The organism is Agromyces sp. NPDC057865 (assembly GCF_042796995.1).
In the GTDB taxonomy this organism is placed as follows: Bacteria; Actinomycetota; Actinomycetes; order Actinomycetales; family Microbacteriaceae; genus Agromyces.
Window position 1 is genome coordinate 902,714 of sequence record NZ_JBHVMJ010000003.1, and the last position, 55,098, is coordinate 957,811.

A 55,098-nucleotide genomic window follows, 5' to 3' on the forward strand; every position below is an offset into this window, starting at 1 on the left:
ATCGTGAAGTCCTGCGAGTACACCGCGACCTGCCGGCCGTGGATCGTGCCGGTGCCGGTCACGACCGCGTCGCCGTAGGGGCGCTTGGCGTCCATGCCGAACGCGTGCGTGCGGTGCCGCACGAACTCGTCGAGCTCCACGAACGAGCCGGGGTCGAGCAGCTCGGCGATGCGCTCGCGCGCGGTCATCTTGCCCTTGGCGTGCTGCTTCTCGATGGCCGCCTCGCCCGACGCGGTCACGGCTTCGTGATAGCGCTGCTTGAGGTCGGCGAGCTTGCCGGCGGTCGTGAAGAGGTCGGGGCCGTCAGTCGCTTCGGTCACGCCGTTCACTCTACCGGCGAGCATCCCGGGCACTTCGTTGACGGATTCCTACAAATCCTCCCGCCGACCTCGTGCATTCCCGTGACGTGCCCACCTGCGGGAGGATGTGGGCATGGACCTTCCCCTGAGCCGCGCGGCGGTCCCGCGCCTCGAGTTCCTCGCCACCGCCGGGTCGACGAACGACGAGCTGCGCACGGCCGCGAACGGGGCGGATGCCGCGGCCTGGCCGCATGGCGCCGTCATCGTGACCGACGACCAGACGAGCGGCCGCGGCCGCCTCGGACGCACCTGGTCGGCACCGACGGGCAAGACACTCGCGATCTCGGTGCTCCTGCGCCCGGAGCTGCCGGGCGGCGCGCCGTTCCCGTCCGAGGGCTACGGCTGGATCCCGCTCATCGCGGGGGCCGCGATGACCGAGGCTGTGCGCCGGGCCGTCGAGGGCGCGGCATCCGCTCGAGCCGACGACGCCGAGGAGGACGACGGCACCGGCGGCGTCGAGGTCGAGCTCAAGTGGCCGAACGACGTGCTCGTGTCGGGCTACAAGGTGTGCGGCATCCTCTCGGAGCTGCTGCCCCCTTCGACGGGCTCGGCCTCTTCGACGGGCTCAGGGACCCCAGCCGTCGTCGTGGGCGCCGGCCTCAACCTCACGCTCGACGAGCACGACCTGCCCACGCTGACGTCGACGTCGCTGCTGCTCGTCACGGGCGTGCAGCCCGACGCCGACCGCGTGCTGGCCGACTACCTGGGCACGTTCCTCTCGCTCGTGCGCGCGTTCGCCGAGCACGGCGCGGATGCCGCGGCGAGCGGCATCGCCGACCGGGTCAGCTCGCTCTGCGGCACGCTCGGCGCCGAGGTGCGCGTCGAACTGCCGGGCGGACACGAGCTGCTCGGCGTGGCCGAGCGGCTCGACGCCGACGGCCGACTGCTGGTCCGCGACCGGAATGGGGAGGCGCAGGCTGTCGCCGCCGGGGACGTCACGCACCTGAGGTATTAATGGGCGTATGAGCTCAGCCGCGAGCCAGGCTGCCGCCCAGCCTGCAGCATCCGTCGAGCGCGTGGTCGCACGCGTCCGCCGGCACGCGCGGATCCTCATCCTGCCGGTGCTCCTGCTCGTGGCGACCGCCGGCGCGGCGACGTACCTGCTCCTCACCCTTCCCGAGGTGTGGCAACTCATCGCCGTCGGGGTGGTCGCGCTCCTCATCGTGGTCCTGGGCTGCCTGCTCCCGTTCGTCTCGTGGCTCGCACGCCGCACGACCATCACGACGCGGCGCATCATCCTGCGCAGCGGGGTCTTCGCGCGCGTGCGGCAGGAGCTGCTGCACAGCCGTGGGTACGACGTGACCGTGCGGCGCACGTGGCTGCAGAGCGCGTTCGGCTCGGGCGACGTGCGCGTGAACACCGGCCACGAGCGGCCGTTCGTCATCCGCGACGTGCCGAAGCCGTTCCAGCTGCAGGCGGCCCTCGACGAGCTCATGGAGGCCGCGCACAGCCTCGTCGCGGACCGGCGGCGTGCCGAGCAGTCCACGCTGTTCGACGGCGACACGATCGCCTGGGGCGGCCGCTGAGGCGTCGCCGCGTCGGTGCGGGCATCGCTCGGGTCGAGCGCGGTCGTGCGTCCTGCGCGGTGCCGCGGCATCCGCTGGGGGGCGTAACGTAGACGGGTGGTTCCGCGCGCCCCCGAGCGCGGGACGCGCGATGAAGGGTTCCACGTGGCCGACGAATGCATCCACGGTTTCGACGACGGCCTCTGCGCCATCTGCTTCCCGCCGAAGGAGCCCGAGCCGAAACCGGCCGCCAAGGCCGCGCCTCGGGCGCGGGCGGGCACGACGCGTGCGGCGCGACCGGCCGCCCGGGTCGCCGGCGCCTCGCGGGCGGCGACCTCGCTCGTCGACGCGCCAGTCGACCCCAAGTCGGTGCGCATCTACCACGTGACCCACGTGGAGAACCTCGCCCCGATCCTCGGCTCGGGCGCGGTGCTGGCGGATGACGCCGGCGCGACCCCCGTCGTCGACCTCGCGGCACCCGATGCGCGGGAGTTCCGCCGTTCGGCCGCCGTCGAGGGCGTCGACGCCGTCGTCGCCGACTACGTCCCGTTCCTGCTCTCCACCGACGCGCACGTCTGGAACGCCATCCGCACCGGCACGCCAGACCCGCGGCTGTCGGTCGAGGCGGTGCAACGGCCCCCGGCCGACCACGTGATCCTCGTGAGCTCGGTCGCCTCCGCCGTCGGCGCGCGCACCGAGACCGCGGGCACCGTGGTCGTCACCGACGCGGATGCCGCGACGGGCGGCGTCGGCTCGGCGTCGGCCTGGCCCGACGTGCTCCGGATGCTGCAGCGGCTCCATCGCGAGGACGACGGGGCCCGCCTGCGCTCGGCGGAGTTCCTCGTGCGCGAGCTGCTCCCGCTCGAGCGCGTGCTGCTCATCGCCGTTGGCAACGACCGCGTCCGCGACCGCGTCCGTTCGGCGCTCGACGCGGTGGGCGTCAGGACCCGGGTGGCGGTGTACCCGCCGTGGTTCCAGCCGACGGTCGAGGAGCCGGAGGCGTAGCCGCGGCATCCGTCGACCGCTCGTCGTCGGCGGGCACGATCGCCGCGCGCTCCTCGGGCGGCGTCGGCTCCTCGAAGAGGGTGCGCTGCGCCTCCTCGACGCGCTCGAGGTTCGAGAGCCCGTCGGCGCGGTGGTGGCCGAAGACCCAGTAGCGGTAGAGCAGGAAGCGGAACGCCGTGCCGAGCGCGAGCCCGATCACGTTGGACGAGACGTTGTCGGCGAAGAGGCTCGTGTAGCCGAGCACGTGGTGGCTGATCCAGAGGCAGCCGAGCGCGATGAGCATGCCGCCGACGGAGACGATCGCGTACTCCACGAACTCGCGCACGTAGTTGCGGCGGCGATGGTGGCGGAAGGTCCAGTACCGGTTGCCGAGCCAGTTGAAGATGATCGCGACGCTCGTCGAGATGGTCTTCGCGCCGATCGCCGACTGCGCCCAGTGGTCGTCGCCGAACACGCCGAGGCGCAGGAGGTTGAACAGCACCACGTCGATGACCAGGCCGATGAGCCCCACCACGCCGAACTTCACGAGATACGCCAGCAGGCCGTGCCACAGGCGGGCGAACGCACTGCCGACGGTGGTGGTCACCGGCACATCCTATGCCGTCGGGGTCGGCCTAGACTGAACGGGGCGTCCCATCGGGGCGTCGTCTCGGCCGACGGCGAATGGAGTGTGCACGAGTGCGGGTCGGAGTGATCGGCGGCGGGCAGCTCGCCCGGATGATGATTCCCGCGGCGATCGAACTCGGCGTCGAGTTGCGCGTGCTGGCCGAGGCCGAGGGCATGTCCGCGGCGCTCGCGGCCGACCGCGTGGGCGACTACACCGACGCCGAGACCGTGCTCGCGTTCGCGCGCGACGTCGACGTCGTGACGTTCGACCACGAGCACGTGCCGCAGGACGTGCTTCGCCTGCTCGTCGACGAGGGCATCCCCGTGCACCCCGGCCCCGACGCGCTCCGCTTCGCGCAGGACAAGCTCCTCATGCGCGAGCGGCTCTCCGAGCTCGGCCTCCCCGTGCCCGACTGGGCCCGCGTCACGACGACAGGGGAGCTCGACGACTTCATCGCCGACCATGGTGGCTCCGCGGTCGTGAAGACGCCGCGTGGCGGCTACGACGGCAAGGGCGTGCGCGTGGTGCGCTCGGCGGCCGAGGTCGCCGAGTGGTTCGCCACCGTCGCCGAGGACGGCCGTGGCGGCGCCCTGCTCGCCGAGGAGCTCGTCGACTTCCGCCGCGAGCTCGCGCAGCTCGTGGCCCGCCGCCCGTCGGGCGAGGTCGCGGCCTGGCCGCTCGTCGAGACCGTGCAGGTCGGCGGGGTCTGCAGCGAGGTCATCGCGCCCGCGCCGCGCTCGGCCGGGCGTCTCGCCGACGTCGCCGCCGACGTGGCCATCACCATCGCCGAGGGCGTCGGCGTCACGGGCGTGCTCGCCGTGGAGCTCTTCGAGACGACCGACGACCGCGTGCTCGTGAACGAGCTCGCCATGCGCCCGCACAACAGCGGGCACTGGTCGATGGACGGCTCGACGACCGGCCAGTTCGAGCAGCACCTCCGCGCCGTCCTCGACCTGCCGCTCGGCGGCACGGGCAGCCACGAGGCGTGGAGCGTCATGGTGAACGTGCTCGGCGGCCCCGCCGAGGGCTCGCTCGCCGACCGCTACGCGGAGGCGCTGGCGGGGCATCCGACCGTGAAGCTGCACAACTACGGCAAGGCGCCCCGGCCCGGCCGCAAGGTCGGCCACGTCACGGCGATCGGGGCCGACCTCGACGACGTCGTGTACGAGGCGCGCGCGGCGGCCGCCGTCTTCCAGGACTGAGGGTTTCGGGGGACGCCGTCGCGGCACTGCGCGCCCTCCGGGCATCTCACAGCACCTCGCCTTAGGATTCTCGGGTGACTGCAGCAACCACCCCGCTCGTGGGCGTCGTGATGGGCTCCGACTCCGACTGGAACGTGATGCGCGAGGCATCCGAACTGCTCGACGAGTTCGGCGTCGCGCACGAGGTGGAGGTCGTCTCCGCGCACCGCACGCCCGAGAAGATGATCGCGTACGGCAAGGAGGCCGCCGGCCGCGGCCTCAAGGTGATCATCGCGGGCGCCGGGGGAGCTGCGCACCTGCCGGGCATGCTCGCCTCGGTCACCACCCTCCCGGTCGTCGGCGTGCCCGTGCCGCTGTCGCGCCTCGACGGGCTCGACTCGCTGCTCTCGATCGTGCAGATGCCCGCCGGCGTGCCCGTCGCGACCGTGTCCATCGGCGGCGCCCGCAACGCCGGGCTGGTCGCCGTCAAGATCCTCGCGACGTCGGATGCCGCGCTCACCACGGCGCTCGCCGACTACGCGACCGCCCTCGCCGCCCTGGTCGAGGAGAAGAACGAACGGCTGAAGTCCACCCGATGAGCCTCGCCGCCAGCCCGATCCGCTACCCCGACCTGGGGTCCCGCACGGTCATGACTCGCCGCGCGTGGTGGCTGGTCGTGCTCAACGTGCTGATCCCGGGCTCCGCGCAGGTGCTCGCGGGCGACCGCAAGCTCGGCCGGTTCGGGCTGGGAGCGACGCTCACGCTGTGGTTCCTCGCGCTCGTCGCGCTCGTGGTGTGGATCTTCTGGCCCGCCGTGCTCTACACGGTGTTCTCGACGACCATCACGCTCTGGGTGGTCGCGGGCGTGCTCGCGTTCTACGCCGTGCTCTGGGCCATCCTCACCCTCGACACGCTCCGGCTCGTGAAGCTCGTGAAGACCGCGCCGTCGGCTCGCGCCGCGGTCGCGGCGCTCTCGGTCGTGCTCATGGTGCTCGTCTCGGGCACGGCCGCCTACGGCGCGTACCTCGCGACGACCGCGAGCGGCTTCCTCTCGTCGGTGTTCGTCGCGGGGCCCAGCGAGCCGCCCATCGACGGGCGGTACAACGTGCTGCTGCTCGGCGGCGACGCCGGGCCCGACCGCGACGGACTGCGCCCCGACAGCATCCGGGTCGTCAGCATCGACGCCGAGACCGGCCAGGCCGTGACCATCGGCCTGCCGCGCAACATGGTCGACGTGCCGTTCGACGACGACTCACCGCTGAAGGCGGTCTATCCCGAGGGCTACGGCGCGATCGACGGCTGCGAGGTCGACGTCTGCATGCTCAACTCGATCTACACCGAGGTCGAGCTGAAGAGCCCCGACATGTACCCGAACGCGGTCGCCGAGGGCTCCGAGCCCGGCATCGAGGCGATGCGGGATGCCGCGGAGGGCATCACCGGGCTGCCGATCCAGTACTACGTGCTCATCGACATGGCCGGCTTCCAGCAGCTCATCGACGCGCTCGGCGGCGTGACGATCAACGTGCCCGAGGACGTGCCGATCCACGCCGACGAGACCTTCACCACGGTCGCCGAGTGGATCCCCGCGGGCGAGCAGCACCTCGACGGCTACCACGCGCTCTGGTACGCCCGATCGCGCCACGGCACGAGCGACTACGACCGCATGGCGCGCCAGCTCCAGCTCCAGGAGGCGGTGCTCGCCCAGTTCAACGCGGCGAACGTCCTCTCGAAGTTCCAGGAGATCGCCGCGGCCGGCTCGCAGGTCGTGAAGACCGACGTGCCGCAGGGCATGCTCGGGTACTTCGTCGACCTCGCGTCGAAGACCAAGGAGCTGCCGATCATCGACGTCCCGCTGGTGCCCGACAACGGCGTGGACCCCGAGGATCCCGACTACGACTACATCCGGCAGCTCGTGCAGCAGGCCGTGTTCCCGCCCGAGACCGAGGAGCCCGCGGGCTAGGTCGGCGGGTCGGGCTGCGCCGGCGACGGATGTCGCGCCGGGAGGTGTGCGCTCCGCCGTGGGGTCTCGCTGCGGGCCCGGCCGTCAGAGGTCGGCGTGCAGCTGCCAGACCCGCTCGCCGGCGTCGCGCCAGCTGAACGCCCGACTGCGGTCGTGGCCGGTGATCGCGAGGCGCTCGGCGAGGGCGCGGTCGGACACGACGGAGGTGATGGCCGCGGCGAGCCGGTCGGCGTAGCCGTGGTCGGCCATGCCGACGGGAACGCCGAGCCCTGCGCCGGCCGAGACCTCGAGGTACGCGGGGGTGTCGGAGTGGATCACGGGCACGCCGAGGCTGAACGCCTCGATGAGCCCGGTGCCCGAGCCCTCGTCGTGGCTCGGCGCGACGTAGGCCATGGAGCCGCGCAGCACGACGGCGAGGTCGGCCGCGTCGAGGTCGTCGAGGTGCCGGATGCGCGAGGCCGCGACGCCGAGCTCCTCGGCGACCTCGGCCACGTGCTGGTCGCCCCACGACTCGGGGCCGAGCACCACGACCGGGACGTCGGGCACGCCGCGGCGTCCGAGTGCCGTGAACACGTCGACGAGGCCCTTGCGCGGCTCGAGCGTGCCGGGAACCACGATGTACTCGCGCGGGAGCGCGAGTCGCACGGCGCGCTCCTCGGCGTCGGGCCCGATCTCGAGGCCGGATCGCGGGGCCGTGCCGATGACGCGCACCCGGTCGCCGAGGTCGGCGACCTGTTGGAGCCGCTTGGCCAGCGCGTGGGTGGGCACGACGACCGCGTCGGCGTGCTTGCGCGCGCGCTTCATCATGCCCTTCTGCCAGGTGACGGATGCCGCGCTGATCGCCTCGGGGTGGGTCCACGCGAGCACGTCGTGCACGGTCACCACGACCTGGTTGCCGCCGGCGCTGCGATCGTGCTTGCGCAGCGGCGCGAACAGGCTCGTGGCGTGGATCATGCCGCTGCCCGGCGAGGTGGTGATGCCGAGCTGCCAGGCGGCGGCGAGCTCGCGGCGCGCGAGCGACGTCTTGTAGAGGCCGGCGAGTCCGGGAACCTCGGCCTGCACCCGGTCGTAGTCCTCGGGGAGCGACGACGACACGATCGCCTCGACCTCGCAGCCGCGCGGGGAGGTCGCCACGATCGCACGGCCCAGGTCGCGGGTGTAGCGGCCGATCGGACCGGGGACTGGGGCCACGATCTGGTCGAGGATGACGCGCAGGGTGGTCGTCACGCTGCTCCTTCCGCACCGACGCCGGTCGGTGACCTGCCCACCCTAGTCCGTCGCGAACGGGCAGCGTCCGCCGTCGTCCACACGTCCGGAGAGGGCGTCAGGTGATGAGCGCCTTCAGCCAGCCGGGGATCATCCCGCGGCGCCGGACGAGGCCGTGGACGGTGCCGGTGGTGATCGCGAGGACCTGCGCGATGCGCTGCGGTCCGCTCACCATCGACACGATCATGCCGCCCATCTCGCGTCGCAGCACCGCGCCCACCCATCGCGGGCGGCGCAGCACGTTGCGGAGGATGAGGTCGATGTTGTTGCGCGCGATGTAGTACCGCCGGAACGGCGAGTGGTACTGGTAGGTCGCGATCCGGCCGCTCTCGCGGTGGCGCAGCGGGATGCCGAACGGGCGGAGCTCCGCGCGGCGCCCGATGGAGTGGCGGATGTCGGTGCCCTTCGCCACGGCGATGCGGAAGCCCCGGTCGCGCACGCGCAGGCAGTACTCGGTGTCGACGCAGTCGATCACGAGCCGCTCGTCGAACAGGCCGCCGTGCTCGAGGCACTCGCGGCTGATCACGAAGCCGGTCTGGATGGCCTCGGGCACGAGCCCGAAGCCCTCGGGCGACACCCAGGTCGGCAGGGCCGGGGCGCCGTTCACCGCGTCGACGGCGACGATGCCGAGGCGCGTGACCGCGTTGGCCCGCGCGAAGATGCCGAGCGCGATGCCGACGTAGTCCTCGGGCAGGTCGGTGTCCTGGTCGACGTTCACGACGTAGTCGGCTCCGTCGTCGAGCGCGACGCGCACGCCCGTGTTGAGCGCCGCGGCGATGCCCGAGTTGCGCTCGAGCCGGTGCACCTCGATGCCGGATGCCGCGGCATCCTCGAGCGCCGCGTCGGCCGACGGGCCGGAGCCGTCGTCGACGACGATGACCCGGTCGACCTGGCGGGCCAGGTCGCGAAGCCGGCCCACGACCCCGTCGTCGGGGTGGAACGTGGGCACCACCGCGATGACGCGGGGGGCGGATGCTGCGACGGGCGAGCTCTCACGGGGCGGTCTCGTCGAGGGCATTAGGCTAGTTTACGACCGCCGACGAGAGGATCAGATCCATCGTGACCAACGCCACGAGCACTCGGTGGCCGGAAACCCGGCCCGAGGCCCGCGTGAGCTCCGAGACGGAGCTCGCCGAGGAGCGCCTGGCCTTCGCCGACCGCATCATCGGCCTCGAGGAGCAGGTCAGGGAACTGCAGGCCGCGAGCCGGCTGACCCCGACCGAGACCGTCGCCGTCGAGGCGAACCTCGCCGGGATCAAGTCGTCGCTCACCTGGCGCGCCGGTCGCGTGGTCACCCTCCCGATCCGCGTGCTCCGGGTCGTCAAGCGCCGAGTGCTGGGATGAGCGCGGCCGATCCCGCACTCGCGGCGCGCGTCGAGGCCTGGATCGACTCGGCCGGCCACACCGCCGACGAGGTCGTGCGCACGGCTCGCGCGGTACTCGACGCCGGCTTCGACCCATCGGGCGTCAGGGTGGTGGTCGACGAGGTCGCCCACGAGGACACGTCGGAGATGATCCGCGGCGCCGAATCGGTCGGCGTGTCCATCCTGCCCGCGGACGCCGCCGAACTGAACGAGCGGTTGGCCGCCACCCGCGCGGAGTTCCTGTTCATCGTCCGCTGGGGCACGGTCGTCGGCGACGTCCTGCCGAAGGTGGTCGGCTACCTCGACCGGTTCCCCTCGATCGACCTCACCTACGGCGATTCGAGCACGGACCTGGGCATCCCGCTGCTTCGCCCGCTCTTCTCGCCGATCCGGCTGCGCAGCAACGACTACCTCGGTCCGGTGGTCGCCGCGCGGGTCGCAGCGCTCCTCGGCCTCGGCGGCTTCCGGCCCGAAGCACGTCGAGCCCAGGTCCTCGACGTCGTGCTCCGCGCCGACGCGGCCGGCCTTGTCGTGAGCCTCGACCCGCAGGTGCTGGCGACCGAGGACCTCGCCCGCGACGAGTTCGCGGGCACGTCGGCGGCACAGGCGGCCGTCGTCGCGGCGCACCTGGAGCGCATCGGCGTCGGCGCGGTCGTCGAGGAGGTCGAGCCCTTCGTGCGCCGGGTGCGCTACGACATCGTCGACGAGCCGCTCGTGTCGATCGTCATCCCGACTCGTGGGGGCAGTGCGCAGATCGCCGGCACGGATCGAGTGCTCGTCGTGGAGGCGATCCGCGGCATCGTCGAGCGCACGACCTACGCGAACCTCGAGTTCGTGGTCGTCGCGGACGCCGAGACACCCGATGCGGTCGTCGCGGAGCTCGAGGAGCTGTGCGGCGAACGCCTGCGCCTCGTGCTGTGGGACGCGCCGTTCAACTTCAGCGCGAAGATGAACCGCGGTGCCGTCGCTGCGCGCGGCGACTACCTGCTGCTGCTCAACGACGACGTCGAGGTCGTGAGCGACGACTGGATCGAGACGCTCCTCGGGCTCGCGCAGCAGGACGGCGTCGGCATCGTCGGCGCACAGCTCTACTTCGAGGACAGCACCGTCCAGCACGCCGGCCAGATCTACACGGGCGGCGTCGCCGGCCACGCCGCGTTCGGCTGGGCCGGGGGCCGGGACGACTCGATCAAGTCGATGATGACCGACCACGAGGTCTCCGGCGTCACGGCCGCCTGCGCCCTGATCGCCCGTGACCTCTACTTCGAGCTCGGCGGCTTCACGCTCGCCCTCCCCGGGAACTACAACGACGTCGACCTCAACATGAAGGTGCGCGCGACCGGGCGCTCGGCCGTGTTCAGCCCGTGGGCGCGCCTCTACCACTTCGAGTCGAAGACCCGCGACCCGCGGATCCTCGAGAGCGACCTCACGACGCTGCAGGGGCGGTGGTCCCGCCGCATGCAGGTGGAGCTGTACTCGCGCATGATGTGACGGGTCGGGCGGTCCCGCGGGAGCCGCCCGACGGCGTGCACCGATCGCGCCCGGGTCGGCGAGCGGTCGCCCGTCAGGACGTGCTGACGGCGTCCGTCGCGATCGCGTCGGCGAGCGCCTCGCGCCAGGGTCGCATCGGGGCGAGCCCTGCGGCGGCCCACGCGTCGTGGCCGAGCACCGAGTAGGAGGGTCGCGGCGCAGGACGCACGAAGGCGCTGCTGTCGGTCGGCGTGATGCGCTCAGGGTCGAGCCCCGAGTCCTCGAGCACCGCCCGCGCGAACTCGAACCAGGTCGCCTGACCCGAGTTCGTGCCGTGGTAGATGCCGGCCGGAGCGTCGGCGTCGAGCATCGCCACGAGCTGGGCGGCGAGGTCCGCGGTCCAGGTCGGCTGGCCGAGCTGGTCGTCCACGACCGACCACGTCTCGCGCGACGCCGCGAGCTGCAGCATCGTGCGCGCGAAGTTCGGGCCGTGCTCGCCGTAGAGCCAGGCGGTGCGCACCACGTACGTGCCCGCGGGATGCACCTCGAGGGCGAGCTCCTCGCCGGCGGCCTTGGTGCGGCCGTACGCGTTGATCGGGTCGCGGGGGAGGTCCTCTGCGTACGGCGTCGTGGCCCGGCCGTCGAAGACGTAGTCGGTCGAGATCGTCACGAGGCGCGCGCCGAGGCCGGCGCACGCCGCGGCGAGGTTCGCCGGTCCGGTGGCGTTGGCGGCGTACGCCTCCGCCTCATGGGTCTCCGCGTCGTCGACCTTCGTGTAGGCGGCGCAGTTCAGCACGACGTCGTGACCGCGCACCGCGGCCGCGACCGCCGCGGCATCCGTCACGTCGAGGTCGGCGCGACCGAGGGCGGTCACCTCCCGGCCGGCCAGCGCGGCCTGCAGGTCGCGCCCGAGCATGCCGGATGCCCCGGTGATCAGGTAGCGCATCGGGTCACTGCCCCTGGGCCTTGTAGCGGGCCTCGGTCGCGTCCTTCTGTGGCGCCCACCACGCCTCGTTGTCGCGGTACCACGCGATCGTGTCGGCAAGACCGGACTCGAAGTCGGAGAACTTCGGCTCCCAGCCGAGCTCGGTGCGCAGACGCGTCGAGTCGATGGCGTAGCGCAGGTCGTGGCCCGGGCGGTCGATGACGTGGTCGTAGGCGTCGGCCGGCTGGCCGAGCTGCGTGAGGATGAGCTCGACGACGTCCTTGTTGTTGCGCTCGCCGTTCGCGCCGATGAGGTAGGTCTCGCCGATCTCGCCCCGGTCGAGGATCGTGAGCACGGCGGAGGAGTGGTCGTTCGCGTGGATCCAGTCGCGGACGTTCTCGCCCTTCCCATAGAGCTTCGGCCGCTCGCCCCGGAGCACGTTGGTGATCTGGCGGGGGATGAACTTCTCGACGTGCTGGTACGGCCCGTAGTTGTTCGAGCAGTTCGAGATCGTGGCCCGCACGCCGAAGGAACGGACCCACGCGCGCACGAGGAGGTCGCTGCCGGCCTTCGTCGACGAGTACGGGCTCGACGGGTTGTAGGGCGTCGTCTCGGTGAACTTCGCCGGGTCGTCGAGCTCGAGGTCGCCGTACACCTCGTCGGTCGAGATGTGGTGGAACCGCCGATCGTGCCGGCGCGCGGCCTCGAGCAGCGTGTAGGTGCCGATGATGTTGGTGTCGAGGAACGGGCGCGGGTCCTCGAGCGAGTTGTCGTTGTGGCTCTCGGCCGCGTAGTGCACCACCGCGTCGGCCTCGGCGAAGAGCCCGTCGACGAGCTCCGCGTCCTGGATGTCGCCCTTGACGAACCGGAAGCGGTCGGCGGGCAGGCCATCGAGCGAGGCGAGGTTGCCGGCGTACGTGAGCTTGTCGAGCACCGTGACCGAGTGGTCGGTGTTCGCGAGCAGGTAGTGGACGAAGTTCGAGCCGATGAAGCCGGCGCCGCCGGTCACGAGGATTCTCATGGGTTTCGGATGTCTCCTGACGGTGATTGGGGCCGGTCGAGTCTACCGGTTCATACCTGAGGGCCATCGGCGAACGACTCGTCGGGCCGCTAGGCTGGCGGGATACCCGATCGATGGAGTCCGTGCGTATGACGATGATCGACGGCACCCATGGCGTGCCGGCCCGCGCCGACGTTCACTCGTCGTGGCTCGGTCCCGCGTCGTACTGGCAGCCTGCGCATATCGTGACGTCGGCCTGGCTCGAGCACGCCCCGTTCGGATTCTGGCTGTTCGACGAGCTGCGGCCGCGGTCGGTCGTCGAGCTCGGCACGCACTTCGGCTTCTCCTTCTTCGTGTTCGCAGAGGCGGCGCGTCGCCTCGGCCTCGCGAGCGAGCTCTTCGCACTCGACTCCTGGGAAGGCGACGACCAGGCCGGGTTCTACGAGGAGGACGTGTACGAGGCGGTCCGCACGATCGCCGAGCGGGACTACCCCGAGTCCACCCACCTGCTGAGGGGCTACTTCTCCGAGTCGCGTCACGCGATCGCCGACGACAGCGTCGACGTGCTGCACATCGACGGGCGGCACGGCTACGAAGACGCCCGCGAGGACTACCAGGAGTGGCGCAGCACGGTGCGCGACGGCGGGGTGATCCTCTTCCACGACATCGCCGAGCACGGTGAGGGATTCGGCGTGTGGCGACTCTGGGACGAACTCGCGCCGCGGCATCCGTCGTTCGCGTTCGCGCACGGGCACGGACTCGGCGTGCTCGGCGTCGGCGAGACCCGGAGTCGAGGACTCGCCGCCCTGTTCGACGCGAACGAGGCGACGGCGCGGGAGATCCGCTCCACCTACTCGAGGCTGGGCGCCGTCGTCACGCGGCAGGCGCAGCTCGAGGCGATGCCCGCGGAGGTGGACTCGCTGCACGCGCTCGTGGACTCCCTCAGGCACGAGGTCGAGCGCACGCGCGACATCGTCTCCCAGCGCGAGGCCGTCATCGACGACTTCCGCACGAGCACGAGTTGGAAGGTGACCCGTCCACTGCGTGCCGTGAGCTCGCTCCTCGGGCGCGGCCGGCGAGAGGCAGCGCGCCCAGGCGACCCACGGTAGGCTTGCATCCCGTGCAGATCCGCGAACTGAAGATCCCCGACAGCTACGAGATCACGCCTCGGCAGTTCCCCGACGAGCGCGGGGTCTTCCTCGAGTGGTACCGCTTCGATCGGCTCGAGGAGGCCGTCGGCCACCGTCTCGACCTGGCGCAGGGCAACACCTCGGTGTCGAAGCGCGGCGTCGTCCGCGGCATCCACTTCGCCGACGTCCCGCCGAGCCAGGCCAAGTACGTGACCGCCACGCATGGCTCCGTGCTCGACTTCGTCATCGACATCCGCGTGGGATCGCCGACATTCGGCCAGTGGGACTCCGTGCTGCTCGACGATGTCAATCGATGTGCCATCTACATCGCCGAGGGCCTGGGCCACTGCTTCGTGGCGCTCACCGACGACGCCACGGTCAGCTACCTCGTGACGTCGACCTTCAACGCGGAGCGCGAGCACGGCATCGACCCGACCGACCCCGAGATCGGCCTGGCGTTCCCCATCGAGGCGGACGAGCTGCTCCTCTCCCCGAAGGACACGGCGGCGCCGAGCCTCGAGGAGGCGGCCGCGTCGGGACTCCTCCCGACCTGGGCGGCCGCGCGGGCCTACTACGACGAACTCAACGGGAAGGGCTGACATGCGCGGCATCATCCTCGCCGGCGGTTCCGGCACGCGGCTGTGGCCGATCACCAAGGGCATCTCCAAGCAGCTGATGCCGATCTACGACAAGCCGATGGTCTACTACCCCCTGTCCACGCTCATGATGGCGGGCATCAACGAGGTCCTCATCATCACGACCCCCGAGTACAACGATCAGTTCCGGGCGCTCCTCGGCGACGGGTCCGCGCTCGGCATCCGGATCGAGTACGCGGTGCAGCCGAGCCCCGACGGTCTGGCGCAGGCCTTCATCATCGGCGAGGAATTCATCGGCGACGAGTCCGTCGCCCTCGTGCTGGGCGACAACATCTTCCACGGCACCGGCCTCGGGTCCGCGCTGCGCAAGCACAACGACATCGACGGCGCGCTCATCTTCGCCTACCAGGTGAGCGACCCGACCGCGTACGGCGTCGTCGAGTTCGACGAGGAGTTCACGGCGCTCTCGATCGAGGAGAAGCCAGCCGAGCCCAAGAGCAACTTCGCCGTGCCGGGACTCTACTTCTACGACAACGACGTCGTGGGCATCGCGAAGACGATCGAGCCGAGCGCACGCGGCGAGCTCGAGATCTCGACGGTGAACGAGCGCTACCTCCAGGCGGGCAAGCTGAGCGTGCAGGTGCTCGACCGTGGCACCGCGTGGCTCGACACCGGCACGTTCGAGTCGATGATGCAGGCCTCCGAGTACGTACGGGTGATCGAGGACCGCCAGGGCTTCAAGATCGGATGCATCGAGGAGATCGCCTGGCGCGCCGGATGGATCGACGACAGCCAGCTCGCGGGCCTGGCGGCGCCGCTCGTGAAGAGCGGCTACGGCGCGTACCTGCGCACGCTGCTCGCGCAGGGCACGGCCTGACGAGCCGATCGCCTGCGGCGGCGCGTGGCGTCAGCGCGTCGCGCGGCGCTCGGCGAGGGTCGAGCGCAGCCGCAGGCCGGTGAGCAGCACGACCCTGACCGGCCAGAAGAGCGGTCGCGAGTACTTCTTCCTGATGAACCGCTCGGCACTGCGGTGGTGCGCGCGGATCATGGCCGCCGACTCGCCGGCCGTGGAGTGGCCGCCCGTGTGGGTGACCTCCGCCGTCGGCGTGAAGCGATTGCGCCAACCCGCGCGCGAGAGCCGGTAGCCGAGGTCGACGTCCTCGAAGTACATGAAGAAGCCCTCGTCGAAGCCGCCGATCTCGTCGAAGGCCCGACGGCGCACGAGCACGCACGAGCCGGAGAGCCAGCCGGCGTCGCGCGCTGCGTCGGACGCGGTGGCGGCGTGGTAGCGCCGGGTCCACGGGTTCGTCGACCAGATGTTCGAGAACAGCGCATGGCCGGATCCGACGCGGATGCCTGGCACTTCGCGAGCCGAGGGGTAGACGCTGCCGTCGTCGTTGCGCACGACCGGCCCGACCGCGCCGATGTCGGCCGATCCGACTCCCGTCTGCAGTAGGCGGTCGATGGAGCCCGGGTGGAACACGACGTCGGGGTTCGTGATCATCACCCAGTCGACGTCTGCGGGCAGACCGCGGACGACCTCGTTGATCGCTCCGCCGTAGCCGAGGTTCGCGCGCATGGGGACGTAGGTCCCGCCCACCGCCGTGACGACCTCCCTGGTCGTCCCGGTGGACGGGAGGTTGTCGGCGACGAAGACCCGCGGCGGTTCGGACGCCGCGGCGGGGAGGCTGCCGAGCATGGCCCGGAGCTCGTCCTCGGAGCCGTAGCTCACCGAGACGAGGGCGACGACGGGTCGAACCGCCCCGTCGCTCATGCGACGGTCGGCGTCACGGTGCCGGTGGCCGCGAACTGCACGACGCCCGCACCGAACGGATCGTCGGCGTAGTCGAGCGTCCCGGCGGGGTCGAGCAACGTGATCGGCTCACCCGCACCGTCGGTCGCGCCCGCACTGATGACGAGGCGGTTGATGCCGAAGTTGGTCGACGGGATGGCGAACCGCACGTCGTAGTCGCCCGGGGCGGTCGGCAGGTCGATGCCGAGTCCCTCGGTGTTGAGTCGGTAGACGGCGTGCCCGAGTGTGGACTGCAGCGTGAACCCCGTGATCCACTCGGTCTCGCGCACCACTCGGGCATGGATGGTCACGGCGAGGTCGGTACCGCGCTCGATGGGCTGTCCACCGACCGGCCGGCCCGCGGCATCCGTCACGGAGACCGACGCGATCTCAACCGCTGGCCGGCGCTGCTCGCCCGTCTCCGACCCTTCGTTCGCGAGCCGATCGCGCTCGTACCCGTCGCGCAGCACGCGAATGCCCTCGCCCACACCGCCGTCGTGGACGATGCGGCCGCCGTCGAGGACGACGGCCCTCGTGCAGACGTCGGCCACCTGCTCGGCGGAGTGGCTCACGAGCACGATCGTGCGGCCCTCCCTCTGGAACTGCCGGATCTTGTTCATGCACTTCAGCTGGAACGGTTCGTCGCCGACCGCCAGGACCTCGTCGACGAGCAGGAGGTCGGGATCGGAATGCACTGCGACCGCGAAGGCGAGGCGCACGTACATGCCCGACGAGTAGAACTTGACCTGGGAGTCGATGAACTCGCCGATGCCCGAGAACTCGACGATGTCGTCGAACACGGCGTCGGTGTCGGCGGTCGACATGCCGAGGAGGGCGGCGTTGAGGTACACGTTCTCCCGCCCGGAGAGGTCGGGGTGGAATCCGGCTCCGAGCTCGAGCAGTGCGGCCACACGGCCTCGTCGGTAGACGTCGCCGCCGCTCGCCTCGATGATGCCGCCGATGACCTTGAGCAGGGTGCTCTTGCCTGAGCCGTTGTGGCCGATCAGGCCGACCGTCTCGCCGAGACCGATGTCGAGCGAGACGTCGTCGAGCGCCTTGAAGTCGGAGCGCGACTTCTCGCGGTTGCGCCAGTAGAGGACACGGTCCTTGAGCGACTTGTCCTTGTGGAGGACGAATCGCTTCGACACGCGCGCGATCCGGACGAGTGGTTCAGCCATGGGGGTCGTACTCACAGTTCCTGTGCGAAGTTGCTCTGGAGGCGGGAGAAGATCCGCTGTGCGATGACCAGCAGCACTCCGCACACGACGATCGCGATGAGCATGCGGAGCCAGAGCAGGTCGGGCCAGTACTGGGTCGGATCCTCCGTGCCCGCGACCCACATCGCCTTCTGCATGCCGAGCACTCCCAGCGTGACCGGGTTGGCGAGGTAGAGCTCCTCCAGCCAGGTGCCGCCGATCGCGTCGTGGACGAAGCCGACCGAGTACACGATCGGGGAGGCCCAGAACAGGACGAGCAGCAGGATCTCGACGAGGTGCTGGACGTCGCGGAGGTAGACGTTCAGCGCAGAGAGCACGAGTGCGAGCGCCGTCGCGAAGGTCAGGATGAGCACGATGCTCAGCGGCAGGTAGAAGACGTCCGCGTGCAGCGGCGGTTGGCCGAGCACGATCGTGGCCAGGAGCAGGATCGCGAACTGCACGACGAAGTTGAACGAGGACGCGCCGACGGTCGCCAGCGGGAAGATCTCCCGTGGCACGTAGACCTTCTTGACGAGCCCCGAGTTCGAGACGATCGAGTTCGTTCCGGCCGTGACGATCTCGCTGTACAGCGACCATGCCGTGAGGCCGGCGAACACGAAGATCGCGAAGTCGGGGATGGATCGGGCGGCTCCCAGGAACTGTCCGATCGCCACGTAGTAGATGATGAGCTGCGCGAGGGGTCGCATGAGCGACCAGACCACGCCGAGGCTGCTGTTCTTGTACTTCGCGCGCACCTCGCGGCTGACGAGCCTGCCCAGGAGCTCACGATGGTCGAACACCTCGGCGAACGACGTCCACGTCCCTCGACCGAGCGAGTTGTCGCGCCCGATGCGCCGCAAGGGCTCGTTGACGACGCGCGCGCCCTCGGCGCCGCTGCGTTCCGACATGTTCCTCGTACTTTCGGTCTCGGATGATCCGTACGATCCTACCGACTCGCCGACTGGGCTTCGGCCGTGAGGCCGTGTCGCTGGCGGGGTGCGCCCTTCGCGTGCCCTACCCTGAGCGGGTCGGCCGCGGCCGGCATCAGTCGAACGACCCGGGGGGAGCTTCGATGACGAGCGCACCGGCCGCCATGGCGCGTGTCCTCCTGCTCGTGGCCGTGCTGGTCGCGGGCGTGCTCGTGCCGTGGGCCTCGACCGAGCAGCGGGCCGAGGCGCTGAGCGCAGCCGACTGGGATGCCGGGAACATCATCAGCGACGCGGCGTTCTACGACGGCGCGGCGATGACGGAGGCCGAGATCCAGCGCTTCCTCGAGTCGATGGTCGGCACGTGCCAGAACTCCAATTGCCTGGCCGTGTACCGCGAGAACACTCCCACGCGCACGTGGTCGTTCGGCACCTGCTCCACCTATCCCGGCGGAACCGCGGAATCCGCCGCCCGGATCATCTTCAAGGTGCAGCAGGCGTGCACGCTGAGCGCGAGGGTGATCCTCGTGACGCTCCAGAAGGAGCAGAGCCTACTGACGAGTCGCGCGCCGTCCGACGGCGTCATGCGAAAGGCGATGGGGTACGGATGCCCCGACACGGCCGCGTGCGATTCGACGTACTACGGCTTCTTCAACCAGATCTTCGCCGCGGGACGCCAGCTGACCTGGTACGGCAACCCCGCCGGATCCTTCACCTCGATCCGCGTCGGACAGGTCAACAGGATCCAGTACCACCCCGATGCGAGCTGCGGCACGAAGGACGTGCTCGTCAGGAATCGAGCGACGGCGGCGCTGTACTACTACACGCCGTACACGCCCAATGCGGCCGCGCTGGCCAACCTCACCAGTACCGGTGACGAGTGCAGCGCATACGGGAACCGGAACTTCTGGGTGTACTACAACTCCTGGTTCGGGTCGAGCACGGCCGGGGCCAACCCGATCGGCAACCTCGAGCTCGTCTCGGCGCAGCCGGGCACGTTCCGGGTGGTCGGCTGGACGCTCGACCCCGACACCAGCGCCTCGATCGACGTGCACGTCTACGTCGGAGCCACCGGCGCCGCCTACACCGCCAACCGCAACCGACCCGACGTCGGCGCGGCGTATCCGGCCGCCGGGTCCGCGCACGGCTTCGACATCGCGGTGCCGGTCACCGGGCCGGGCAGCGCCTCGGTGTGCGTCTACGCCATGAACTACGGCGCCGGCGCCAACGTGCTCCTCGGGTGCTCGACCGTCGCCGCGCTCACGGGGTCGCCGGTCGGCGCGCTCACGTCGGTGACGACCGGGCCGGGGACCGTCGCGGCATCCGGCTGGGCGATCGACCCCGACACGGCGTCGCCCATCGCGGTGCACGTCTACGTCGACGGGACGGGCGTCGCGACCACCGCGTCCAACGCCGTCGACGGCATCGACCCCGCGTACGCGGCGTACGGGCGCGAGCACGGGTTCGCCGTGTCCGTCGCTGCGGCGCCGGGCAGCCATCAGGTCTGCGCCTACGGGATCAACACGGGACCGGGCGCGAACGTGCAGCTCGGATGCCAGACGGTGACGGTGCCCGCGAACGTCATCTCGGAGCAGGGCAGGGCGCCGGTCGGCGCGCTCGAGAGCGTCGTGGCCGGTTCGACCGGCATCACGGCGAAGGGCTGGGCGATCGATCCCGACACGGCGGCTCCGATCCCCGTGCACGTCTACGTCGACGCGACGGGAGCGGCGTTCACGGCCGGCGTCCCGCGCAGCGACCTGCCGGCCGCATGGGCCGCGTACGGCACCGGCCACGGCTTCGAGGCCACCATGGCGGCGGAGCCGGGGACCCGGAACGTCTGCGCCTACGCGATCAACACCTCGGGCGCGCCGACGCTGCTCGCGTGCAAGCAGGTGGAGCTGACGGGCGGGATCGCCGACCAGGGCCGGGTCCCGATCGGGAACCTCGAGGCGGTGCGCTCGGCGGCGCCGCGTCAGGTGTCGGTGTCGGGGTGGGCCATCGACCCCGACACCGTCGCGCCCATCTCGGTGCACGTCTACGTCGGCTCGACCGGAACCGCGACCACGGCGAACGGCGACCGGCCGGACGTCGCGGCCGTCTACCCGGCATACGGGTCGAAGCACGGCTTCTCGTGGACCGGCACGGTGGCGCCGGGTTCCTACAACGTGTGCGCCTACGGGATCAACAACGGGTCCGGCGGCAACGTCCTGCTCGGCTGCCGGACGGTGACCGTCGCGCCCGAGCCGGCACCGCCCCCGCCGACGGACTCGCAGTTCGCTCCCACCGGCAACCTCGAGGCGGCGGCGCGGGCCGACGGCGGCGTCGCGGTGTCGGGCTGGGCGCTCGATCCCGACACCTCGGCCTCCATCGACGTGCACGTCTACGTCGACTCGACGGGTACCGCGCTGCGCGCGACGGCATCGCGGCCCGACGTGGCCGCCGCGTTCGGGCTCGGGCCCGATCATGGATTCTCGGCGGTGCTCCCGATGGGTGCCGGGCCGCACCGGGTGTGCGCGTACGCGATCGACGCCACGAACGCGCCGCCCGCCGCCATCGGGTGCATCGACGTCCCGTAGAGCGACGGTAGGATCGTCAACGCCCTGTGTCGACGGCGCCGCATCGCGCCCATGAGAATCGAGCTTCGCCCTGCACACCCTCACTCGCGCCCTCCGACGACCGCTGCCGCTGTTCTTCAGCGTGTGGGCCGGCCTCATGATCGCCGCGATCGCATGGGCCGTCTCGACGCCACTCGGCGGCAGCCCCGACGAGCCCGCCCACATCATCAAGGCGGCCTCGGTCGCGCGCGGCCAGTTCGTCGGCGACCCGACCGACCAGCCGGCGGTGCGCTCCGTGCAGGTGCCGGAGGGGATCGCCACCGCGGCGCAGTGGCCGTGCTACGCGTTCGCACCCGCGACACCGGCGAGCTGCCTCCTCGACGTCGTCGACGGTGCGGACCTCGAGCGCGCGGACACCTCGGCCGGACTCTACAACCCGACGTACTACCTGCTCGTGGGCTGGCCGAGCCTGCTCACCGACAACACCTCCGCGGCGGTGATCGGCATGCGCGTGGTCGGCGGGATCCTCGTCTCCTTCTTCCTCGCCGCAGGCTTCTCGGCGCTGCGACAGCTCAACCCCAACCGGGTGACGGCGTTCGGGCTCGCCGCGGCGGTCACGCCGATGGTCCTGTTCCTCGCCTCCGCCGTGAATCCCAACGGACTCGAGATCGCCACGGGCTTCGCGCTCCTCTCGTCGCTGCTGCTCGTGCTCGGGCGCGTCCCGCTCGAGCGTCGATGGCCGTGGCTGCTCGTGATCGGCGCGTCGGGTGTGCTGCTCGCGCAGACGAGAGGACTCTCGCCGCTCTGGATGGCCGTCATCGCCGCCGTCGCCATCATCGTGACGCCCTGGCCGCAGGTGCTCAGGGAGCTGCGTCGATGGCCGGTGATCGTGACCATCGCGGTGCTCGGCCTCGGCGTGCTCGCCGCGGTCGGCTGGACGTTCGCGACCGGGAGCCTCGGCAGCATGGGGAACTTCCCGGGTGCGACGGACTCGCCGAGGCGGGCCTTCATCATCATGCTGTTCCGGACGTTCGACCCCGGGCTCTTCGGCTTCTTCGGCTGGCTGGACACGCCCGCTCCAGCGTTCGTGCTCGCGTTCTGGTCGTTCCTGGCATTCGCCATCGCGGTCGCGGCCGTCGTGGTGGCCCGGGGCCGTCGCACGTGGGGCCTCGCCCTCGCGGTCGTCGCCCTGCTCGTCGTCCCCGCGGTCGTCCAGGCAGCATCGGTGCAGTCCAGCGGCTACATCTGGCAGGGACGGTACGCCCTTGTCGCCTACGTGACGCTGGTCGCGCTCGCGACGACCGTCGCGGCATCCGCGCTGCCGGCGTCGACGCCGGTCCCCGATCGCTGGCGCCGTCGGCTGATCGCCTGGATCGCCGGCCTCGTGGTCCTCGGGCAGACGTGGGCGCTGTTCGCGACGTTCCAGCGATACCAGGGCGGCATCGCCGTCGACCAGGTCATCCTGCACCCCGTGTGGACGCCGCCCGGCGGGCTGTTCCTGTGGCTCGCCGTCATCGCGATCGCGACGGGCTTCACGGCGTGGGCCGCCGTCGCCGGAACCGCGCCGGCCGACCGTGCACCCGGCGACGAGGCTGACGCCGAGCCCGAGGTCGCGATCCCCGCGAGCTAGCGGACCGCGACCTCGGCGAGGCGCCGATCGGACGCGGACTAACCGCGCGCCACCGGTTCGGGGAACGGCTTGAAGGTCGGCGTCGAAGGGCTCGCCTGGATGTCGAGTTGAAGTGAGCTGATCAGCATCTGCGTCCCGATCATGAGCGGCAGTGCCGCGAGCATCACGGTCCCCGCAGTCGCGATGACCGAGCCGACGATCACGAACGCGATCCAGATCGCGACGCCGAGCCCGAACACGAACGACGCGAGGCCGAGGAACAGGAGGAGCGCGATCGGCGAGAACGACCAGAGCACGTAGCGGTACCAGATGCGCCGCCAGAAGCCGCGGAACAGTAGGTCCATCAGCTCGGGAACCACCTTGCTCAGCCGGATGCTCGACACCTCGTCGCCGTAGACCGCCGGAACGGCGACATCGACCGCCGAGACCTGCTGGATGTTGAGGTGGATCAGCAGATCGTTCTCGAACGAGTAGCGCTTCGCCACGTGGTCGAGCGGGATGTTGCGCAGGACCTCGGTGCGCACGGCCGTGTAGCCGTTCTGCGGGTCGAACAGGTGCCAGTACCCCGACGCGAGCTTCGTCATGAACGAGAGCACGACGTTGCCGAAGACGCGGTACTTGGGCATCCCGTGGAACGACTCGGGCGCGTAGAAGCGATTCGCCTTCGAGAAGCCGTAGCCGTCGTCGGTGACGCGGTCGAGCAGCGCGGGCAGGTGCTGGGGGTCCATCTGGGCGTCGCCCGCCATGACGACGTCGATGTCGGCGCCGAGCTCCATCGCGGCCCGGTGCCCGGTGATGATCGCACCGCCGACGCCCTGGTTCACCTCGTGACGGATCAGGGTCACGCGGGGGTCGTCGAGGGACTCGACGACCTCGCTCGTGCGGTCGGGGCTGCAGTCGTCGACGATGACGATGTGGTCGACGAAGTCGGGCATCGTCTCGACGACCGTCGCGATCAGGGCTTCTTCCTTGTACGCGGGCACCACGGCCGCGATCGTCGCATTCTTGTAGACCACGTCAGGCGTCCTCCGCGCTTTCGTTGCTCGTCTCGTCGCGGCGCTTGGGCGCGAAGACCCAGAAGCGGTAGACGAAGTAGTTCCAGATCGTCGTCATGACCGTGGCCACGACCTTGCCGACCGCCCACCCGGCAGGGGTGAGGTCGATGAGGCCGACGATGGCGGCCGTCGCGAGGGTGTTGAAGACCACGAGCACGGTGTAGCGGAACAGCGCCCGGCCGTGCGGGGCATCCGACCCGAAGGAGAACACCCGCTGGATCGTGTACGTGAACGCGAAGCTGAGCACGAACGCGACGCCGGCGGCGAGCCAGGTCGGGAGGCCGAACACCTCGCGGAACAGCCACAGCAGGCCGAAGTCGAAGAGGAACGCGACGACGCCGGCGATGAGGTAGCGCAGCGCGCTCCAGTCGATGAGCGCAGGACGGTCGGGTCCCTCGGTCTCCGTCATCGTCGCTTCCCGGGTCACGCCGTGACTCGCTGCGAGATCACGTGGTCGACGACCTCGTGCGAGGGCAGGATGGTCGCCCGCTCGGCGGCCGCGCTGGCGCGTCCGTCGATGACGTCGTTGAACCGGGCGAACTGCGCGGTCAGCGGTTCGACCGAGGTGACGACCTCGGGGATCTCGATGATCGTCTGCTGGCGGTAGGAGGGGCCGTCGCCGATGGAGTCCTCGGAGACGTGACGGTAGATCGTCACGTCCCGGCGGAGCAGGTCCACCTCGATGAGGCGGTCGAGCTCGTAGATCGACAGGCTCCGGATCTTGTGCTGGCCCACCCGGCTCGCCGAGATGCGCGCGACGGCCCCGTCCTCGAAGCCGAGGAGCGTCTCGGCGACGTCCTCGGCGCCCGGCACGGAGTTCGGGTGGAAGAAGCCGAGACGGCTGTCGACGCTCGCCGGCGCCGAGCCGATGAGGTTGATCGCGAGGTCCACGTCGTGCACCAGGAGGTCCCAGGCCACGCCGGTGCGGATGCGCGGCGCGTAGGGGGAGTGGCGCGTGGCGGTGACGTGGAGGGGGTCGCCGAGTGCCGCGCGGGCCGTGAGCACCGCGGGGTTGTAGCGCTCGAGGAGGCCGCACATGATCGGCACGTCGCGGGTGTCCGCGAGCTCGAGGATCTCGCGCGTGTGCAGCAGGTCGTCGGCCACGGGCTTCTCGATGAGGAGCGGCTTGTCCTGGTTCAGCACCTCGAGGGCGAGGCCGTAGTGCGCCTCGGTCGCGGCGGCGACGACGACCGCGTCGATGTCGTGCAGGTCGGGGAGCTCGGGCGCCCAGGCGGCGCCGAGTCGCTCGGCCATGTCGCGGCCCACGCTCTCGCGCGGGTCGACGAGCACTGCGAGGGTCGCCTGGTCGGACTGGGAGATGACGCGGGCGTGGTTCGCGCCCATGTTGCCGGCGCCGACGAGGGCGATGCGCTTCACTGCGGCCATGTCACGCTCCCGCCACGGCGCGCACGGACGCGATGATGTGGTCGAGGTCGGCGTCCTCGAGGGCCGGGTGCACCGGCAGCGAGACGACTTCGCGGACGATGCGGTCCGCGACGGGCACGTCGCTCGTGCGGACGAGCGGGTGGTTCCGGTACGCGTCGTAGTCGAAGACCAGCTTCGGGTAGTAGACGCCGCTGCCGACCCCGCGGTCGAGGAGCTGCTGCACGAACTCGTCGCGGGAGACACGGGCCTCGGGCGTGACGCGGATCGTGAACTGGTGCCAGACGTGCTCGCGGCCGTCGAGCTGGCGGGGGACGACGACGCCGGGCACGCCGTCGAGACCCTCGATGAGTCGCGCGGCATTGCGGCGACGGCGCTCGACGGTCGCGTCGTAGCGCGCGAGCTGGGGGATGCCGATCGCGGCCTGCAGGTCGGTCATCCGGTAGTTGTTGCCGGCCATCTCGTAGACGTAGCGCGCGCGCATGCCCTGGTTGCGGAGCAGGCGCAGGCGGTCGGCCAGCTCGTCGTCGTCGGTCGTGATCACGCCGCCCTCGCCCGTCGTGAGGTTCTTCGTCGCGTAGAGCGAGAACGTGCCGAGCCCGTAGCCGCCGGCCGAGCGGCCGTGGTAGCGGGCGCCCTGCGACTGCGCGGAGTCCTCCAGGATCCGGAGGTCGTGCTCCTCGGCGATGCGCACGATGGGGTCCATGTCGGCCATCTGGCCGTAGAGGTGCACCGGGAGCAGCACCTTCGAGCGCGAGGTGAGCTGCGCGGCGACCGCGTCGGGGTCGATGTTGAAGTCGTCCTCGCGGATGTCGGCGAACACGGCGGTCGCGCCGGCCTCGAGGATCGCGTTCAGGGTGGCGACGAACGTGAACGGCGTGGTGACGACCTCGTCACCCGGCTCGAGCTCGAGGACCTGGAGCGCGGCGATGAGCGCGGTGGTCCCGTTGTTGACGGCGATGGCGTGCTTCGTGCCGGCCTGCTCGGCGAATGAGGTCTCGAACTGGGCGACCTTCGGTCCCTGGGCGATCGCGCCGGATCGCAGGACCTCGAGCACCAGTGCCTCTTCGTCCGGTCCGAACTGCACGGTGGTGATGGGGATCATGTGGCCTCGTGGGGTGGATTGGGTGGTGCCGACGACCGGCACGACCCACCAATGTACCCGGTGGTCCTGCGCCGGCTCCGCGCGGATCGCGTTCCGCGGCTACGACACTCGTAGGATTGGACGAGTGCGCCCCGCGGTCGTGGCACACCAAGACAATCTACCGTGTCGTCAGCGGCTGAACTCACGAGCCGCCTGTGAGGCAATGTGAACAGCATCCATCCCACCGCCGTGGTCGACGGCGACGTCGTGCTCGGCACCGGCAACACGATCGGTCCGTTCGCGGTCATCACGGGTCCGGTCGTGCTCGGCGACGACAACTGGATCGGCGCCGGCGTCGTGATCGGCGCGCCCCCCGAGGTGCGCAGCTGGCCCCACCCGGTGGATGCCGCGGATCGGTCGTCGGGCAACGGCATCACCATCGGCGACGGCAACGTACTGCGCGAGTACGTCCAGGTGCACCAGGGCTGGAAGGACCGGACGCGGATCGGCGACGGCGCGTTCATCATGAACCAGTGCTACCTCGCGCACGACTCCGTGGTCGACGACGGCGCCACGCTCGCCTCGAGTGTCCTGCTCGCCGGTCACGTGCACGTCGGCGCGGGCGCCAACCTCGGCCTCGGCACGGCGGTGCACCAGTTCCGCACCGTCGGACGCGGCGCCATGATCGGCATGTCGTCCGCGGTCACGAGGGATGTCCCGCCGTTCGCGAAGGCGTTCGGCAATCCCGCGGCGGTCCGGGGCGCGAACGTCATCGGCATGGAGCGCTCCGGCATCGACGGCGCGATCATCGCGGCGCTCGCCGCGGTCTACGCGGGCGAGTCGGACGACGTCGCGGCCATCGCCGACGACGACATGCGCGCGGCGGTCGGGGCGTGGATCTCGGCGCGCGCGGCCCGCGGAGCCGCGGAGTGAGGGCGCCGGCGCCGGCGCCCGCGCCCCCGCGCCGGGCGCGCGTCCTCCTGTTCGTCCTGCCGTTCTCCGTCTTCGCCCTGCTCGGCATCCTCTGGTCGCTGGCCTCGCCGGTGTTCAGCGTCCCCGACGAGAACGCGCACGCCACCAAGGCCATCGCGCAGGTCCGCGGGCAGATCATCGGGTACACGCTGCCCGACGTCCGGCACATCGTGGTCGACCTGCCCGAGGGCTACCACTACACCCAGGACACGCTCTGCTACGCCAAGCACCCCGACGTCTCGGCCGGATGCGCCGTCGACTTCGGCGACGGGAACGGCCAGGCCTGGTTCAACACCTGGGTCGGCGCGTACAACCCCGTCTACTACTACCTCGTCGGCTGGCCGAGCCTGCTGTTCGACGGCAACGCCAGCATCATCGCCATGCGCATCGCCAGCTCGCTGGTCGGCGCCGCGCTCCTCGCCTGGGCCTTCCTCGCCGCGTCGTCGGGCGCGCGATCGCGATGGATGCCGCTCGGTGTCGCGTTCGCGGCCGCGCCGATGAGCGTGTACCTCATCGGCGCCGTCAATCCGAACGGCGTCGAGTTCGCCGCCGCGGTCGCCCTGTGGGCGGGCACGCTGCGGCTGCTCGAGACGTTCCGCGACGGCGGCGGCCGCCCGTGGCTGTCCCGCAACGCGCTGTGGGCCGGCGTGGCGGTCGCATCCATCCTGCTGGTGAACGCCCGCGCGCTCGGTCCGCTCTGGCTCCTGATCGTGGTCGGGCTCTGCTGCTTCGCAGTGGGCTGGAAGGCGGTCCGGCGGCTGTTCACGACCGGCGCCAGCTACTGGTGGCTCGGCGCCATCGCCGTCGGCGGCCTGTTCTCGCTGGGCTGGACGCTCTCCGGCGGCAGCCTCTCGAACCAGGCCGAGGCGTCGGACGCACCCTTCGTCAACGGCACGTTCCTGCAGGGCTTCGCGTACGTGCTGCGCACGACCCCGTGGTACCTCCAGCAGGCGGTCGGCTTCTTCGGGTGGTTCGACACCCCGCTGCCGGTCTGGGCGTACTGGCCGTTCGTCGCGGCGTTCGCCGTGGTCGTGGTGCTCGCGTTCATCGCGACGCGCCGCCGGAGCGTCCTCGTGCTGTCGGCGGTCGTCCTCTCCGCGATCCTCGTCCCGGCGCTCGTGCAGGGCTACAGCGTGCACCAGACGGGCATCATCTGGCAGGGCCGTTACGGCCTGTTCCTCTACCTCGGCATCACCGTCGTCGCCGCGTGGCTCCTGAGCCGCGACGCGGGCGCGCTCGACCAGGTGGCCACGCGGGCGGCGTGGGTGGTCGGCGCCCTCCTCGCCGGGTACGGCGTCATCGCCTTCTTCCTCGTCCTCGTGCGGTACGTCGTCGCCGACGACCCCGTCGCGGAGATGCTGACGGCCCCGCAGTGGCAGCCCCCGTTCGGCTGGCTCGCCCTCACCGCCGGCTACGCCGTCGTGTCGCTCGGGCTCGTCGCGCTGGCGGGCCTCGCCACCCGGTGGATCGTCCGACGCGAGGCGGTCGTTCCCGAGGTCGACGAGCCCTCCCCGCTCGCGGAGGCGCCGCTCCGTGGCTGAGCCGCGGGTCGCGATCGCGTACGACTGCCTGTTCCCTTTCGACGCGGGCGGGGGCGAGCGCGTGTACCGCCGCATGGCCGAGCTGCTCGGCGAACGCGGCAGCACGGTCGACTACGTGACCCGGCGCGGTCGCGACGTCGGGTCCGACGCGGGCTTCGCGGTCGTGGGCGTGTGGACCGGAGACATCGCCGACGTCGCGGGGACCCGCAAGATGTCGAGCGCGGTCGCCTTCGCCGTCGCCCTGTTCCGGTACTTCGTGCGCCACCGCCGCGACCACGACCTCGTGGTCGTCGCGGCGCTGCCCGTACTCAACGTGTTCGCGGTGCGGTTGGCGCTCCTCGGCACGCGCACCGTCGTGGCGACCGACTGGCTCGAGATCTGGACCTGGCGCAAGTGGCGCGCGTACTCGGGCGCGCTCGTCGGCACCGTGGCGTCCGTGCTCCAGTCGCTCGGCGTGCACGTCGGCCGCATCCAGACCGTGAACAGCGGTTTCACCCGCGACCGGCTGCGGCGCTACCGGCGCCGGGCCGATCCGATCGTGCTCGGGCTGGTCGACCTCGTCGGCGAGGGCACGGATGCCTCAGGCCCGACGGCGACGCCGCCGTTCGCGCTCTTCGTGGGCCGGCACATCCCCGACAAGCGGCTCGAAGCGCTGCCGCCCGCGCTCGCGGCGGCGCGATTGGACGTGCCCGGTCTCGAGGCGGTCGTCGCGGGCTCGGGCTCCGAGACCGATGCGGCCCGACGTGCTGCAGAGGCTGCGGGCGTCGCCGACGCCGTGCGCTTCGCGGGCCGGGTGCCCGACGCGGAGCTCGAGCGGCTGATGGGCGATGCGGCGGTGCTCGTGAACCCGTCCGCGCGCGAGGGCTTCGGCCTGGTGGTCGCCGAGGCGGCGTCGCACGGCACGCCGTCGGTGGTCGTCGCCGGGGAGGACAACGCGGCGGCGGAGCTCGTGGTCGACGGCGAGAACGGGTTCGTCGCGGCATCCGCCGCACCCGACGTGCTCGGCGCCGCGATCGTGCGCGCCGTCGAGGGCGGCGAGCCGCTGCGGCGCTCGACCGCGGCCTGGTTCGCGCGCGAGCGGCGCGCGCGGTCGCTCGCGGGCTCGGTCGAGCAGCTCGTGGAGCGGTGGCGGGCGGTCAGCGCGCGCTGAGCGCGTCGAGCAGCGCCGTCCGCGTGGCGGCCGCGGTGGCCTCCCAGGAGAACTCCGCAGCGCGGGCGAGGCCGGCGCGCGACATCCGCGCGCGCTCGTCGGGGGAGTCGAGCAGCGACCGGATCGCCGCGGCGATCGCCCCGGGATCGGTCGGGTCGACGTAGACGGCGGCGTCGCCCGCGACTTCGTGCATGACGGGCAGGTCGGACACGATGACGGGGCATCCGCGCGCCATCGCCTCGAGCGGCGGGAGGCCGAACCCCTCGAACCGGGTGGGGAACACGAGCGCCGTCGACTCGGCGTAGAGGGTGTCGAGCTCGTCGCGCGAGAGCCAGCCGCGCAGGGTCACCGAGTCGCCGAGGCCGAGCCGGTCGACGACGGGCGCGAGCGGGTCGTCGCCATGGCTGCCCGTGATGACGAGGTGCGGCCGTGCGTCGGCGTCGAGGCGGGCGAGCGCCTCGAGGAGGGTCTCGAAGCCCTTGTGCGGCATCCGGTTGCCGACCGCGAGGAGCCGGTCGTCGCGTCGCGCCGCACCCCCCGCATCGGCCACGACCCGCGACCCCGCGAGCGGCGTGACGACCACCCGGTCGGCCCGCACGCGCAGGAACTCGACGATGTCGTCGCGCGACGCCCGGCTCACGGTGAGCACCCGCGTCGCGGCCCGGGCGGCGAAGCGGATCATGGTGCGGAGGATGCGCGAGTACGCGCCGGGCACGTACTCGGGATGCCGGAACGCGAGCAGGTCGTGCACGGTGAGCACGACGGGCACGCGCGAGCGCCAAGGCCCGAAGTTCGCGGGACAGTGCATGAGGTCGGCCCCCAGTCGGCGGGCCGCGCCCGCGACGGCGACGAGCTCGCCACGGGCCCACGCCACGCGGTCCTCGCCGCTGATGCCCGAGTCGACCACGCGCCCGGGGAACCACGACGTGTCGGTCGCCGCGAGCTCGGTCGACGCCCATCCGACGAACTCGAGGTCGGGGTCGTCGGCCGTGAAGCGCGAATACACCTCGCGCACGTACGACTCCATGCCGCCCTTCGTGCCCGTGTAGAAGAGCAGGTCGACGAACACGCGTCTCATGCGTCGCCGCCCGGCTCGAGCGCCGCGTCGGCATCGGTGGCGTCGGCGTCGGTGGCGTCTGCGGCTCCGGCGGCGCGGCCGGCGCGGCCCTCGGCCGCTGCGGCCTCGCGGATGCCCCGCGCCAGTCGTCTCCGCCGGGCGACCTCGTACACCACGGCCGACGCCAGCTCGGCCACGAGCAGCCCGAGGAACACCGCCGACAGGCTCTGCGCGGCGAGGCCGAGGGCCGCAAGCGCGAACGTGAGCACCGACACGGCCGCACGCAGCCCGGTCACGAGCCGCACCTCGCCGGCGCGCCGGAGCGCGGCGAACGGGATGGTCGTCGCGAGCGACGCCGCGCGCCAGGCACAGGCGAGCAGCAGCGGCACCAGCGTCGCGGACTCGGTCCACGCCTCGCCGAAGACGAAGGCGAAGACGCCCGTGAACTCGAGCACGAGCAGCGCGACGACGGCCGCGAGCACCGAGGCGCCCGAGACGACGATGTCGAGCCGCGAGTGCTCCTTGAGGAGGCGCAGCCGCATGAAGTTCAGCGGGATGGCGAGCAGGCCCGACACGGTCGCGATCGACGTGAACAGCACGGCGTCGGCCGAGCCCAGGAACGCGAGGATCATCGTGTTGAGCAGCGGGTAGATCACGCCGGTGATCGCCGTGTCGGCCACCACCCAGCCCATGACGGCCGGTTCGGGCCGGCTCGCGCGGTGCGTGACCGGCAGGCACCGCACGCACGTCGCGACGGCGATGCCCACCACGAGCGGGATGAGCGCCCACTGCTGCCCGGCGAATCCGGCGAGCACGCCGATGAGGGCGCCGATTCCGACGGCGACGGATGCCGCGATCTCGCGCCGGTCGAGCCGCTCGGCGACCGACACGCCGCGTCCGACCTCGAGCGCGGCGATGAGGATCGGCAGTCCGATCGCCAGTGCGATCGCGTTCGGCGGGATGATCGCGAGCACGAGCGCGGTGAGGACCGAGATCCCGGCGAGCCACAGCGGGAAGACCACGCGCCGCTCGGTCGCCGCGGAGCTGAGCCGCGACTCCACGACGACCGCGAAGGTGAGCTGGCCGGCGAACGTGGCCACGAGCACCGCCACGGCGAGCACGCCCTGCTCCTCGACCGTGAACAGGCGCGACGAGATCGACACCGTCGCCGCCGGGATGACGGCGAGGGAGACGCCGCCGAGGAGCGTGATGAGGCTCATGGCGGCGCGTCGCATCCGGAGCGGCCCGGGCATCGGCTCGGTCACCGCGTCACCGCCTCGTTCGAGCCGCCGAACGTGCGCCCGAGCGTCCCCTCGGCACGGCCGAGGAACACCCACCAGCCGTCGCCGACGGTGTTCGTCGCGCGATGGCGCAGCCCGAAGGCGAGCCCGCCGAACACGAACGCGAGGCGCCACCACGACGGGTACGGATGCCGCACGACGAGTCGTCCGAGCCCGCGCCCGTAGGCGCGCAGCTTGCGGCGTCGTTCGTGCGTCGAGAGTCCCGACGGGTCGGCGACGCCGCCGACGGCCACGTCGGGCGGGAGCCACGCGAACGCCGTCGCGAGGTCGGGACGCCGCTCGGCCATCCGCAGCAGCAGGTCGGTCGCCTCGCCGGCCTGCCACGGTGTGGGCGCGCCCGTGCCGAGGTCGGGGTCGAACCCGCCGACCTCGTCGAACACCGACCGGCGCATGAGGAGGCCCATCTCGATGACGCTCCACACGTTCCAGCGGTCGAGCGGCGTGCCGGATGCGGGCAGCGTGAACTTCGGGCCGTGCTCGTCGACGACGGTCAGGGCGCCGGCCGCGACCGAGCCCGACGCGGCCCGAATGGCCGCCACGCTCCCGTCGGGGAACCACGTCGTGTCGTTGGGGAAGTGCAGGAGCCGCTCGCCGGCGGGGAGGGAGGCGACGCCGGCGTTGCGGCCGCGGGAGGCGCCCCGCTCCGACGTGGTCACGTCGATGGCGACGCCTGCGCCGCGGAAGCGCGCCGCGAGGCGCTCCACCTGGTCGCGATTGTCCTGCGCGACGAGCACGATCCGGTCGTCGGGGCCGACCTGCGGGGTCAGGGATCGCAGCAGCCGCTCGAGCGGTTCGGCCCGGCCGAGCGTCGAGACCACGAGACCCAGATTCATCGCACCCCATTCTGTACGATGGGGAGGCTGCCCCGCGTACGACAGGACCCCTCCGCATGCCGACTTCCACCGAGGCGATCGAGCTCTCGATCGTGATGCCGTGCCTCAACGAGGCCGAGACGCTCGCGACGTGCATCGACAAGGCGCAGGGCTACCTCGAGCGCAGCGGCGTCGTCGGCGAGGTGGTCATCGCCGACAACGGGTCCACCGACGGCTCGCAGGACATCGCCCGCGCGCACGGCGCCCGCGTCGTCGACGTGCCGGCCAAGGGCTACGGCAGCGCGCTCATGGGCGGCATCGACGCCGCTCGCGGCGAGTACGTCATCATGGGCGACGCCGACGACAGCTACGACTTCTCCCGCCTCGACCCGTTCGTCGAGCGGCTCCGTGCGGGCGACGAGCTCGTCATGGGCAACCGCTTCAAGGGCGGCATCGCCGAGGGCGCCATGCCGCCGCTGCACAAGTACCTCGGCAATCCCGTGCTCTCCTGGATCGGGCGGGTGCTGTTCCGGTCGCCCATCGGCGACTTCCACTGCGGCCTCCGGGGGTTCAACCGCCGGTCGATCCTCAACCTGCACCTGCAGACCACCGGCATGGAGTTCGCGAGCGAGGTCGTGGTGAAATCCACGCTCGGCGGGCTCCGCGTCTCCGAGGTGCCGACCACGCTCGACAAGGACGGCCGCAGCCGCCCGCCGCACCTGCGCAGCTGGCGCGACGGCTGGCGCCACCTGCGGTTCCTCCTCATCTTCAGCCCGCGCTGGCTGTTCCTCATCCCGGGCGCGGTGGCGTTCTTCATCGGCCTGCTCGGCACCCTCTTCATCAGCTTCGGGCCGATCATCCTCGGCGACATCGGCTTCGACGTGTCGAGCCAGGTGTACCTCGCGGCGCTCACCGTCGTCGGGTACCAATCGGTGCTCTTCGCGATCCTCACGAAGATATACGCTCAGCACGAGGGGTTCCGCATCCCCAGGTCGCGCAACTTCGACCGGCTCGAACGGCGCATCAGCCTCGAGAGCAGCGCGCTCGTGGGGCTCGCGATCTTCGTCATCGGGCTCGCGATCGCCATCTGGCAGTTCTCCATGTGGGCGACGACCGGCTTCGGGGCGCTCGACCCGACGAGCACGCTGCGCACCGCGGTGCTGGCGGCCCTCCTCATGATGCTCGGCGCGCAGACGATCATGGCCGGCATGTTCCTCGGCGTGCTCAACGTGGGCCTCAAGCGGAACCGCTGATGTCCGACACGCCCCGGGCGCGCGTCTCGGTCGCGCTCGGCACGCACTACGGCGCGCGCTACCTGCGCGAGCAGCTCGAGAGCATCCTCGCCCAGACGCACCCGGTCGACGAGATCGTGCTCTCCGACGACGCGTCGGGCGACGGCACGGTCGAGCTCGCCGAGCAGGTCATCGCCGAGCACCGGGCGACGGATGCCGCGACGCCCGCGCTCGTCGTCAGGCGCAACCCCGTGGCACTCGGCGTGACGCCCAACTTCGAGCAGGCCCTGCGCGCGGCATCCGGCGACCTCATCGCGCTCTGCGACCAGGACGACGTCTGGCACCCCGACCGGGTGGAGCGGGCGGTGGCCGAGTTCGACGCCCGACCCGGGCTCGACCTCGTCGCGGCCGAAGCGCGGCTCGTCGACGCGATCGGGACTCCGCTCGGCTCCTCGCTGCTCGAGACCCTCGGCGTCGACGACGCGGCGCGCACGAGGCTCGGCACGGATGCCGCGTTCGGCGAGCTGCTGAAGCGGAACCTGCTCACCGGGGCGACCATGCTCGTCTCCCGGGCCCTCGTCGAGCGCGCCGCGCCGTTCCCCACCAGCTGGGTGCACGACGAGTGGCTCGCGATCGTCGCGTCGGTCGGCGGTGGCATCGCGGTCGTCGCCGACCCCGTCATCGACTACCGCCAGCACGGCGCGAACCAGATCGGCGTGTCCCGGCTCGGCGCCGGCGGCAAGCTCGCGCGCCTGCGCGAACCGCGTACGGCACGCAACACGCGCCTGCTCGCACGGGCGCAGGACCTCGCCGACCGGCTCCCCGCCATCGCCGGCGATCGCCCCGAGGTCGAGGCCGAGGTGCAGGCGAAGCTGGCGCACGAGCGCATGCGGCAGGGCATCCCCGCCTCCCGCCTGCGTCGCCTCCCGTCGGTCTGGCGCGAGTGGCGCTCGGGGGCCTACGGGCGTTACGGCCTCGGCGCGCAGGACGTGCTGCGCGACCTCCTGCAGCCCGTGTAGGCGGCTCCGCCTACGTCAGTTCCTCGTGCGTCGGCGCGGGCGGACGCCCGGCTGCGAGCGCGTCGCGCCAGCTCATGTCGCGGGCGGCCTTGACCGCGCACACGACGAGGAGCATCCAGCCGCCCTCGCCGAGGGCGAAGCTCTCGGCGAAGCTCGTGACGGCGATGACGACGAGCATGAGCGCCGGCCACACGTACACGACGCTGCGGCGGCTCGAGGCGAGCAGCCATGCGCGGACGAGCGCGACGCCGACGAGCGCGATGAACATCAGCGCCCCGATGACGCCCACCTGGAAGTACACGTCGATGTACGCGCTGAGCGCCGACGAGTGCGGCCGGCCCGTGGCGAGCTCGATCCAGGTGTACGGCGCCGTGTCGGGCCAGGCGCCGACCCACCCCCAGCCCTGCAGCGGGTTCTGGTTGAGGTAGCGCGACAGCTCTCGCCAGACGTCGAGGCGCACGTCGAACTCGGCGCGGGCGTCGAGCAGCTCGATGATCCGGATCCGCAGGATCCACGCGGTCACGAGCGCGGCGAGGCCGGCGGCGAGCAGCACCAGCTGCCAGCGCCAACGCGACGCCGGCGCGGCGCGGCGCAGGCCGTAGAGCGCGGCGAGCGCCAGGAGCGCGGCGCCGAGCGCGACCCACGTGGTGGGCGAGCCCGAGAGCACGATGCACAGCGCCGCGAGCACGATGGAGCCGATCGCGCGTCCGCGCTGCACGATCTTCGTGCGCCACTCCACGATGAAGGTGAGCAGGGCGATGAGCGCCACGAAGCCGAGCAGGTTGCGCGACCCGAAGACGCCCTGGATCGGGCCGAGATTCGCGATGTTCCCCTGGATGCCGAGCACCGCGATCGGCGCGTCGATGAGGATGCCGGCGAGCACCTCGAGCCCGATCGAGACGCCGAGGAGCACGCGCATGACGTCGCCGAAGGCGCGGACGATCTGGATCGTGTCGCGCATGAGCGCCACGTAGACCCCGATCACGGCGAACGCCACGAGGTAGACCACCCGCAGCGCCGTGGCGCCGGGCGTGCTGCTCCAGAGCACGGATGCCGCGCACCAGCCGACGAACACGAGGATGGTGATCGGCAGGATGCCGTACCACTCGACCGCGCGCCACCGCGCGACGAGCGAGAGCCCGCAGAGCACGAGGAGGCCGACGAGCGCCGCCACGAGTCCGGGCCAGCCGATGAGGCTGCGCACCGCGTGGGTCGAGAACGCGAAGCCCACGGCGAGCAGCGTGAGCGCCTGCGCGAACCGGGCGGACCCCACGAACTCGCGCAGCGCGCGGCTGAGGTGCGCGCCGGCGGCGGGATCCGTCATCGGGCGGTCTCCGACGGCGGCATCCGCGAGGCTGGGACGGGCGGCGGTTCCGCGGGCAGCGGCTCGGGCACCCACTGCCGCCGCTTCGTCGACCAGGCGATGGCGATGAACAGCAACCAGCCGCCCTCGACGAGGATGCGGCTCTCGGCGATGCTCTGGCCGATCAGTGCGACGAGCACGAGCAGCGGCACGAGCGACGCCGCGGAGTGGGGGAGCGGCCCGCCCGCCTCGTCGCGAGGCCGGTCGACGGCGAGGAACCACGACCGCCACAGCGCGCCGATCACGATCGACGCGAACGCGATGAGCCCGACGATCCCGAGCTGCAGCCAGACGTCGAGCCAGGCGTTGTGCGCCTGCAGGTATTCCACGCCGTTGCGCACCGCGAGCCCCTGGAACGGCTCGACCCACGGCTGCCAGTAGCCGATCCAACCCCAGCCGAACCATGGGCGCTCGGCGGCGAGGCCGATCACCGACGACCAGATGTCGAGCCGGCCGGTGAGGTCCTCGCTCTTGCCGAACAGGTCGAGCAGCGCACCCCAGAACAGGACGAGCAGGGCGACGGATGCCGCGAGCACGCCGGCCGCGGCCCAGTACACGCCTCGGCGCCGGTCGGGCCCGACCCGCCGCGCCCACACGACGAAGCCCCATGCGACGAGCACGACCACGCCGACGAGGATGACGGTCGCCGAGCGGGTGAGCAGCATCACGGCGCCCGACACCACGAGCCAGCCGATGCCCTGCGCGCGCCGGATGCTGCCGGCCGCGAGTCGCGCCCCGAACACGATGAGGCCGAGGAGGGCGATCATGCCGAGAAGGTTGCGGCTCGCGACGATGCCCTCGATCGGGCCGCCGTGGAAGAGCAGGTCGCGCGACCAGAAGAACGCCGCCGGCGCGTCGTCGGGATAGTCGGTGAAGTTGGGGGGCAGCGGCTCCTGCACGAAGATCGCCACCCACAGCTCGAACGCGATCGAGAGCCCGAGCACCCACTTGATCGCCGCGGCGAGGGCGCGCTCGAACCGCGTCCAGGTCAGGCACAGCGCGAGCGCGACGCCCGTGAACGTCGTCACGAGCGTGATCACGACTCCGAGCACGGATGCCGCGGGGTAGAACGACCACGCGATCGACAGCACGGCGAGCCCGACAAACGCGATCGTCGACTTCGGCACCCGCCGCCACCGCCACGTCGGCTTCTCGGCGACGACGAGGATCACGGCCCCGACCACGACCGCGAGCGCCACCGCCGCGAAGCCCCACCAGCCCAGGAGGTTGCGCCAGAACTGGCCCGCGAGGACGGTGAACAGCGCGAACGTCGCGTACGCGCCGATGAGCGTGCGGCGTCGGCCGGTGGTCATGCGTCCAAGGCTATCGCGCGAGCATCAGACGAACGCGGCGGTCCCGGTGATCTTGCGGCCCACGATGAGGGTGTTCATCTCGCGCGTGCCCTCGTAGGAGTAGAGGGCCTCCGCGTCGGCGAAGAACCGGGCGGCCTCGTGCTCGAGCACGATGCCGTTGCCGCCCATGGCCTCGCGTGCCCACGCCACCGTCTCGCGCATGCGCGAGGTGGCATACGCCTTCGCGAGGGCCGAGTGCTCGTCGCGCTGCTCGCCGGCGTCGAGCATCTCGGAGACGCGCACGACCATGCCGATCGAGGCGGTGATGTTGCCGAGGCACTTCACGAGCAGGTCCTGGATGAGCTGGTGCGAGCCGATGGTCCGGCCGAACTGCACGCGCTCGCCGGCGTAGCGCACGGCCGCCTCGTAGGCGCCGATCGACGTGCCGACCGCGGCCCACGCCACCTCGGCGCGCGTGAGGCGCAGCACGCTCGCGGTGTCGCGGAACGAGTTCGCCCGCTGGAGCCGCAGCGACTCGGGCACGCGCACGTGGTCGAGCGTGATGTCGGCGTTCTGCACGGGTCGCAGGCTGATCTTGCCCTCGATCTTCGTGGCGGAGTAACCGGGCGTCGACGTGGGCACGATGAAGCCCTTGACCTGGCCGTCCTCGACGTCCTTCGCCCAGATGATCGTGATGTCCGAGAAGGTCGCGTTGCCGATCCAGCGCTTCGCGCCGGTCAGCACCCACTCGTCGCCGTCTCGCGTCGCCGTCGTGCGCAGGCCCTGCGCCGAGTCCGAGCCCGACAGCGGCTCGGTGAGGCCGAAGGCGCCGACGAGCTCGCCGCTCGCGAGCCTCGGGATCCACTCCGCGCGCTGCTCGTCGGAGCCGCAGAGCGACAGTGCGCCGGTGACGAGGCCGTTCTGCACGCCCACGAAGGTCGCGACCGACGCGTCGACGCGGGCGAGCTCCAGGGCGACGAAGCCGCGGAAGACGGCCGAGTTCTCGAACGGCGCGGTCTCGTCCCACGCGTACGAGAGGACCCCGAGGTCGGCGAGCGGCTTGACGAACTGCGTCGGGAACTCCGCGCGCTCCCAGTAGCCGTTGATGACCGGCCGGACCTCGGCCTCGAGCCACGCGCGGAGCTCCGCGATGGCGGCCCGCTCGCGGGCGCCGAGAAGGGATTCGTACGAGTAGAAGTCGCTCGCGAGCGGCTCGAACGTCATGACTGCTCCAATGCGTGGGGAGGGATGGCCCGAGCCTACGGGCGGCCCCGAACATGGCTCGAACCGGTTGGTAGTTTGGACGCAAAGGCGGAAGGGGACCAGCGAGGATGTTTGTGGCCATCGGCAACACGCCGCGCGATTACGCGTGGGGATCCACGAGTGCGATCGCCGAGTTCCGCGGCGTCGAGCCGTCGGGCTCACCCGAGGCGGAGCTCTGGCTCGGCGCGCACGCGGGGTCGCCCGCGCGGGTGCACGACGCGGCATCCGTCGGCCATGACGACCTCGCGGCGTGGATCGCGGCGGATCCCGCGCGCGCGCTGGGGCCGGCGCTCGCCGCGCAGGGTGCGCGGCTGCCGTTCCTGCTGAAGCTCCTCGCGGCCGCCGAGCCGTTGTCGCTCCAGGCCCATCCCACGCCCGAGCAGGCGCGCGCCGGCTTCGCCCGGGAGGAGGCCGAGGGCATCCCCGTGACCGCGTACGACCGCAACTATCGCGACGCGTTCCACAAGCCCGAGCTGGTCGTCGCCGTGAGCGACGAGTTCGACGCGCTGTCGGGCTTCCGGCCGCTCGACGAGGTCGCGGGCGTGCTCGCGGTGCTGCGCGAGGCGGATGCCGCGACCGACGAGCCCCAACCCGGCGCGCTCGACCTGCTCGCTGCTCGCCTCGGCACCGCGGACCCGCTGCGCGACACCGTGGAGTGGCTGCTGCGCGACGGCCGCGGCGAGGACACGGGGGAGGCGACCTGGGTCGTCGAGCGGGTCACCGCGCTCGCGGCATCCGACCTCGCCCGCGACTCCGAGTACGCGGCATCCTTCGAGACGGTCACGCGCCTCGCCGAGGTCTACCCGGGCGACCCGGGCATCGTGATCTCGCTGCTCCTCAACCGCGTGGTCCTGCGCCGCGGCGAGGCGCTGTACCTCGCGGCCGGCAACATCCACGCTTACCTCTCGGGGCTCGGCATCGAGCTCATGGCGGCCAGCGACAACGTGCTGCGCGGCGGCCTCACGCCGAAGCACATCGACGTGGGCGAGCTCCTCGACGTGCTCGACTTCAGGCCCATCGCGCCGCCGCGGCTCGCGCCCGAGCAGGTCGGCTCATCGCTGCAGGCGTTCCGTCCCGACGTGCCCGACTTCGTGCTCTACCGCGCCGAGTTCGGCGGGTCGGCGGATGCCGCGCGCGTGCCCCTCACCGGGCCGGCCATCGTGCTCGCCGAGGGCGACGCAATCCGCCTCCGCGGGGCGCACGGCGAGGCGGAGCTCGCCCGCGGCGAGGCGGTCTACGTCACGCCCGACGAGGGCGCGCTCGACGTGACGGGCCAGGGCATCGCGTGGATCGCGACGACCGGCGCGCCCGCGGCATCCGGAGCCTGAACCGCTGAGCCCGGCGTCGCCGGCGGTCAGCCGACCGCGCGGAGGCCGAACAGGCGGCGGTACTGGGTGGGTGTGGTCTGCAGCACCTTCAGGAAGTGGTGGCGCATCACGGCCGCGGCGCCGAAGCCGGTCTCGCGGGCGATCTCCTCGAGCGAGAGCGAGGTCTCCTCGAGCAGCTGCTGCGCGCGCAGCAGGCGCTGGCGGTTGAGCCAGGCGTTCGGCGTGGTGCCGGTCTCGGCGCGGAACCGTCGCGCGAACGTGCGGGGCGACATGAGCGCCTTGCGGGCGAGCAGGTCGACCGTCAGGTCGTGGTCGAGGTGCTCGAGCATCCACTCGGTGACCTTGGCGAACGAGTCGCTGTGGCACTCGGGCACCGGCGTCTGGATGAACTGCGACTGACCGCCGTCGCGCTGCGGAGGCACGACCATGCGGCGCGCGACGATGTTCGCGGCGCTCGCGCCCAGTTCGGTGCGCACGATGTGCAGGGCCGCGTCGATGCCCGCTGCAGTGCCGGCACCGGTGACGACCTTGTCGTCCTGCACGAAGAGCACGTCGGGGTCGACCTCGGTCTCGGGGAACATCTCGGCGAGGCGGTCGGTGTACATCCAGTGCGTGGTGGCGCGGCGGCCGGCGAGCACGCCCGCGTGGCCGAGCGTGAAGGCGCCCGAGCACACCGACAGCACCCACGCGCCGCGCTCGACGGCGTGGCGGATGACGTCGAGCACGCGCTCGTCGGGCGGCGTGTCGATGAGCGAGGCCGGTACGGCGACGAGGTCGGCCTCGTAGGCGAACTCGAGCCCCTCGTGCACGACGACGTCGAAGCCGAGCTTGGTGGGGATCGGGCCGGGCTCGGCCGCGACCACGTGGAAGTCGAAGGTGGGACCGCCCTGCTCGCTGCGGTCGATGCCGAAGACCTCGCAGATCACGCCGAATTCGAACGGCGCCATCTGGGGAACGGCGATGCAGGCGATGGAGTGGAGCACGGGTGCCTCCGTTGGCAGGAATGAGTCGTTGTATGGCCACTCTGCCACTGTCGGCAGGATGTCGCAAGAGGTAGATTTTCTGCCATGACCACCATCGTGTTCCTCGTCATCGCGGGGCTCGCCATCTGGGGAGTGCTCGCAACCGTGCTTCGCCTCGAAGGCGACGGTTACGGTCGTCCCGAGATCCGGGACCGCAACCGCCACATCGAGAACCTGCCCACACGTCTCGTCTGATCCCGCCCACGGGAGCGCACGCGCGGCGATCGACGCTGCGCGTGCGGCCCGTCCGGCCCGGTCCTGGACGACCGCCGGCGACTCGCGACCCGCGCCGTCCCGCCGCCCCTCGATAGCATCGGGGTGAGCATGCGGATCGACTGCGTGCGGGAGGCGGGAACATGAGCTGGCTGGTCACCGGAGGCGCCGGGTACATCGGTTCGCACGTCGTGCGTGCGTTCGCCGAGCAGGGCATCGACACGGTCGTCGTCGACGACCTCTCCTCGGGCCGGCACGCCTTCCTCCCGACCGGCGCGCGTTTCGTGCAGGGCACGATCCTCGACGGGCCGCAACTCGAGAACACCATCGAGCGGTTCGACGTGCAGGGTGTCGTGCACCTGGCCGGCTTCAAGTACGCCGGCGTCTCGGTCTCCCGCCCGCTGCACACCTACCAGCAGAACGTCACCGGCACGGCGACGCTGCTCGCCGCCATGGCGGCCAAGGGCGTCGATCGCATCGTCTTCTCGTCGAGCGCCGCCGTCTACGGCACGCCCGACGTCGACCTCGTGACCGAGGAGACCGAGCAGCACCCCGAGTCGCCCTACGGCGAGTCGAAGCTCGTGGGCGAGTGGCTCATCGCCGACCAGGGTCGTGCCGAGGGCCTGCGCCACACGAGCCTGCGGTACTTCAACGTCGTCGGCTCGGGCACCACCGAGGTGTTCGACCCGAGCCCGCACAACCTGTTCCCGCTCGTGTTCGAGGCGCTCATCGAGGGCCGCACGCCGCGCATCAACGGAGACGACTACCCGACGCCCGACGGCACGTGCGTGCGCGACTACATCCACGTGGCCGACCTCGCGGCGGCGCACGTGGTCGCGGCGAAGCGCCTCGACGCGGGCGATCCCCTCGAGCCCGTCTACAACCTCGGCTCGGGCGACGGCTCGTCGGTCGGCGAGATCATGCAGACCGTCGCGGCCGTCACCGGCATCGAGTTCACGCCCGAGGTCGGGCCGCGGCGTCCGGGCGATCCCGCCCGCATCGTCGCGTCGGGCGACCTGGCCGCCCGCGACCTCGACTGGAAGATGCGGCACACGCTGGCACAGATGGTCGAGAGCGCGTGGGAGGCGCGTCGCGCGGCGTCCGAGGAGTGAATCCGGTCGACGGGACTCGCACGAACGGAGATCCACCTCCGGAACGCGGGACGCCCGTCCCGACTGCGTAACGTCTGGCGAACACGTCGGCGTGTCGCGGTGGCGATGAAGCCTCGACGCGGAGTTGAGGGTTTACGATTCCCGACTTGACTCGCGCGAATTACACCGGTGTAATTGTCATGACACACCCTCTGGGTGGTCGGTACAACTGGGTGGGAGACGATATGGGCAATCCTGAATATCGTTCTGGAGTACCTGACGATTGGTTCATCGATCCGGTGAGGCTGGGCGTTCCGGGGGTTCGCTCAGGGGTCGGCGACGACAATCCGCTGGCATGGCAGAGCGACGCATTGTGCGCGCAGACCGATCCGGAGGCGTTCTTCCCTGAGAAGGGCGGCTCCACCCGCGACGCGAAGAAGATCTGCACCGGGTGCGAGGTCCGCGGCGAATGCCTCGAGTACGCACTCGCCAACGACGAGCGCTTCGGCATCTGGGGCGGACTCTCCGAGCGCGAGCGGCGCAAGCTCCGCAAGCGCGCGGTCTGACACTCCCCGTCCGGCGCGGCCGCGTGTCGCGCCGGGCGGGTGATCCGCGTCGAGGCGACGGTTTCGAGACGTAGCCCCGCGCTCGTCGGGCCCGACTGACGTTCACCTCCCGTTTCATGGCACGCCCGGTGTCCTGGCCGGATGCCGCGCCGGGGGCCGCTTAGGCTGGCCCCGATGTTCCCCAGAGTCACCGCCGTCCTCGTCGTGCGTCACGGCGGCGACCACCTGCAGCGGACCCTCGAGGCGATCCGCTCCCAGGATCGCGCCCCCGACGCGCTCGTCGTCGTCCTCGCCCAGGCCGATGCGCTCGCGCGCGAGCAGGTGGCCGGGGCGACGCCCGACCGCATCGTCGAGCTGCAGGAGCCGCTCTCGTTCGGCGAGGCGCTGCGCGCGGGGGAGCGCGTGCTCGAAGCGCCGGCATCCGACGCCGACGCGCTCTGGCTGCTCGCCGAGGACACCGAGCCGCAGTCCGGCGCGCTGACGAAGCTCATGGCGACGCTCGAGACGTCGAAGTCCGTCGCCGTCGCCGGGCCGAAGCTCATGGAGTGGGACGAGCCCGACCGCATCGCCGGCCTCGGGCGCACCATGACCCGCCTCGGCCGCAGCGTCCCGGTCGTCGCCGACGAGCTCGACCAGGGCCAGCACGACGGGCTGAGCGACGTGCTCGGGCTCGACCCCGCGGCCGTCCTCGTGCGGCACTCCGTCTGGCAGGCGCTCGAGGGCTTCGATCCCGCGCTGCCCACGGTCGACGACGGCCTCGACCTCGGGGTCCGCGCGCGACTGGCCGGACATCGCGTCGCCGTCGTTCCCGAGGCGAAGGTGCGGTTCGCCGCGGACGGCGTCGCGGGTCCGCCCGGTGACGGCCGCAGCCGGACCCGTCGCCGGAACGCCCGCGCGGCACGCGCCGCCGCACTGCACCGGCGCCTCGCGTATGCGCCGGCGCCCGCCGTGCCGCTGCACTGGATCAGCTTCCTCCCGCTCGCGCTGCTCCGCGCGATCCGGCTCCTCCTCATCAAGCGCCCGGGCGAGATCCCGGGCGAGTTCGGCGCAGCGCTCGGCACGATGTTCTCGGGCATGCGCGTGCCGCGCTCCCGACGGGTGCTCGCGGCCTCGAAGCAGGCCAAGTGGTCGGCCATCGCGCCGCTCCGCCTGCAGCCCGACGAGCAGCGCCGGCGCCGCGAGGCGGCCGCGGAGGCGCGCAAGGCGCGGGCACGCGGTCGCTCGAACGAGCTGCAGTTCCTCGGCACGGGCGGCGGCTGGGTGCTGCTGGCGACCGCCGCGGCATCCGTGGGGCTCTTCTCGTGGCTCATCACGGCGAGCGGCCTCGGCGGCGGCGGGCTGCTGCCGTTGTCGGGCTTCGCGGAGCTGTGGCGCAACGCGGCCTTCGGGTGGCGTGATGTCGGCACCGGCTTCGTCGGGGCGGCGGATCCCTTCAGCGGCGTCCTCGCAGTGCTCGGCTCGCTCACCTTCTGGGCGCCGTCGTACGCGGTGCTCCTGCTCTGGCTCGTGGCCATCCCCGCCGCGGCGATCGGCGCCTGGTTCGCGGCGTCCCGGCTCACCGAGCGCGGCTCGCTGCGCGCGGTCGCCGCGCTCGTGTACGCGTTCGCCCCGCCGTTCCTGGCGGCGCTCGCCGAGGCGCGACCGGGCGCGGTGATCGCGCACGTCCTGCTCGGCTGGCTCGCGTTCGCCGTGTTCGGCGCGGCCTCGTCGTGGGCCGCGGCGGCGACCGCGTCGCTGCTGTTCGCGGCCGTGATCGCCGCCGCCCCGAGCCTGGCCCCGGCGCTCGTCGTCGGCTGGATCGTCGCGCTCGCGGTGAGCGGACGCGCGGCCGTGCGCCTTGCGGCGCTACCGCTCCCCGCCCTCGTGCTCGCGCTGCCGCTCATCGTCGAGCAGGTCGGCCGCGGGACGCCGTTCGGGCTCCTCGCCGACCCGGGCGTGCCCGTGGGCGGCCCGGTGCCGACGCCGTGGCAGCTCGCCGTGGGCCTGCCGAGCGGCGGCTGGGGCGGGTGGGACGAGCTCGTCGGCTCGTTCGTCGAGCTCGACCCGAAGCTCGTGGCGAGCATCCTCGCGGTGCCGCTCGTGCTCGCCGCCCTCGCCGCGGTGCTCGCGCCCGGGTGGCGCCGCGCGACGCTCACGCTCGGCACGGTCCTCCTCGGCTACGCGACCGCGGTCGCCGCGACCCATGTCGCGGTGGCGGCCGTCGGGCCCGACGTCGTGGCCGTGTGGGCCGGCGCCGGACTCAGCCTGGCCTGGCTCGCCCTCGTGCTGGCCTCGGTCTCCGCCCTCGACGCGCTGCGCCGCGGGCCGGCGCTCCTCGGCACGGTGGTCGCGGTCGTGGCGATCGTCGCCGTGGTGCCGACCATCGTCGCCCTCGCCGCGGACGCCGTGCCGCTCGCACCCGCCGGCGAGCGGACGCTGCCCGCCTACGTCGTCGCCCAGGCGGAGACCGATCCGCGCGTCACGACGCTGCGCATGGAGCCCGAGGTCGACGGCGGACTGAGCGCGACGCTGGAGCACGGCACGGGCGAGACGCTCGACGACCAGTCCACGCTCGACCAGACCCGCACCCAGCTCACCGACGAGCAGGTGCAGCTCGCGACGGTGGCGGGCAACCTGGCGTCGCGCAGCGGGTTCGACCCCGAGGCCGCCGTGCGCGAGTTCGGCGTCGCGTTCGTGCTGCTCGCGCCCGCGTCGGACGACGGCCGCGAAGCGGTGCAGACCGAGGCGCGGGCCCGTACAGCGCTCGACGGGAATCCCGCCCTCATCGCAGTGGGGGAGACGGACTTCGGCGCACTCTGGCGGTTCGCGTCCGCCGAGCCCGACGCCCAGGCGGCGCAGATCCCGCCCGACGCGGGCGGCTGGCTCGCCGTGCTCATCACGATCGTGCAGGTGCTCGTCATCGGCGCGACGGTCCTGCTCTCGATCCCGACGGGTGCGGGCCGCGAGGTCGATCGGCGTCCGCACCGGCGGCGCGGGAAGGCGGCAGCCGCCGGAGGTGCGGTGGCCGTGGCGGGCGGGACGGTCGTGATCGCCGAGTCGGAGGCCGAGGCGGCCGAGGCTGAAGCCGCGGAGCCGGACGCCGAGGCGGACGCAGTCGAGGCGGAGGCCGTCGACGACACCGTCGAATCGGAGGCCGAGGCCGACGCGGTCGAAGCCGAGCCCGCGGCATCCGACGCTGACCGCGCCGCCGACGCACCCGACGACCCCGCAGCGAAGGGAGACGACGATGGCCGTACGTCGTAGGACCGTCATCCGCGTCCTCCTGCGGGCGCTCGCGCTCGTCGCCGCGGCCGCGCTGGCGGTCGCCACGGTCGCCGCCGCGGCGCTCGTGCCGTGGCCCGACCACCGGAACGAGGCGCCGTCCGAGCTCGTGCAGCCCGCCGAGAGCCGCCAGCTCCGCGTGTGCCCGGGGCCGCTGCTGTCGCTCGGCGAGGATGCCACGGCGGCGACGACGGCCTCGTCGGTCGGTCCCGCCGACGTCGTGACGGCGACCGAACCGGCCGACGCCGCGCTCGAGCAGGTGCCGCTCGAGGCGCCGGGCAACCCGAACGCGCCTCAGGACGGCACGCCCCTCGCGATCGCCGCGGAACCCGGCGGCGTGGACGCCGGCATGCTCGGGGGCGCCCAGTCGCAGTCCGTGTCGACCGAGACGCTCCGTGGGCTCGCCGCCGCGGCCTGCGGAGAGGCGGTCGCCGACGCGTGGCTCGTCGCCGGCGCGACGAACCTGGGCCGCAGCGGACTCGTGCTGTTGTCGAACCCCACCGCCGTCGCCGCGACGGTCGACGTGCGCGTCGTGGGCGAGGCGGGCGCGGTCGAGGCGCCGTCAGCGCTCGGCATCATCGTGCCCGCGGGCAGCCAGCGCGTGCTCTCGCTCGCGGGCCTCGCGCCGAACCTCGTCTCGCCGGTCGTGCACGTCACGAGCACCGGCGGCGCGATCGCCGCGACGCTGGAGCAGTCGACCATCGTCGGCCTCGCGCCCGCCGGCATGGAGCTCACCGGCACGACCGCCGCGCCCGCCACGACGCAGGTCATCCCGGGCCTCGTGGTGCCGCAGTCGGGCGGCGTCGAGGCGGTCGAGGACCACGCCGACGGCGACGACTTCCCGGTCGTCCGCCTCTTCGCCCCCGGGAACGCGCCCGTCGACGTCTCGATCGGGGTCGTGCCCGAGGGCGGCAGCGGCGGCAGCACCATCGAGGCGACGCTCGATCCCGGCCGCACGCTCGACGTGCCGCTCGGCGTGCTCGACGCCGGGTCGTATACGGTCCGCGTCGAGGCCGACGCCCCGGTCGTCGCCGCGGCTCGCGCCTCGGTCGGCGGCACCGAGGGGCTGACGGATGCCGCGGCCCCCTCCGACTTCGCCTGGACCGTCGCCACCGCACCCCTGCTCGACAGCGCGGTCGTCGCGGTGCCGCCCGGGCCGTCCGCGACGCTGCACCTGGTGAACCCCGCCGGCGCCGATGCTGAGGTCACCCTCACGCTCGACGGCCAGGAGCGCACGGTCGCCGTCCCGGCGGCGGGCGCGACGTCGGTGCCGCTCGCGGGCGCCACGTCGGCGGTGCTCTCGGGCACGCAGGGCCTGCACGCGACGGTCTCGTTCGACGGCCCCGACGAGCTCGCGTCGTTCGGCGTGCAGCCGCCTGGGCCGCTCGACTCGCCGATCCGCGTCTACCCGAACTGAGCGACGACGCGGCGTCCGAGCGGGTCGCCGGACGCGTCGGCGTTCGCGGCCGGCAGCGACGGGGTCGCGTCAGAAGTGCCGGTAGCGCCCCGGCGCCAGCTCCCAGGGGTCCTTGTCGAGCAGCTCGGCCACGGCGCGGAACACGCAGCTCTCGACGAGCAGCTTCTCGTCGCGGTCCTCGCCCTCCTGGAGGCGCAGGAACCGCACGATCGGCAGTCGGTAGAAGGTAATGCGACGTTCGTCGTGCACGACCTTCCACCGGTCGATGTGGTCGCCGTGGATCGCCTCGGCCGGGCCCTGCGCCACCTCGAAGACGACGCCCTCGAGCTCGGGCCAGAGCCCGCGCAGGTACGCGGCCGTGGTGGCGACGGTGAAGTCGAACTCGTCGAGGCGCGTGCGCAGCGGCTCGAGGTGCGGCCCCGTCACTGCGGAGCGCATGCCGCGACCGTGCCGGTCCCTGGCCAGCCGCCGAGGTGAGCGAGGCGTGGCGACACGACGGGATCGAGGCATACCCTCCATCGTAATGTCCGCTCCGGTCGCTACTCTGGTGGAGCCATGAGGAGATGCTCGCGCACCGCATGCGCCGCCGAGGCGGTCGCGACGCTGACGTTCGACTACGCCGACTCCATGGCCGTCCTGGGGCCGCTCTCCCTCACCTCCGAGCCGCACGGCTACGACCTCTGCCGCCGTCATGCCGAGCGCACCTCCGCGCCCGTCGGCTGGCAGATCGTCCGGCACGCGTGGATGGGTGAGGTAGGTTTCAAGGCATGACTCCCGCTGAAGGCCCAGAGGTTCGCGCGCGCCTCCACGCGATCGTGAAGGCGTACGACGTCCGCGGGATCGTGGGCGAGGGGCTCACGGCCGAGACCGTCGAGGCGCTCGGCGCGGGCTTCGCCGACGAGGTCGGCGCGGCCGGCGGGCGCATCGTCGTCGGCCATGACATGCGCGACTCGTCGCCCGGGTTCGCGGCCGCGTTCGCGCGCGGTGCCAACCTCCGCGGCGCCGACGTCGTCGCCATCGGCCTCTGCTCGACCGACGAGTCGTACTTCGCGTCGGGCTCGCTGAACGCGCCCGCCGCCATGTTCACGGCGAGCCACAACCCGGCCACCTACAACGGCATCAAGTTCTCGCGCGCCGGCGCCCAGGGCATCTCGCTCGACACCGGCCTCGGCGCGATCCGCGACCGCGCGGCCGACTACCTCGAGCAGGGCATCCCCGACGCGCCGGTCGCCGGCACGGTCGCCACGGCCGACGTGCTGGCGGACTACGCGGCGCACCTGCGCTCGCTCGTCGAGCTCGGCGGCATCCGACCCCTGAAGATCGTGGTCGACGCCGGCAACGGCATGGGCGGGCTCACGGTGCCCGCGGTGCTCGGCGAGGCCGCCGGCCTGCCCGAGCTGCCGCTCGAGATCGTGCCGCTCTACTTCGAGCTCGACGGCACGTTCCCGAACCACGAGGCCAACCCCCTCGAGCCCGCGAACCTCGTCGACCTGCAGCGCGCGGTGGTCGAGCACGGCGCCGACCTCGGCCTCGCCTTCGACGGCGACGCCGACCGCTGCTTCGTCGTCGACGAGCTCGGCGGCGCGGTCAGCCCGTCGGCGGTCGCCGCGATCGTGGCCGTCCGTGAGATCGAGCGGGTCCGCGCGACCGGCGAGGAGGAGGTGGCGGTCATCCACAACCTCATCACCTCGCGGTTCGTGCCCGAGACCATCGAGAACGAGGGCGCCGTCGCCGTTCGCACGCGCGTGGGCCACTCGCTCATCAAGGACCGCATGCGGGAGACGGGCGCGGTGTTCGGCGGCGAGCACTCGGCGCACTACTACTTCCGCGACTTCTGGGGCGCCGACAACGGCATGCTCGCCGCGATGCACGTGCTCGCGGAGTTCGGCGCGCAGGACGCCCCGCTCTCCGAGCTCGCCGCGCGCTTCACGCCGTATTCGCTCTCGGGCGAGATCAACAGCGTGGTCGACGACGTGCCGGCCGCCTACACGCGCATCGTCGAGGCCTACACCGGGCGTGCCGACTTCGACGAGCTCGACGGCCTCACCGTCACGGGCATCACCGCCGAGAGCGAGCCGTTCTGGTGGTTCAACGTGCGGCCGTCGAACACCGAGCCGCTGCTGCGCCTCAACGTCGAGGGCGCGGATGCCCCGACGATGGCCGCGGTGCGCGACGAGGTCCTGGCGCTCATTCGCGCCTGACCGGCGGGCGACCTCCGTCGCCGTCCCGACCCACGTCCGCCTTCTCCGTTTTCAGGAGATCCTCGGCGGAATCGCGCCGGACGGGGCGATTCGTCCTGAGAACGGGTGGTTCGGAGCAGGCGCCTCCTGAGAACGGTGACACCACGGAAGAGCCTGTCACAATGGTGGGCATGGATGCGCCCGTCACCACCGCCCTGCCCTTCAAGGTCGCCGACCTCTCGCTCGCCGAGGCCGGCCGCCACCAGCTCCGCCTCGCCGAGAACGAGATGCCGGGGCTCATGGCGCTCCGCGCCGAGTTCGGGGCGTCGAAGCCCCTCGCCGGCGCCCGGATCGCGGGCAGCCTGCACATGACCGTGCAGACGGCCGTCCTCATCGAGACGCTCGTCGCGCTCGGCGCGCAGGTGCGCTGGGCGAGCTGCAACATCTTCTCCACGCAGGACGAGGCGGCCGCCGCGGTCGTCGTCGGCCCCGACGGCACGGTCGACGACCCCACGGGCGTCCCGGTCTTCGCCTGGAAGGGCGAGACGCTCGAGGAGTACTGGTGGTGCACCGACCGCATCTTCGACTGGACCGGAGAGGCGGCGGAGGCCGGCGCCGACTGGATCGGCCCGAACATGATCCTCGACGACGGCGGCGACGCCACCCTGCTCGTGCACCACGGTCGCGAGTTCGAGGCGGCCGGCGCCGTGCCTGAGGCGACGGATGCCACGAGCCACGAGTTCCGCGTCGTGCTCGACACGCTCCGCCGCTCGCTCGAGCTGTCGCCCGACCGGTGGACGCGCATCGCCGCCGAGATCCGGGGCGTCACCGAGGAGACCACGACCGGCGTGCACCGCCTCTACGAGCTGCACGCGCGCGGCGAGCTGCTCTTCCCGGCGATCAACGTGAACGACTCGGTCACGAAGTCGAAGTTCGACAACAAGTACGGCATCCGGCACTCGCTGCCCGACGGCCTGAACCGCGCCACCGACGTGCTCATGGGCGGCAAGGTCGCGTTCGTCGCCGGCTACGGCGACGTCGGCAAAGGCGCGGCCGAGGCGCTGCGCGGCCAGGGCGCGCGCGTGATCGTGAGCGAGATCGACCCGATCAACGCGCTGCAGGCCGCGATGGACGGCTACCAGGTCTCGCGCCTCGAGTCGGTCATCGGCGAGATCGACATCCTCGTCACCGGCACGGGCAACAAGGACGTCGTGCGCGTCGAGCACCTGCTCGGCCTCAAGCACCTCGCGATCGTCGCGAACGTCGGGCACTTCGACAACGAGATCGACATGGCCGGCCTCGAGTCGCTCGCCGGCGCGGAGCGCATCGAGATCAAGCCCCAGGTGCACGAGTGGCGCCTGCCCAACGGGCGCAGCCTGCTCGTGCTCAGCGAGGGACGCCTCATGAACCTCGGCAACGCGACGGGGCATCCGTCGTTCGTCATGTCGAACTCGTTCACGAACCAGGTGCTCGCCCAGCTCGAGCTGTGGACGCGGCCCGACGCCTACCCCGTCGGCGTCTACGTGCTGCCGAAGCACCTCGACGAGAAGGTCGCGCGCCTGCACCTCGACGCGCTCGGCGTCGAGCTCACCGAGCTCACGCCCGAGCAGGCCGCGTACATCGGCGTGCCGGTCGAGGGCCCGTACAAGGTCGACCACTACCGGTACTGACCAGGTGACGGATGCCGCGAGCCCGCGGCACCCGCTCGTCACCGATCGGGGAAGCCGACGGGCGTCGCCGTGAGCACGGGCGCGAGCGACGCCATGCGGGCGTCCTCGAGGCGGAGCGCCGTGAGGTCGCGGTCGCGCCGGAGCGCGACGACCGCGGCGAGGAACCGCTCGGGATCGGCGGCCGGCAGCGGCGACACGAAGGGCGCCGCCTCGGCGGCGAGCGATCGGGCCAGCCGTGCCCGGCTCTCGGGCACGAGGTGGTGCACGTTCTCGAAGAACGAGGCCACCCGGCGGGCGAGCGGGTCGGGCAGGCGCGCCACGTCGGCGGTCGCGGCCCATGCGACGAGCTCAGGCGGGACGCCGAACGCGGTCGACGGCACCTTGGGGACCCGCTCGACCTGGGCGTGCGTGCCGGCGAGGATGTCGCCGAGGCGCTTCGACGAGGGGTTCAGGAAGCCGACGAGCACCGCGAGCCCGCCGAACGTGAGGTAGATCTCGATGACGCCGGTGAGTGCGCGGATGAACGCGTGGCGGAAGCCGGTGCCGCCGCCGTCGTCGCGCACGACGCGCAGGCCCATCACGAGCTTGCCGACCGACCGGCCGTGCGAGGCGGTCTCGATGGCCGTCGGGAGCACGACGATGGCGAACACGAGCGTCGCGATCATGATCGCCCGGAACGCCGCCTCGTCGAGCGAGAGGCCGGCGAGGGCCAGCAGCATCGCGACGATGACGACCACCGTGAGCAGTACGTCGAGGGCGGCGCCGCCCGCCCGGATCAAGGCGCTCGCGGGCCGCAGGTCAAGCGCGACGGCCTCGCCCGTGACGAGGGACTCGTCGTCGAAACGGGCCGCCCGGCTGCGGGATTCGGGCGGATCGGCCATGGGTAGTATTCAAGCAGATGGACCTCGACGCGCTCGCCTCCGCCCGCCATGACGACTGGGAGCGGCTCGACGCGCTCTCGCGGTCGGGCCGGCTCGACGGCCCTGGCGTCGACGAGCTCATCGAGCGCTACCAGCACGCGGCATCCGACCTCTCGCTCGTGCAGACCACGGCCGGGTCGACGGCGCTCGGCGACCGGTTGTCGGTGAGCCTCGCGAAGGCGCGGCTGCGGTTCACGGGAACTCCCGAGAACCCGCTGCGCCAGTTCACCCGGTTCGCCCTCGTGAGCCTGCCGGCGGCGCTGTACCGCCTGCGCTGGATCACGCTGGCGGTGGCGGTGGTCACGTTCGTCGTGGCCGCGCTGTACGCGTGGTGGGTGTCGGGCGACCCCCGCGTGCTCGCGAACCTCGGCACCGAGGAGGAACTGCAGCAGCTTGCGGACGAGGGCTTCGCCGCGTACTACTCCGAGAACCCGGCCGCGTCGTTCGCGGGCTCGGTCTGGACGAACAACGCGTGGATCGCCGCGCAGTGCATCGCGTTCGGGATCCTCGGCGTGTGGGTGCCCTACGTCATCCTGCAGAACGCGCAGAACCTCGGCCTCACGGCGGCGATCATGTTCGCCTACGACGAGGCCGACACCTTCTTCCTCTACATCACCCCGCACGGCCTGCTCGAGCTCACCTGCGTGTTCGTCGCGGCGGCGGCGGGCCTCCGTATCTTCTGGGCCTGGGTCGCGCCGGGACCGCGCACCCGCGGCGTCGCGCTCGCCGAGGATGCGCGGTCGCTGTTCACCGTGGCGATCGGCCTCGTGTTCTTCCTCTTCGTCTCGGGCCTCATCGAGGGCTTCGTGACGCCAGCGCCGTGGCCGTGGCCCGTGAAGATCGGCATCGGCGTGCTCGCGTTCGGCGGCTTCCTCGCGTACATGCTCGTGCTCGGCGGCCGGGCGTGGCGCGCCGGCGAGACGGGCGACCTCGTCGAGTTCGACGCGGGCGCGAGCCGCATCGTGGCGGGCTGAGCCGCAAGACGACGGCGGCGGATGCCCCGTGGGGGACATCCGCCGCGTCGTTGCTCGCGTCGGCGATCGCCGACTACGCCGTGAGCTTCGCCGGCCGCTCGAAGACGGCCCTGAAGATCGCGCCCGCGATGATCGCGCCGAGGATGGGCGCCGCGATCGAGACCCACAGCTGCACGAGCGCCTCGGTGCCGCCGTAGATCGCGGTCGCGATCGAGCGGGCGGGGTTGAACGAGGCGTTCGACACGGGGATCGCCACGAGGGCGAGGACGGTGAGCGTGAGGCCGATCGCCAGCGGGGCGAAGCCGGCCGTGGCCCGCGCGTGGGTCACGCCGAGGATGACGAAGAGGAACACGCCGGTCGCGATCGTCTCGATGAGGAACACCGAGACGAGGCCGAAGCCGCCGGGCGACAGCTCGTCGTAGCCCGTCGACGCCCCGCGGAAGACGAGGACGTCGAACAGCGGGCCGGTCGACAGCACCCCGAGCAGCAGCGTGGTGGCGAGGACGCCGCCGACGACCTGCGCGGCGAGGTAGCCGAGCACGTCCTTCCACGCGAACCGGCGGGCCACCGCGAGCCCGAGCGTCACGGCCGGGTTGAAGTGTCCGCCCGAGACGGGGCCGAACGCGTACGCGGCCACGACGACGCTCAGCCCGAGGGCGAGCGCGACGCCGAGGAAGCCGACGTTGAGGTTGCCCTCCCCGGCCGCGAAACCGGCCGCGAAGATCGCGGTGCCGATCACGCCGAACACGAGGATGAAGGTGCCGAGGAGCTCGGCGGTGAGGCGCTGGACGAGGGAGGGAGCGGCGAGCTCCTCGGCGAACGACGGCGCGGCGGTCGCGGGTGCCGTGTCGGACATGGCGGTTCCTTTCGTAGGGCTTCCAGGACGGGGTCGATCGGCGCGCCGGACGCGCGCATGGAGAAGGGGCGCCCACACCCCCGTCGGCGCCCCACAGCGACCATATCGACGGGCGGCGCGGGGGCGAGGGGCGGCTCGCGCGGATGTCGCGAATCGACGCCGTGCGTCGCCGCGTGTCGCCGGGCGTCGACGCCCTGTCGCCCGTGTCGTGAAGCTACAGCCGGCCGGCCGCCTTGAGCTCGAGGTAGAGGTCGGCGAGGGCCGGCGGGAGGTCCTGCGGCGGAGCCGACACGGTGAGCGCGCCGAGGCGCCGGATCGCCGCCGCCACGCGGTCGGCGTCGAGCAGGCTCCGCTCGGCGGCCGCGGCGCGGTAGGCGTCGTCGAGCGAGCTCCGTTCCCGCGAGGCCGCGACGACGTCGGGGTCGGCGACCGACGCCACGACGACGAGGTGCCGGGCCGTGAGCTGCGGCAGCACCGTGAGCAGGCTCCGCGCGCTGCCGGGGGAGTCCGCGGCGGTGAGGAGCACCACGAGCGCGCGTCGGCTCGTGGTGCGTCGGATGTGTCCCGGCACCGCGGCCCAGTCGGCCTCGATGAGCTCCGCCTCGATGC

Annotated in this window: 52 protein-coding genes (2 of these 52 only partly in view); 28 read left to right on the plus strand and 24 right to left on the minus strand. The window is 72.0% G+C overall.

Annotation, left to right across the window (positions count from 1 at the left end):
• Positions 1–320 carry the 5' portion of an acyl-CoA carboxylase subunit beta gene (locus ACFVN5_RS17105; protein WP_376956572.1) on the minus strand. It extends 1,279 nt beyond the left edge of the window, so only the first 320 of its 1,599 coding nucleotides appear in the window; its start codon is at positions 318–320; its stop codon lies beyond the left edge, outside the window.
• A 112-nt stretch (positions 321–432) separates the two neighbouring features.
• Between ACFVN5_RS17105 and ACFVN5_RS17110 the strand changes: the two genes are divergently transcribed.
• The 3 genes from ACFVN5_RS17110 to ACFVN5_RS17120 all read left to right on the plus strand — a co-directional run bounded on the left by ACFVN5_RS17110 (position 433) and on the right by ACFVN5_RS17120 (position 2,869).
• Positions 433–1,314, plus strand: coding sequence for a biotin--[acetyl-CoA-carboxylase] ligase (locus ACFVN5_RS17110; protein WP_376956574.1), 882 nt, complete (start codon positions 433–435; stop codon positions 1,312–1,314).
• A 7-nt stretch (positions 1,315–1,321) separates the two neighbouring features.
• Entirely contained in the window at positions 1,322–1,885 is a 564-nt protein-coding gene (locus ACFVN5_RS17115; RefSeq protein WP_376956576.1) for a PH domain-containing protein, read from the plus strand.
• Between the two features lie 144 nt (positions 1,886–2,029).
• Positions 2,030–2,869, plus strand: a complete 840-nt coding sequence (locus tag ACFVN5_RS17120; RefSeq protein ID WP_376956578.1) for a DarT ssDNA thymidine ADP-ribosyltransferase family protein — start codon at positions 2,030–2,032, stop codon at positions 2,867–2,869.
• Here ACFVN5_RS17120 and ACFVN5_RS17125 read toward each other — a convergent pair.
• Complete coding sequence (locus ACFVN5_RS17125; protein ID WP_376956580.1) at positions 2,805–3,455, minus strand: GtrA family protein; 651 nt, start codon at positions 3,453–3,455, stop codon at positions 2,805–2,807. The genes ACFVN5_RS17120 and ACFVN5_RS17125 overlap by 65 nt on opposite strands.
• Before the next feature lie 77 nt (positions 3,456–3,532).
• Here ACFVN5_RS17125 and ACFVN5_RS17130 point away from each other — a divergent pair, with 77 nt between their 5' ends.
• From ACFVN5_RS17130 to ACFVN5_RS17140, 3 genes are all read left to right on the plus strand, one after another.
• Positions 3,533–4,678, plus strand: a complete 1,146-nt coding sequence (locus ACFVN5_RS17130) for a 5-(carboxyamino)imidazole ribonucleotide synthase (protein ID WP_376956582.1) — start codon at positions 3,533–3,535, stop codon at positions 4,676–4,678.
• A 110-nt stretch (positions 4,679–4,788) separates the two neighbouring features.
• On the plus strand, positions 4,789–5,256 hold the full coding sequence (gene purE / locus ACFVN5_RS17135; protein ID WP_376956838.1) for a 5-(carboxyamino)imidazole ribonucleotide mutase: 468 nt from the start codon (positions 4,789–4,791) through the stop codon (positions 5,254–5,256).
• A complete protein-coding gene (locus ACFVN5_RS17140; protein ID WP_376956584.1) occupies positions 5,253–6,617 on the plus strand; it encodes an LCP family protein in 1,365 nt (454 codons plus the stop codon). The genes purE and ACFVN5_RS17140 overlap by 4 nt, the downstream gene beginning before the upstream one ends.
• Positions 6,618–6,701: 84 nt before the next feature.
• Here ACFVN5_RS17140 and ACFVN5_RS17145 read toward each other — a convergent pair whose 3' ends face one another.
• Both ACFVN5_RS17145 and ACFVN5_RS17150 read right to left on the minus strand, forming a co-directional pair.
• Positions 6,702–7,844, minus strand: a complete 1,143-nt coding sequence (locus tag ACFVN5_RS17145; protein ID WP_376956586.1) for a glycosyltransferase — start codon at positions 7,842–7,844, stop codon at positions 6,702–6,704.
• 97 nt (positions 7,845–7,941) lie between these two features.
• Positions 7,942–8,901 carry a glycosyltransferase gene (locus ACFVN5_RS17150; protein ID WP_376956588.1) on the minus strand — a complete coding sequence of 320 codons (960 nt, stop codon included), beginning with the start codon at positions 8,899–8,901 and terminating at the stop codon, positions 7,942–7,944.
• 41 nt (positions 8,902–8,942) lie between these two features.
• On the opposite strand from ACFVN5_RS17150, the gene ACFVN5_RS17155 reads away from it, so the two are divergent.
• Positions 8,943–9,227 (plus strand): hypothetical protein, encoded by a 285-nt coding sequence (locus ACFVN5_RS17155; protein ID WP_376956590.1) that lies wholly within the window; start codon positions 8,943–8,945, stop codon positions 9,225–9,227.
• Positions 9,224–10,738: a glycosyltransferase gene (locus tag ACFVN5_RS17160; RefSeq protein WP_376956592.1), complete on the plus strand. Its 1,515-nt coding sequence runs from the start codon at positions 9,224–9,226 to the stop codon at positions 10,736–10,738. The genes ACFVN5_RS17155 and ACFVN5_RS17160 overlap by 4 nt, the downstream gene beginning before the upstream one ends.
• A gap of 73 nt (positions 10,739–10,811) precedes the next feature.
• Here ACFVN5_RS17160 and rfbD read toward each other — a convergent pair whose 3' ends face one another.
• A complete protein-coding gene (gene rfbD / locus ACFVN5_RS17165; RefSeq protein ID WP_376956593.1) occupies positions 10,812–11,663 on the minus strand; it encodes a dTDP-4-dehydrorhamnose reductase in 852 nt (283 codons plus the stop codon).
• A gap of 4 nt (positions 11,664–11,667) precedes the next feature.
• Positions 11,668–12,663, minus strand: a complete 996-nt coding sequence (gene rfbB, locus ACFVN5_RS17170) for a dTDP-glucose 4,6-dehydratase (protein WP_376956595.1) — start codon at positions 12,661–12,663, stop codon at positions 11,668–11,670.
• Positions 12,664–12,791: 128 nt separating this feature from the next.
• Between rfbB and ACFVN5_RS17175 the strand changes: the two genes are divergently transcribed.
• Genes ACFVN5_RS17175 through rfbA form a run of 3 tightly spaced genes read left to right on the plus strand, consistent with a single transcriptional unit; the run spans position 12,792 to position 15,245 of the window.
• Positions 12,792–13,751: a class I SAM-dependent methyltransferase gene (locus ACFVN5_RS17175; RefSeq protein ID WP_376956597.1), complete on the plus strand. Its 960-nt coding sequence runs from the start codon at positions 12,792–12,794 to the stop codon at positions 13,749–13,751.
• An 11-nt stretch (positions 13,752–13,762) separates the two neighbouring features.
• Positions 13,763–14,371, plus strand: a complete 609-nt coding sequence (gene rfbC / locus ACFVN5_RS17180) for a dTDP-4-dehydrorhamnose 3,5-epimerase (protein WP_376956599.1) — start codon at positions 13,763–13,765, stop codon at positions 14,369–14,371.
• A gap of 1 nt (position 14,372) precedes the next feature.
• Positions 14,373–15,245 carry a glucose-1-phosphate thymidylyltransferase RfbA gene (rfbA, locus tag ACFVN5_RS17185; protein WP_376956601.1) on the plus strand — a complete coding sequence of 291 codons (873 nt, stop codon included), beginning with the start codon at positions 14,373–14,375 and terminating at the stop codon, positions 15,243–15,245.
• 30 nt (positions 15,246–15,275) lie between these two features.
• Here the strand turns inward: rfbA and ACFVN5_RS17190 are convergent, their stop codons facing one another.
• From ACFVN5_RS17190 to ACFVN5_RS17200, 3 genes are read right to left on the minus strand one after another with little or no spacing between them, the layout of a single operon-like run.
• Positions 15,276–16,142, minus strand: a complete 867-nt coding sequence (locus tag ACFVN5_RS17190; RefSeq protein WP_376956603.1) for a glycosyltransferase family 2 protein — start codon at positions 16,140–16,142, stop codon at positions 15,276–15,278.
• Positions 16,139–17,338, minus strand: coding sequence for a polysaccharide ABC transporter ATP-binding protein (locus ACFVN5_RS17195; RefSeq protein WP_376956605.1), 1,200 nt, complete (start codon positions 17,336–17,338; stop codon positions 16,139–16,141). Before ACFVN5_RS17195 ends, ACFVN5_RS17190 begins: the two co-directional genes overlap by 4 nt.
• Positions 17,339–17,349: 11 nt before the next feature.
• A complete protein-coding gene (locus tag ACFVN5_RS17200; RefSeq protein ID WP_376956607.1) occupies positions 17,350–18,264 on the minus strand; it encodes an ABC transporter permease in 915 nt (304 codons plus the stop codon).
• Between the two features lie 164 nt (positions 18,265–18,428).
• Between ACFVN5_RS17200 and ACFVN5_RS17205 the strand changes: the two genes are divergently transcribed.
• Positions 18,429–20,858: a hypothetical protein gene (locus ACFVN5_RS17205; RefSeq protein ID WP_376956609.1), complete on the plus strand. Its 2,430-nt coding sequence runs from the start codon at positions 18,429–18,431 to the stop codon at positions 20,856–20,858.
• A gap of 136 nt (positions 20,859–20,994) precedes the next feature.
• Positions 20,995–22,467 (plus strand): DUF2142 domain-containing protein, encoded by a 1,473-nt coding sequence (locus ACFVN5_RS17210; RefSeq protein ID WP_376956611.1) that lies wholly within the window; start codon positions 20,995–20,997, stop codon positions 22,465–22,467.
• A 38-nt stretch (positions 22,468–22,505) separates the two neighbouring features.
• Here the strand turns inward: ACFVN5_RS17210 and ACFVN5_RS17215 are convergent, their stop codons facing one another.
• The 4 genes from ACFVN5_RS17215 to ACFVN5_RS17230 are packed head-to-tail and all read right to left on the minus strand — an operon-like array spanning position 22,506 to position 26,010.
• Complete coding sequence (locus ACFVN5_RS17215; RefSeq protein ID WP_376956613.1) at positions 22,506–23,483, minus strand: glycosyltransferase family 2 protein; 978 nt, start codon at positions 23,481–23,483, stop codon at positions 22,506–22,508.
• A gap of 1 nt (position 23,484) precedes the next feature.
• Positions 23,485–23,931 carry a GtrA family protein gene (locus ACFVN5_RS17220; RefSeq protein WP_376956614.1) on the minus strand — a complete coding sequence of 149 codons (447 nt, stop codon included), beginning with the start codon at positions 23,929–23,931 and terminating at the stop codon, positions 23,485–23,487.
• Between the two features lie 14 nt (positions 23,932–23,945).
• Positions 23,946–24,908, minus strand: coding sequence for a Gfo/Idh/MocA family protein (locus tag ACFVN5_RS17225; protein WP_376956616.1), 963 nt, complete (start codon positions 24,906–24,908; stop codon positions 23,946–23,948).
• A gap of 1 nt (position 24,909) precedes the next feature.
• Complete coding sequence (locus tag ACFVN5_RS17230; RefSeq protein ID WP_376956618.1) at positions 24,910–26,010, minus strand: DegT/DnrJ/EryC1/StrS family aminotransferase; 1,101 nt, start codon at positions 26,008–26,010, stop codon at positions 24,910–24,912.
• Between the two features lie 204 nt (positions 26,011–26,214).
• Here ACFVN5_RS17230 and ACFVN5_RS17235 point away from each other — a divergent pair, with 204 nt between their 5' ends.
• The 3 genes from ACFVN5_RS17235 to ACFVN5_RS17245 are packed head-to-tail and all read left to right on the plus strand — an operon-like array spanning position 26,215 to position 29,652.
• Positions 26,215–26,922, plus strand: a complete 708-nt coding sequence (locus ACFVN5_RS17235; protein ID WP_376956620.1) for a UDP-N-acetylglucosamine acyltransferase — start codon at positions 26,215–26,217, stop codon at positions 26,920–26,922.
• Positions 26,919–28,502, plus strand: coding sequence for a DUF2142 domain-containing protein (locus ACFVN5_RS17240; RefSeq protein ID WP_376956622.1), 1,584 nt, complete (start codon positions 26,919–26,921; stop codon positions 28,500–28,502). Before ACFVN5_RS17235 ends, ACFVN5_RS17240 begins: the two co-directional genes overlap by 4 nt.
• Positions 28,495–29,652, plus strand: a complete 1,158-nt coding sequence (locus tag ACFVN5_RS17245; RefSeq protein ID WP_376956624.1) for a glycosyltransferase family 4 protein — start codon at positions 28,495–28,497, stop codon at positions 29,650–29,652. The genes ACFVN5_RS17240 and ACFVN5_RS17245 overlap by 8 nt, the downstream gene beginning before the upstream one ends.
• Here ACFVN5_RS17245 and ACFVN5_RS17250 read toward each other — a convergent pair.
• Genes ACFVN5_RS17250 through ACFVN5_RS17260 form a run of 3 tightly spaced genes read right to left on the minus strand, consistent with a single transcriptional unit; the run spans position 29,639 to position 32,843 of the window.
• Positions 29,639–30,730 (minus strand): glycosyltransferase family 4 protein, encoded by a 1,092-nt coding sequence (locus tag ACFVN5_RS17250; RefSeq protein WP_376956626.1) that lies wholly within the window; start codon positions 30,728–30,730, stop codon positions 29,639–29,641. The two genes, ACFVN5_RS17245 and ACFVN5_RS17250, sit on opposite strands and share 14 nt — an antisense overlap.
• Positions 30,727–31,974 carry a hypothetical protein gene (locus ACFVN5_RS17255; protein ID WP_376956628.1) on the minus strand — a complete coding sequence of 416 codons (1,248 nt, stop codon included), beginning with the start codon at positions 31,972–31,974 and terminating at the stop codon, positions 30,727–30,729. Before ACFVN5_RS17255 ends, ACFVN5_RS17250 begins: the two co-directional genes overlap by 4 nt.
• On the minus strand, positions 31,971–32,843 hold the full coding sequence (locus tag ACFVN5_RS17260) for a glycosyltransferase family 2 protein (RefSeq protein WP_376956630.1): 873 nt from the start codon (positions 32,841–32,843) through the stop codon (positions 31,971–31,973). Before ACFVN5_RS17260 ends, ACFVN5_RS17255 begins: the two co-directional genes overlap by 4 nt.
• A gap of 56 nt (positions 32,844–32,899) precedes the next feature.
• On the opposite strand from ACFVN5_RS17260, the gene ACFVN5_RS17265 reads away from it, so the two are divergent.
• Both ACFVN5_RS17265 and ACFVN5_RS17270 read left to right on the plus strand, forming a co-directional pair.
• Positions 32,900–34,075, plus strand: a complete 1,176-nt coding sequence (locus tag ACFVN5_RS17265; protein ID WP_376956632.1) for a glycosyltransferase family 2 protein — start codon at positions 32,900–32,902, stop codon at positions 34,073–34,075.
• The gene (locus ACFVN5_RS17270) at positions 34,075–35,073 is read left to right on the plus strand and encodes a glycosyltransferase family 2 protein (RefSeq protein ID WP_376956633.1); all 999 of its coding nucleotides are present in this window, start codon (positions 34,075–34,077) and stop codon (positions 35,071–35,073) included. The genes ACFVN5_RS17265 and ACFVN5_RS17270 overlap by 1 nt, the downstream gene beginning before the upstream one ends.
• Positions 35,074–35,083: 10 nt before the next feature.
• Here the strand turns inward: ACFVN5_RS17270 and ACFVN5_RS17275 are convergent, their stop codons facing one another.
• From ACFVN5_RS17275 to ACFVN5_RS17285, 3 genes are read right to left on the minus strand one after another with little or no spacing between them, the layout of a single operon-like run.
• Positions 35,084–36,397, minus strand: coding sequence for an O-antigen ligase family protein (locus tag ACFVN5_RS17275; protein ID WP_376956635.1), 1,314 nt, complete (start codon positions 36,395–36,397; stop codon positions 35,084–35,086).
• Complete coding sequence (locus ACFVN5_RS17280; protein WP_376956637.1) at positions 36,394–37,749, minus strand: O-antigen ligase family protein; 1,356 nt, start codon at positions 37,747–37,749, stop codon at positions 36,394–36,396. Before ACFVN5_RS17280 ends, ACFVN5_RS17275 begins: the two co-directional genes overlap by 4 nt.
• Before the next feature lie 24 nt (positions 37,750–37,773).
• Positions 37,774–38,952 carry an acyl-CoA dehydrogenase family protein gene (locus ACFVN5_RS17285; RefSeq protein WP_376956639.1) on the minus strand — a complete coding sequence of 393 codons (1,179 nt, stop codon included), beginning with the start codon at positions 38,950–38,952 and terminating at the stop codon, positions 37,774–37,776.
• A 107-nt stretch (positions 38,953–39,059) separates the two neighbouring features.
• Here ACFVN5_RS17285 and manA point away from each other — a divergent pair, with 107 nt between their 5' ends.
• Positions 39,060–40,319: a mannose-6-phosphate isomerase, class I gene (gene manA / locus ACFVN5_RS17290; RefSeq protein ID WP_376956640.1), complete on the plus strand. Its 1,260-nt coding sequence runs from the start codon at positions 39,060–39,062 to the stop codon at positions 40,317–40,319.
• 26 nt (positions 40,320–40,345) lie between these two features.
• Here the strand turns inward: manA and ACFVN5_RS17295 are convergent, their stop codons facing one another.
• Positions 40,346–41,302, minus strand: coding sequence for a GlxA family transcriptional regulator (locus ACFVN5_RS17295; RefSeq protein ID WP_376956642.1), 957 nt, complete (start codon positions 41,300–41,302; stop codon positions 40,346–40,348).
• A gap of 84 nt (positions 41,303–41,386) precedes the next feature.
• Here ACFVN5_RS17295 and ACFVN5_RS17300 point away from each other — a divergent pair, with 84 nt between their 5' ends.
• The 5 genes from ACFVN5_RS17300 to ACFVN5_RS17320 all read left to right on the plus strand — a co-directional run bounded on the left by ACFVN5_RS17300 (position 41,387) and on the right by ACFVN5_RS17320 (position 47,889).
• The gene (locus ACFVN5_RS17300) at positions 41,387–41,536 is read left to right on the plus strand and encodes a hypothetical protein (RefSeq protein WP_376956644.1); all 150 of its coding nucleotides are present in this window, start codon (positions 41,387–41,389) and stop codon (positions 41,534–41,536) included.
• Positions 41,537–41,697: 161 nt separating this feature from the next.
• Positions 41,698–42,666, plus strand: coding sequence for a UDP-glucose 4-epimerase GalE (gene galE, locus ACFVN5_RS17305; protein ID WP_376956646.1), 969 nt, complete (start codon positions 41,698–41,700; stop codon positions 42,664–42,666).
• Positions 42,667–42,890: 224 nt separating this feature from the next.
• A complete protein-coding gene (locus ACFVN5_RS17310; RefSeq protein WP_148731958.1) occupies positions 42,891–43,211 on the plus strand; it encodes a WhiB family transcriptional regulator in 321 nt (106 codons plus the stop codon).
• Between the two features lie 174 nt (positions 43,212–43,385).
• On the plus strand, positions 43,386–46,454 hold the full coding sequence (locus ACFVN5_RS17315; RefSeq protein WP_376956648.1) for a glycosyltransferase family 2 protein: 3,069 nt from the start codon (positions 43,386–43,388) through the stop codon (positions 46,452–46,454).
• The gene (locus ACFVN5_RS17320) at positions 46,438–47,889 is read left to right on the plus strand and encodes a DUF5719 family protein (protein WP_376956650.1); all 1,452 of its coding nucleotides are present in this window, start codon (positions 46,438–46,440) and stop codon (positions 47,887–47,889) included. The genes ACFVN5_RS17315 and ACFVN5_RS17320 overlap by 17 nt, the downstream gene beginning before the upstream one ends.
• A 69-nt stretch (positions 47,890–47,958) precedes the next feature.
• Here ACFVN5_RS17320 and ACFVN5_RS17325 read toward each other — a convergent pair whose 3' ends face one another.
• Positions 47,959–48,327 (minus strand): hypothetical protein, encoded by a 369-nt coding sequence (locus tag ACFVN5_RS17325; protein WP_376956652.1) that lies wholly within the window; start codon positions 48,325–48,327, stop codon positions 47,959–47,961.
• Between the two features lie 117 nt (positions 48,328–48,444).
• Here ACFVN5_RS17325 and ACFVN5_RS17330 point away from each other — a divergent pair, with 117 nt between their 5' ends.
• The 3 genes from ACFVN5_RS17330 (at position 48,445) to ahcY (ending at position 51,739) form a co-directional block, all read left to right on the plus strand.
• Positions 48,445–48,660, plus strand: coding sequence for a DUF3499 family protein (locus tag ACFVN5_RS17330; protein WP_376956653.1), 216 nt, complete (start codon positions 48,445–48,447; stop codon positions 48,658–48,660).
• Entirely contained in the window at positions 48,657–50,090 is a 1,434-nt protein-coding gene (locus ACFVN5_RS17335; RefSeq protein ID WP_376956655.1) for a phosphomannomutase/phosphoglucomutase, read from the plus strand. Before ACFVN5_RS17330 ends, ACFVN5_RS17335 begins: the two co-directional genes overlap by 4 nt.
• Positions 50,091–50,260: 170 nt before the next feature.
• Positions 50,261–51,739: an adenosylhomocysteinase gene (gene ahcY / locus ACFVN5_RS17340; RefSeq protein ID WP_376956657.1), complete on the plus strand. Its 1,479-nt coding sequence runs from the start codon at positions 50,261–50,263 to the stop codon at positions 51,737–51,739.
• A gap of 38 nt (positions 51,740–51,777) precedes the next feature.
• Here ahcY and ACFVN5_RS17345 read toward each other — a convergent pair whose 3' ends face one another.
• On the minus strand, positions 51,778–52,620 hold the full coding sequence (locus tag ACFVN5_RS17345; RefSeq protein WP_376956659.1) for an RDD family protein: 843 nt from the start codon (positions 52,618–52,620) through the stop codon (positions 51,778–51,780).
• 17 nt (positions 52,621–52,637) lie between these two features.
• Here ACFVN5_RS17345 and ACFVN5_RS17350 point away from each other — a divergent pair, with 17 nt between their 5' ends.
• Positions 52,638–53,633, plus strand: coding sequence for a stage II sporulation protein M (locus ACFVN5_RS17350; RefSeq protein WP_376956661.1), 996 nt, complete (start codon positions 52,638–52,640; stop codon positions 53,631–53,633).
• A 73-nt stretch (positions 53,634–53,706) separates the two neighbouring features.
• Here ACFVN5_RS17350 and aqpZ read toward each other — a convergent pair whose 3' ends face one another.
• Together aqpZ and ACFVN5_RS17360 are read right to left on the minus strand one after the other, a co-directional pair.
• Complete coding sequence (gene aqpZ / locus ACFVN5_RS17355) at positions 53,707–54,489, minus strand: aquaporin Z (RefSeq protein ID WP_376956663.1); 783 nt, start codon at positions 54,487–54,489, stop codon at positions 53,707–53,709.
• A 214-nt stretch (positions 54,490–54,703) separates the two neighbouring features.
• Positions 54,704–55,098, minus strand: partial view of a DUF58 domain-containing protein gene (locus tag ACFVN5_RS17360; protein WP_376956665.1) — the 3' portion only. 943 nt of this gene lie beyond the right edge of the window; the window shows 395 of its 1,338 coding nt (coding positions 944–1,338); its start codon lies off the right edge, out of view; the stop codon is at positions 54,704–54,706.

What these genes read in the sequence shown, in the direction of transcription:
- ACFVN5_RS17140 (WP_376956584.1), top strand. Translation starts at nt 5,253, where the DNA reads ATGAGCCTCGCCGCCAGCCCGATCCGCTACCCCGACCTGGGGTCCCGC.
- ACFVN5_RS17345 (WP_376956659.1), bottom strand. Translation starts at nt 52,620, where the DNA reads ATGGCCGATCCGCCCGAATCCCGCAGCCGGGCGGCCCGTTTCGACGAC.
- ACFVN5_RS17325 (WP_376956652.1), bottom strand. Translation starts at nt 48,327, where the DNA reads ATGCGCTCCGCAGTGACGGGGCCGCACCTCGAGCCGCTGCGCACGCGC.
- ACFVN5_RS17250 (WP_376956626.1), bottom strand. Translation starts at nt 30,730, where the DNA reads ATGAGACGCGTGTTCGTCGACCTGCTCTTCTACACGGGCACGAAGGGC.
- rfbA (WP_376956601.1), top strand. Translation starts at nt 14,373, where the DNA reads ATGCGCGGCATCATCCTCGCCGGCGGTTCCGGCACGCGGCTGTGGCCG.
- ACFVN5_RS17330 (WP_376956653.1), top strand. Translation starts at nt 48,445, where the DNA reads ATGAGGAGATGCTCGCGCACCGCATGCGCCGCCGAGGCGGTCGCGACG.
- ACFVN5_RS17115 (WP_376956576.1), top strand. Translation starts at nt 1,322, where the DNA reads ATGAGCTCAGCCGCGAGCCAGGCTGCCGCCCAGCCTGCAGCATCCGTC.
- ACFVN5_RS17315 (WP_376956648.1), top strand. Translation starts at nt 43,386, where the DNA reads ATGTTCCCCAGAGTCACCGCCGTCCTCGTCGTGCGTCACGGCGGCGAC.
- ACFVN5_RS17175 (WP_376956597.1), top strand. Translation starts at nt 12,792, where the DNA reads ATGACGATGATCGACGGCACCCATGGCGTGCCGGCCCGCGCCGACGTT.
- galE (WP_376956646.1), top strand. Translation starts at nt 41,698, where the DNA reads ATGAGCTGGCTGGTCACCGGAGGCGCCGGGTACATCGGTTCGCACGTC.
- purE (WP_376956838.1), top strand. Translation starts at nt 4,789, where the DNA reads ATGGGCTCCGACTCCGACTGGAACGTGATGCGCGAGGCATCCGAACTG.
- ACFVN5_RS17130 (WP_376956582.1), top strand. Translation starts at nt 3,533, where the DNA reads ATGGAGTGTGCACGAGTGCGGGTCGGAGTGATCGGCGGCGGGCAGCTC.
- ACFVN5_RS17230 (WP_376956618.1), bottom strand. Translation starts at nt 26,010, where the DNA reads ATGATCCCCATCACCACCGTGCAGTTCGGACCGGACGAAGAGGCACTG.
- ACFVN5_RS17275 (WP_376956635.1), bottom strand. Translation starts at nt 36,397, where the DNA reads ATGACGGATCCCGCCGCCGGCGCGCACCTCAGCCGCGCGCTGCGCGAG.
- ACFVN5_RS17210 (WP_376956611.1), top strand. Translation starts at nt 20,995, where the DNA reads ATGATCGCCGCGATCGCATGGGCCGTCTCGACGCCACTCGGCGGCAGC.
- ACFVN5_RS17265 (WP_376956632.1), top strand. Translation starts at nt 32,900, where the DNA reads ATGCCGACTTCCACCGAGGCGATCGAGCTCTCGATCGTGATGCCGTGC.
- ACFVN5_RS17310 (WP_148731958.1), top strand. Translation starts at nt 42,891, where the DNA reads ATGGGCAATCCTGAATATCGTTCTGGAGTACCTGACGATTGGTTCATC.
- ACFVN5_RS17280 (WP_376956637.1), bottom strand. Translation starts at nt 37,749, where the DNA reads ATGACCACCGGCCGACGCCGCACGCTCATCGGCGCGTACGCGACGTTC.
- ACFVN5_RS17270 (WP_376956633.1), top strand. Translation starts at nt 34,075, where the DNA reads ATGTCCGACACGCCCCGGGCGCGCGTCTCGGTCGCGCTCGGCACGCAC.
- ACFVN5_RS17320 (WP_376956650.1), top strand. Translation starts at nt 46,438, where the DNA reads ATGGCCGTACGTCGTAGGACCGTCATCCGCGTCCTCCTGCGGGCGCTC.
- rfbB (WP_376956595.1), bottom strand. Translation starts at nt 12,663, where the DNA reads ATGAGAATCCTCGTGACCGGCGGCGCCGGCTTCATCGGCTCGAACTTC.
- ACFVN5_RS17225 (WP_376956616.1), bottom strand. Translation starts at nt 24,908, where the DNA reads ATGGCCGCAGTGAAGCGCATCGCCCTCGTCGGCGCCGGCAACATGGGC.
- ACFVN5_RS17150 (WP_376956588.1), bottom strand. Translation starts at nt 8,901, where the DNA reads ATGCCCTCGACGAGACCGCCCCGTGAGAGCTCGCCCGTCGCAGCATCC.
- ahcY (WP_376956657.1), top strand. Translation starts at nt 50,261, where the DNA reads ATGGATGCGCCCGTCACCACCGCCCTGCCCTTCAAGGTCGCCGACCTC.
- ACFVN5_RS17190 (WP_376956603.1), bottom strand. Translation starts at nt 16,142, where the DNA reads ATGAGCGACGGGGCGGTTCGACCCGTCGTCGCCCTCGTCTCGGTGAGC.
- aqpZ (WP_376956663.1), bottom strand. Translation starts at nt 54,489, where the DNA reads ATGTCCGACACGGCACCCGCGACCGCCGCGCCGTCGTTCGCCGAGGAG.
- rfbD (WP_376956593.1), bottom strand. Translation starts at nt 11,663, where the DNA reads ATGCGCTACCTGATCACCGGGGCATCCGGCATGCTCGGGCGCGACCTG.
- ACFVN5_RS17200 (WP_376956607.1), bottom strand. Translation starts at nt 18,264, where the DNA reads ATGTCGGAACGCAGCGGCGCCGAGGGCGCGCGCGTCGTCAACGAGCCC.
- manA (WP_376956640.1), top strand. Translation starts at nt 39,060, where the DNA reads ATGTTTGTGGCCATCGGCAACACGCCGCGCGATTACGCGTGGGGATCC.
- ACFVN5_RS17335 (WP_376956655.1), top strand. Translation starts at nt 48,657, where the DNA reads ATGACTCCCGCTGAAGGCCCAGAGGTTCGCGCGCGCCTCCACGCGATC.
- ACFVN5_RS17220 (WP_376956614.1), bottom strand. Translation starts at nt 23,931, where the DNA reads ATGACGGAGACCGAGGGACCCGACCGTCCTGCGCTCATCGACTGGAGC.
- ACFVN5_RS17350 (WP_376956661.1), top strand. Translation starts at nt 52,638, where the DNA reads ATGGACCTCGACGCGCTCGCCTCCGCCCGCCATGACGACTGGGAGCGG.
- ACFVN5_RS17110 (WP_376956574.1), top strand. Translation starts at nt 433, where the DNA reads ATGGACCTTCCCCTGAGCCGCGCGGCGGTCCCGCGCCTCGAGTTCCTC.
- ACFVN5_RS17160 (WP_376956592.1), top strand. Translation starts at nt 9,224, where the DNA reads ATGAGCGCGGCCGATCCCGCACTCGCGGCGCGCGTCGAGGCCTGGATC.
- ACFVN5_RS17260 (WP_376956630.1), bottom strand. Translation starts at nt 32,843, where the DNA reads ATGAATCTGGGTCTCGTGGTCTCGACGCTCGGCCGGGCCGAACCGCTC.
- ACFVN5_RS17300 (WP_376956644.1), top strand. Translation starts at nt 41,387, where the DNA reads ATGACCACCATCGTGTTCCTCGTCATCGCGGGGCTCGCCATCTGGGGA.
- ACFVN5_RS17195 (WP_376956605.1), bottom strand. Translation starts at nt 17,338, where the DNA reads ATGGCTGAACCACTCGTCCGGATCGCGCGCGTGTCGAAGCGATTCGTC.
- ACFVN5_RS17285 (WP_376956639.1), bottom strand. Translation starts at nt 38,952, where the DNA reads ATGACGTTCGAGCCGCTCGCGAGCGACTTCTACTCGTACGAATCCCTT.
- ACFVN5_RS17205 (WP_376956609.1), top strand. Translation starts at nt 18,429, where the DNA reads ATGACGAGCGCACCGGCCGCCATGGCGCGTGTCCTCCTGCTCGTGGCC.